Genomic DNA, 51,061 nt, shown 5'->3' with positions numbered 1-51,061 from the left:
TGACCAGGTCACCGCTTTTACCTTGAACTCCACACTGTACTGTTGAGTTCGTTTTCCTGTCTTGTAGGCAGGCATTCTGACACCTCAATCTATCGATTTTGGTGTCCACTAAAACGGGTCAACTTCAAATCCCTCTTAAATTGCTTGTTATACGTTTATATTTCTGATGATCTTATTGCATGCACTAGCAACATCAGAACGATAAAACTTAATCGTCTCAACTAACTCTTTATCGGCTTTTGCAAGAAACTCCTCTGAGCAATTCACCCGAACATGATTAAGTGGTAAATGATCCGTCTCCGATGCTATGAGACCAAATACGTGGTAATTAGTGTCCCAACATTGCCCATACATTTCGTTTCCAATACGCGATAATGCAATTATGTTTTCTAAATAATTTTCATCTGTTTCGAGTAGGTTCTTTGCAAGTTGAATCGCATCTTCAGACATTTGCTTACCTCCGATTTCCCAAAAACGTATAACAGTTTAATATGCGGAACCATTCCGCCTTTTGCTCAATAACATGGTCCGCTTTTCCCCAACGACCTATCGAGCAAAGTCGGACACATACTGCTTAAAATCAATATATTAGACTAAAAAACCGATCTCCTGAACAGTATGAGTGCGTGCAACCCACCCTTGCCTTGCGGAAAGGCGGCCATCGACTATAACTGTATATACATACAGTATCGTGGAATTTGCCATGTCCTCGCCTTTCCTGTCCTACATCACCGAGCAGATGCGCGCCAGACGCTATCGCGAAAACACCATCCGGACCTACTGTCTCTGGATAAAACGCTTTGTTCACTTCTGCGGCAGGCGCCACCCCAGAGAGGTCGGCGACCAAGAGGTGGAGCAATTTCTTAGCTATCTGGCCAATCAATGTGCATTGGCACCGCGGACCCAGAGTACGGCGCTTAACGCCCTGGTGTTCCTCTATCGCTGCATACTGTGTCGTCCACTCGGACTCTCGTTGGAGTTTCAGCAGTCACGCAGGCAGCCTAAATTGCCCGTTGTATTAACCATTGACGAGGTTACCACCCTGCTTCGACATGCCCCGGGCCGGTACCGGCTTCCCATGCAACTGATGTATGGCAGTGGTTTACGAAAGAGCGAGACCTACCGTTTGCGGGTCAAGGATATCGACTTCGGCTACGCGGGCATCCAGGTTTGGAACAGCAAAGGGGGAAAACATCGTCGGGTCACATTGGCCCCTGAGCTTTTCCCGGCCCTGAAGAATCAGATTGACCACGTTGGCCGATACCTGGCTGAAGATCGGCAAAACCCCAGCTACCAGGGGGTGAGCCTTCCCTTCGCCCTGGCCCAAAAGCTGCCCAATGCGCCATTCGAGCTCGGCTGGCAATTTCTCTTTCCGTCGGCACAGTTAAGCAGGGATCCGGTTGACGGTGCGTTAAGGCGGCACCATATCCACCCATCCGCGCTCAGGAAAGCGGTCAGAGCCACGGCCCAGCGCAGTGGCATCGACAAGCAGGTCACCTGCCACACCCTTCGACACTCCTTTGCCACTCACCCGCTTCAGCGGGGCACCGACATTCGCACCATTCAGTCCCAACTGGGCCACAGCGATCTAAGGACCACTCAGATCTACACCCATGTGCTGCAGATGGGGGCCGATGGCGTGCAAAGCCCACTCAGCCAGTTGGGCCTCGACAAGGGCGGAGTTGGCAATCACTAACCCATATACACATGAAATATATCAGATTAATTTCTATCTACTGAGTTTCTAGGGCATGGCTCCGCCACGGCGCCGTCTCATGGGAGGGCGCAGACACTCACGGGCAGTGTTGATTGTTAATGGACTACTCTACCTCAGTAACATGGGTTAAACAAAATTCCAGATCAAACACTTAGCCATAAGGGATTGCCCCAGCGGCGGCACTCCGCCGAAGCGGCGTTCGTTTGGAGCAGAGGGGCGAATGCGCTTGGGCTGACCCGATATCGCCCACTCGCAAGTCACCGCTGATCTGCCCCAGGGCGGCATCTGAAACCACCGCAAGGACGAGGGAGGCCGGAACCGGCGGCATTGGGGTGAGTAACTCGCTGGTATCTGTCGCTGAGGGTTCCCCCTCAGGCTGGGTTAGAGAAGCACCTCCACCATGGTACGGTCTCGTTTGGGCAGGGAACGCACTACCAGGGCATAGGAGTTGTCGATCATCCGCTGGATCTCGCCGGTGGGAATGGAGCCATCCAGAATCACCGTGTTCCAGTGCTTCTTGTTCATGTGGTAACCGGGCACGACCGCGTCGAAGATGTCCCGCAGGGCCAGGGCCTCGTCCGGGTCGCACTTGAGGTTCATCCAGTAGTGGCGCTTGTCCTGGCCCAGGGCCAGAGTGGCAAACATCCTGCCCTTGACCTTGAACACCGCCACTTCCGGCCCGAACGGGGTATCCAGAAGGCAGCAGGGTCGCGCCAGAAGGTAGGATTTGGCCTGTTGATGATCCATGGTCACCTCCGCTGTGGTTAGGACAGGCACTGCTGATGTTGGCGAATGGCGTTAACTACCTCATAGGGGTTATCTGTCCCCAGGCGGATTATCTTGCCACAGTGCAGCCGAAGTTCCACCGCGTAGTGACCCGACACCTGGTACACCCAGCCGCTGCGCCCCAGGTGAATGGGCCAGCGGCCGTCTTCACTGCGGCCGATGACCGACACCTGATCGATCTCGCTGAGAGAGAGTTGCCGGCGCCACACCCTGGGACCGAAGTACCAGCGCAGGAAACCGGGGTGCACCTCGATGGTCAGCGAAATGAGCAGCCCGCCCACCAGCAGCACCAGGGCACAAAGCAGCAGGGTCGCCGGGCTGTCACACCCCACCCACCACAAAGTCACCATCAAGGCGGTGAGCCCCGACACCATCAATCCACTGAACTGAGTCCGCCTGTAGAGTGCGCCCACACGCTGCTCTCCCTGAGTCTGACGCCAGTCTCCATGCTAGAGGCAGTGCCGAACCCCAATCTTGATCCTGAGCAGAAACCCGGGCGATTTTTCGAACTTTTCTCGTATTTAATGCGGCTAAAGCGGACCTAGGCCGGAGTCTGCCGGAGACCGAACGCCATGGCCCGAACCACCTGGTCCAGCTGCGCCGGGGCGATGATGTAGGGAGGCATGATGTAGACCAGCCGGCCGAAGGGGCGGATCCACACCCCCTGCTCCACGAACGCCCTCTGGATCTCGGCCACGTTCACCGGCTCATGGGTTTCCACCACCCCGATGGCCCCGAGCCAGCGCACCGATTTCACCACCGGCAGGGCCGCCAGCGGCGGCAGCCGCTCAGCCAGTTGGGCTTCGATGGCGGCAACCTGGCCCTGCCAATGGCCTTCGTTGATCAGGTCCAGGCTGGCGTTGGCGACGGCGCAGGCCAGGGGGTTGCCCATGAAGGTGGGCCCGTGCATGAAACAACCCGCCTCACCGGAGCAGACGGTATCGGCCACATGCTTGCTGGTCAGGGTCGCAGCCAGGGTCAGGTAGCCGCCGGTCAGCGCCTTGCCCAGGCAGAGGATGTCCGGGCTGATGTCGGCATGCTCACAGGCGAACAGCTTGCCGGTACGGCCGAAGCCGGTGGCGATCTCGTCGCAGATCAGCAGCACCCCATGCTCGTCGCACAGCGCCCGCACCTGGCGCAGGAACTCGGGGTGGTAGAAGCGCATCCCCCCGGCCCCCTGGACAATGGGCTCGAGGATCACCGCCGCCAACTGGTGGCGATTGGCGACGAACATAAGGCGAAAATCGTCGAAATCCGCCGGATCCCAGGGATCAGAGAAGCCCCCTTCCGGCGAATCGGCGAACAGGTGCTCCGGCAGGAACCCCTTGTAGAGGCTGTGCATGGAGTTTTCCGGGTCGGTCACCGACATGGCGGCAAAGGTGTCGCCATGGTAGCCGTGGCGCAGGGTCAGGAACTTGGCCCGCCGCTCCCCCTTGGCGGCCCAGTACTGCAGGGCCATCTTCAGTGCCACCTCCACCGACACCGAGCCCGAATCTGCCAGGAACACCTTCTGCAACGGCTCCGGGGTCATGGCCACCAGCTTGCGGCACAGCTCCACCGCCGGCTTATGGGTGATGCCGCCGAACATCACGTGGGACATCCGTTCCATCTGGGCGGCGGCGGCCTGGTTCAGCCTCGGGTGGTTGTATCCGTGAATGGCGGACCACCAGGAGGACATGCCGTCGATCAGCCGTCGACCATCCTCCAGGGTCAGGTGAACCCCGTCGGCCCGGGTGACCGGGTAGCAGGGCAAGGGGTCCAGGGTGGAGGTGTAGGGGTGCCAGACATGGTCTTGGTCGAACTGAATGTCGATGGTCATTTTTTGATCAGCAGTCAATGGTTGAACCTGTTGTTGGTTGACAGTCTATCGGCTTGAATTAGACTAGCCAAGCATTTACCTATAACCACACACTGATTGGGGAGCCGCCGTGGAGCTGCGACATAACTGGACCCGGGAAGAGGTCGACACCCTGTTTAACCTGCCTTTTATGGAGCTGATGTTCCAGGCGCAGCAGGTCCACCGCCAATATCACGATCCCAGCAAGGTGCAGGTGAGCACCCTGCTCTCCATCAAGACCGGCGCCTGCCCCGAGGACTGCAAATACTGCCCGCAGAGCGCCCACTACCGCACCGACATCGACAAGGAGCGACTGATGGAGGTGGAGCAGGTGCTGGACTCCGCCCGCAAGGCCAAGGCCGCCGGCTCCCAGCGCTTCTGTATGGGCGCCGCCTGGAAGAACCCCAAGGAGCGCGACATGCCCTACCTGGTGGAGATGATTCGCGGCGTCAAGGAGATGGGCATGGAGACCTGCATGACTCTGGGGATGCTGGATGCCCATCAGGCCAAAGAGCTGGCCAACGCCGGTCTGGACTACTACAACCACAATCTGGACACCTCCAGGGAGTACTACGGCAACATCATCACCACCCGCACCTACCAGGACCGGCTGGACACCCTGAGCCACGTCCGTGACGCCGGCATGAAGGTGTGCTCCGGCGGCATCATCGGCATGGGCGAAAGCGCCGACGACCGCTTTGGCCTGTTGGTGGAGCTGGCCAACCTGCCCACCCATCCGGAGAGCGTGCCGATCAACATGCTGGTGAAGGTCAAGGGCACCCCCATGGAGGAGGCCGAGGATGTGGAGGCCTTCGACTTCGTCCGCCTGATCGCCATCGCCCGCATCATGATGCCCCAATCCGCGGTGCGCCTCTCCGCCGGCCGGGAAAACATGAACGAGCAGATGCAGGCGCTGTGCTTCATGGCCGGGGCCAACTCGGTGTTCTACGGCTGCAAGCTGCTGACCACCCCCAACCCCTCCGAAGACAAGGACCTGCTGCTGTTCAACAAGCTGGGGATCAACTCGGAGCACAGGTCACAGCGTCCCGACGTGGCCGAGGCGGACGCCCTGATGGCCAGGGTCAGCCACAACATCGCCTCCCGCCCTGGCGATGAGGATCTGTTCTACGATGCCGGCCGCTGATCCGCTCGAGGCGCGCATCGCCCAGGCCCTGGCCGACCGACAGTCCCAGGGCCTGCTGCGCCACCGCCAGCCGATACACCGGCTGGAGGGGGCGAAAATCAGGGTGGATGGCAGGCTCTACCACCACTTCTGCGGCAACGACTACCTGGGCCTGGCGGAGAGCGAGGCGATCCACCAGGCGTGGCAGGAGGGCCTGCGCCGCTTTGGCGCCGGCAGCGGCGCCTCCCCCTTGGTCACCGGCCATCACCAGGTCCACCAGGATCTGGAACAGCAGCTGTGTGACTGGCTGGGGTTCGAGGCCGCACTGCTGTTCTCCAGTGGCTTCGCCGCCAATCAGGCGGTGATCCACGCCCTGATGCACAAGGGCGATCTGCTGCTGCAGGACAGGTTGAATCACGCCTCGCTGCAGGAGGCGGGCCACCTGTGTCCCGCCACCATGAAACGCTTTGCCCATAACGACTGCGCCGACCTGGACCGTCGCCTCGACGGCGCGGAGCCCGGCACCCCCAAGCTGGTGATCACCGAGGGGGTGTTCAGCATGGACGGGGATCTGGCCCCCCTGGCCGAGCTACGCCAGCTGTGTGATAGACAGGGCGCCTGGCTGATGGTGGACGACGCCCACGGCTGCGGTGTGCTGGGCCCCGAGGGCCGGGGCAGCAGCGCCGCCGCCGCCATTCAGCCCGACATCCTGGTGGTCACCTTTGGCAAGGCCTTTGGCTGCGCCGGGGCGGCGGTGCTCTGCAGCAATCAGCTGGCCCAATACCTGATCCAGTTCGCCCGTCACCTGGTCTATTCCACCGCTCTGCCCCCGGCCCAGGCCTGTGCCCTGGCGGAGTCGGTGCGGCAGATTCGGTCCCAGCAGTGGCGCCGAGATCGGCTGATGACCCTGTCCCGGCTGCTGACCTCCGGGCTGGACCCGGCCATCCCCCTGATGAACACCCCCACCCCCATCAAACCGCTGATGGTGGGCGACAGCCACAAGGCGCTGGCCCTGTCGGCGGCGCTCAGGGAGAAGGGGCTCTGGATCGGCGCCATCCGGCCGCCGACGGTACCCGCCGGCCAGGCGAGGCTGAGACTGACCCTGAGCGCCAGTCACAGCGATGAGCAGCTTGTCGCCCTGGCCGAGGCACTGAATGAGGTATGGCATGCTGCCCAGACCCGATAACGCTCAACCGATGCACAACAAGGAAGCGATTGGCCGCGCCTTCGGCCGGGCGGCTGACAGCTACGATCGCCACGCCCAGTTTCAACGACTGGTGGGTGAGCGCCTGCTCAGCCTGGCCGGTCCCATGCCGGTGGGACAGGTACTGGACCTGGGCTGTGGCAGCGGCCATTTCACCGAACGGCTACTGGCCCAGGGTCATCGGGTTCTCGCCCTGGACCTGGCGCCACCGATGCTGACCCGCACCCGCAGTCGCTGCCCCCAGGCACTGTGCCTGCAGGGGGACGCCGACGCCCTGCCGCTGGCGCCGGGTTCGTTCGATATGGCGTTCTCCAGCATGGCGCTGCAATGGAGTCAGGATCTGACCGCCGCCCTGCGCCAGCTGAGAGCCTGTCTGCGTCCCGGCGGGCGACTGCTGCTGAGCACCCTGGTCCAGGGGTCCCTCACCGAACTGGCCCGGGCCTGGCAGCAGGTGGACCATCGGCCCAGGGTCAACCCCTACCCCAGTGAGGAGGTGCTGCGGATCGCCGTGGCCGCCGCCGGGTTCAACCCCGGCCAGCTGACTTTCGAGACCGTCACCCTTCACTACGACTCCGCCCTGGCGGTGATGCGCGCCCTGAAGGGGGTCGGTGCCACCCACCTGCACCAGGGAGAGGGACACCGCCTGCTGGACCGCACCACCCTGGCCAGGCTGGAACGCGCCTACCAGGCACAGAGTCAACCCAGGACCCCGGCCGGACTGCCCCTGAGCTACCGGGTCTGCTACGGAGTGCTTACCCTTGACTGACACCTACTTTGTGACTGGCACCGACACCGACATCGGCAAGACCCTGGCGGCCAAGGCGCTGCTGCAGGCGGTCAATGCCCTGGGCATGCGTACCGCAGGCTACAAACCGGTGGCCGCCGGCTGCGAACAGACCTCGGAGGGGCTGAGAAATGGCGATGCCCTGACCTTGCAGCGTGCCGGCTCGGTTGCCCTGGATTATGCCAGCGTCAACCCCTATGCCCTGACCCGGCCCCTGTCCCCCCACCTGGCCGCCCCGATGGACAACGTTAACATTGATGCCGCGGTGTTGACCCAGGGATTGAGGCAGTTGCAGGCGAGCGCAGATGTGGTGGTGGTAGAAGGTGCCGGAGGCTGGCTGGTGCCGCTGTCGGACACCCAGAACCTGAATCAATGGGTGATTGAGCACAGGCTGCCAGTGATCCTGGTAGTGGGGATTCGTCTGGGGTGCCTGAACCATGCCCTTCTGAGCAAGCGAGTGATTGAAGCCGACGGCCTGAGGCTGGCCGGCTGGATCGCCAACCATGTGGACCCCAACGCCGCCTGCCAGCAGGAGAACCTGGCCTATCTGACCCGGCATCTGGGAACACCGCTGTTGGGCCGGATCCCCCATCTTCAGGAGACCGGCGGCGATGTCGGCCACTACCTGGACCTTTCAGCGCTGACCCTCCAGGGTCGACAGCCCCCGGGCTCTCTATGACAATCCAGGGACTGCTAGCCGGCGGCCAAACGACGGGGGTAAGGATGAAGCTCGCTCCGTAGCAGGTCCCGCCACAACCGGGTCTCCTGCTTAGGGTGGAAGAATCCCCAGTGGCCCATTCGCCCGCCACACTCCTTCCGGGAGAGGTGCACCAGAGTGACCGGCGCCGAGCGGTAGTCCAGGTGCAGTTTCTCGACGTTCACCGGCGAGATCAGCTCATCGTCCTCGAAACTGATGGCGGTAATGGGACAGCGAACCGACTGGAAGCCGGCCCTGAGGGGCTCACCCTCCACCCCAACCGCATAGTTGGGGTGCAGGCACCAGCGGCGCCACTGGCGCATCACCCCCGCGGGAAGATCCCCCACCATGTTCAACCTCCTGCCGGGGAAGTACCCCACCAGGTTGGTGGTCAGCGGTGCCGCCAGGTACCAGAGCATCCACACCTTGCGCTTTAGTCGCGGCGGCGACTCCCGCCAGTAGCCGCTGCCTGAGGCAACGGTAATGATGCGGTCCAGCAGGTGGACATTGGGGATCATCCCCGGCAGTTGACCTCCCAGGCTGTGGCCGAGCCAGATCAGCGGGTGTGACTGATCATGTCGATAGGCGGCGTTGATCACCGCGGCGCAATCATTGCGCCCCCAGTCGACAATATTGACGTGGCAGTGCTGCAAGGGAGCCTGGCGGGAAGCGCCCACCCCGTGATAATCGAAGGTGATGACCCGCAGCCCCTGACCGACCAGCCAGTGCACCAGCGGGCGGTAGAAGCCCTGGGTCGCTCCCATGGCGGGAGCCAGGATCAGGGTGGCCTGGGGGGCGCTGTCGGGGATAAACCAGTTGCTGGCAATCTCATAGCCAGCCGCCGTCGTCAAAGGCCGCAACTCCGTTTGCATGCCGTACTCCTTAGAACCTTATCGTGTTGATCTTCGAAGGGCCGGCATCCGGTCGCCTTAGAACCGGCCAACATACCCTTCCGGCTGACCACTTTACATCGCCAACCCTCAAAACTTAATCGTTCTAAATCATAATATTGATCGAGCACACAAGGTGTCTGCCCATTGGCGGCGGCATCGCGGCCTCCCACCCTTATCACATCATCAAAGGCGGACACACCAATCTTTTCTCTAGCCAGTATCAATTTTATTGATGCCAAGGGCCTGGCCACGCAGCACACTCCAGCGAGGCACCGGTGGTGCCTCCAGCCCCAACCAGGACAGGGGTTACAGCAATGTCACCGCCGACCACAACCAGCCATCATCACTGAAATCACTGATAATCCTTTTTTATATCAGGCGATCGGATCCGTATGATCACCGAATGACCCGCCAGGCAGGCCACCCCCATAGCCGCCACTCCCCCATCGGCAAAACGATACCGGCCCAACACCTCACCCACCCGCCCCGGCGAGAGCCGCGTCACGCCAGACGCCACCCCAACGAGATCCGGATCACCGGAAATTCAGGTGACAAACAAGGAGTTTTCACCCTCGGCACCCATCCATAAAATCAATATTTTTGATCATATAAAGATGAAACATCTATTTTTCTTTGGTTGAAAAGAGGCATATCGTGACAGCGAACCACAGCAACCCCAGCCCAATGTGACCCAAGGAGCGTCAAAGTGATTTTTGTGACACCGCACCAACTTATACCCCGGGGAGGTGAACCGTGCTGACCCCGGTTTCCTCCCTTCCCCAACCCGACCCGTTGATGGCCGCCGCCGAGCGCTACGGACAGGGAAAGTTGGCCAACAGCCGGGGAAAAACCTTTGCCCTGGCGGTAATGGCCGGCCTCTATATCGGTATCGCCTTCGCCTTCTACATCACCGTCGTCACCGGCGCCGTGGACCAGTCCTGGGGGCTGACCCGGCTCGCCGGCGGCCTGGTCTTCAGCCTGGGGCTGATCCTGGTGGTGCTTTGTGGTGCGGAACTGTTCACCAGCACCGTACTCACCGTCGTGCCCTGGGCCAACGGCAGGGTGTCGACCGCCCGTATGCTGCGCCACTGGGGCGTGGTGTTTGCCGGTAACCTCACCGGCGCCCTGACCCTGGTCGGACTGATGATGCTGGCCAACCAGGGGGATCTCTACGGCGGCCAATGGGGTCTGTCGGTGATGAACCTGGCCCAGCACAAACTGGAGCACAGCTTCCTGCAGGCAGTCGCCCTGGGGATCCTGTGTAACCTACTGGTCTGTCTGGGGGTATGGATGAGCTTCAGCACCAAGGATCCCCTGGGCAAGGCGCTGCTGCTGATGCTGCCGGTGGCCATGTTCGTCAGCACCGGCTTCGAACACAGCATCGCCAACCTGTTCCTGGTGCCACTGGGGATCGCCATCCGGCACAGTCAGGATGCGGTCGATTGGCTGCGCCTCGGTCTCGACCCCAGCCACTTTGCCCACCTCACTCTGGGCAACTTCCTTAAGAACAACCTGTTGCCCGTCACCCTGGGCAACATCATCGGCGGTGGTGCCCTGGTGGGGCTGGCCCACTGGTGGATCCATGGCCGCACCCCGGCCGACACCCATTTCACCCCCTCTCAAGGAGACAAAATTATGACCAACACCAAACAGACTGCCGGCGCCCTGTGCCACACCCTGCCCCTGACCCTGAGCCCCGACACGCCGGTAACCCAGGCGGCCCGGCAACTGCTGCAGCGCGGCAGCGGCGCCGCCCTGGTGGTGGAGAATGACAAGCCTCTGGGCTTCGTCGACGATCAGGACCTGCTGCGCGCCTTCTATCTCACCGAGTTTGAAGACACCGAACTGATGCCGATCAGCAAGGTGATGCAGCCCATTCGCTTCAGCTGTGATGTCAGTGAGCCCCTGACCCGACTGGCCTGCAGCCTGGCGGTGGATGAAAAGGCCCTCTACCCGGTCAGTGATGCCGGCTACCTCACCAGCTTCAACCTGGACAACCTGGAACAGCGGGCCATGGAGGCGGTACCCAGGGGCAGCCAGCTGGTGGTGGTCACCCGCGACGGGCGCCTGGCCGGCGTCATCGAGCGCCGCGGCATCCTGGCGGCCCTTACCGACGAACCCTGGCAGCAGGCACCCCAGGAAACGGCCGAAGTCGCCTGATCCCCGTTCGGTGGCCAAGGGAGTGGCCACCAATTTCCTAGCTCTTCACCCAGAAATCTGAACTATCTTTTTAGCCTGACCCACGCCAACGTGGGGCCGGGCAAGGACGCCCCTCTCAACCAGGACGGTTTTCCCGAACCGGAAACCACGACCGATGCCAGAGAGTTCGCTGAAAGTCATCCATGTAGTTCGACAGTTTCATCCCGGCATCGGCGGGCTGGAGAAGTTCGTGCAGGCGTTGGTGGAGGCGCAGAGAGAGGCCGGCATCGACGCCTCGGTGGTCACCCTGAACCGGCTGTTTCATCAGCCCGGCAGCCCGAGGCTGCCCAGGGAGGAACTGGTCGAGGGGATCCCCGTTCGACGTGTCCACTACCTCGGCAGCTACAAGTACCCCATCGCCCCCGGGGTGCTGACGGCCATCGCCCCGGCGGATCTGGTGCACGTCCACGGCATCGACTTCTTCTTCGATTTCCTGGCCCTGACCCGCGCCCTCCATCGCAAGCCCCTGGTCGCCAGCACCCACGGCGGCTTCTTCCATACCCAGTTCGCCGCCCGGCTCAAGCGTGCCTATTTCCGCTCCATCACCCGGTTCAGCAGCCGCGCCTACCACCATGTCCTGGCCATCAGCCAGGGGGATTTCAGCACCTTCTCCCGCATCTGCCAGCCCCCCAGGCTGAAACTGGTGGAAAACGGCGCAGACATCGGCAAATTTCGCGGAGGCGGCAGCCGCACCCCCACTCGAGGCCTGATCTTCATCGGCCGCTTTTCCGACAACAAGCGGCTGGACAAGCTGGTGGACGGCTTTGCCCACCTGGCCAGGCTGGATCCGGCCTACCGCCTGGATATCGCCGGTCGGGACTGGGACAACAACCTGGGCCGGCTGCGCCGGCAAATAGAGCGGCTCGGGCTGACGCAGCGGGTGCGACTGCATCTGGGGCTCTCCGACCAGCAGCTGACCCAACTGGCCGGCCAGAACTCCTTTGTGGTCAGCGCATCGGAGTACGAGGGGTTTGGCCAGACCCTGCTGGAGGGGATGGCCGCCGGGCTCTATCCCATCGCCTCCCCCATCCCCAGCTTCCGGCGGGTGGTCGAGGCGACCGGGATCGGCACCTGCCTCAGCTTCGATGACCCCCAGCGGTGGGCCCGCCAGGCCCACCAGAGGATCAACCAGGTGCTGGAGGAGTACGCCGGCAACCGTCGCCAGGCGATGCGCGCCTGCGGTGCCTTCTCGTTCGAACAGTGCTGTCGCGCCATGATTGAGATCTATCAACAAATGCTGGGTGGCAGGGAGCCGCCAGTGGATGCACAAGCGATGGAGCGGCCCAGATAACCTGCCCCAGGGGCACATCAGGAGGAAAGCGCCATGCCACAACAGGTCCTGGTCACCGGCGGTGCCGGTTACATCGGAGCCATACTGCTGCCGAAACTGCTCGAGCGGGGAGACAGCGTCACCGTCATCGACAAACTGCTGTGGGGCATCGGTCCCCTGCTCTCCATCATCGGCCACCCCAACCTGAGGGTGTTTCATGCCGATGCCAGGGACCCGGCCCGGCTGCAGCCGCTGGTGGACGAGGCGGAAGTCATCATCAACCTGGCGGCCATCGTCGGCTACCCCGCCTGCCAGCACCACCCTACCACGGCCCGGGAAACCAACGTCGGGATCATCGAGGCCATCGCCAACCGCATGCGGCCCTCCCAGCGGCTGATCCAGGCCTCCACCGGCTCCACTTATGGAGCGGTAGAGGGGATCTGCACCGAGGAGACCCCCATCAACCCCCTCACCCTCTACGGTGAAACCAAGGCGGAAGCGGAGCAGCACGCCCTCAGGGTGGGGGGCATTCCCCTGAGGTTTGCCACGGTGTTCGGCGTCTCTCCAAGGATGCGGCTTGATCTGCTGGTGAACGACATCGTCCACCAGGTGGTGCACAACCACACCTTCGTCATGTATGAGGGCCACGCCCGCCGCACCTTCATCCATGCGGTGGATGCCGCCGCCAGCATCCTGTTCGCCATGGACCACTATGACGCCATGAGCGGTCGCCCCTTCAACGTCGGGGATGAGGCGCTCAACTACACCAAGCTGGAGGTAGCGCAGCGGATCAAGAATCAGTACGACTTCTATCTGCACTGCGCCGAGTTTGGCGAGGACCTGGATAAGCGGGACTACGCCGTCAGCTATCAGCGGATCAAGTCCCTGGGCTTTGGTGCCAGCATCACCCTGGATCAGGGCATCGACGAACTGCTGAAGGTGTGTCCATTGATGAAACCCTTCTCCATCTACCGCAACTTTTAGGGCATGCCAACCTTAGGAGAGTGCCAATGAACCCCTCTATTCCCTGGTCCCGCCCCGATGTGGGAGACAGCGACCTCAAGGCGATCATGGAGGCCTTTACTGACGACTGGCTCACCATGGGGCCGAGAACCGACCGGTTTGAACAGGCGATGGCCCGGCGGATGTCACGGTGCCACGCGGTGGCGGTGAGCAGCGGCTCGGTCGCCCTGGACATCGCCCTGCGCACCCTGGGCGTCGGGCCCGGCGACGAAGTGATAGTCCCGGCCATCACCTACTTTGCCACGGCGGCCGCGGTCTCCCGGGTCGGGGCAGTACCGGTGTTTGTCGATGTGCAGCCACAGAACCTCAACCTGGATGCGGACGTCATCGTCGACGCCCTGTCACCCAGGACCCGGGGGATCGTCTACATCGACTATGGCGGCCTGCCCGCCGACTTCGACCGCCTTGATGCGCTAGCCCGGGCCCATGGCCTGTTCCTGCTCCACGATGCCGCCCACTCCCTGGGCGGGCTGTACCATGGCCACCCCCTGGGCAGCCAGACCCCCCTCTCCACCATGAGCTTCCACATGGCCAAGGTGATGACCTGCGTCGAGGGGGGGATGATCTTCACCGATGACGATCAACTGGCCCACACCCTCAGGCTGTATCGCAACCAGGGGGAATCGGACAAGTACATCCACAGCAAGCTGGGCTACAACGCCCGCATGACCGACATCTCCGCCGCCATCGGCCTTAACCAGCTGAATCACCTGGATCGCTACCTCGATGGCCGCAGGCGGGTGTGCCGGGCCTATGACCGTCACTTCGACCAGTTGGGTATCGACACCCTGAGCAACCCGCACCCGGATACCCGGGCAGCCCCCTTCCTCTACTCGGTGCTGCTCGATGAACGGGATCAGGTGGCCGCAGGCCTCAAGGAGCGCGGCATCGATACCCGCGTCTGCTACCCCATGCCCCTCTACCGCCAGCCGGTCTACCTGGAGGGCGAGGCACCCAGCCGCCACCAGCCCTGCCCGGTGTCGGAGCGGATAAGCAAGCGGATACTGAACCTGCCACTGTTCCCCAGCATGAGCGACGATCAGATCGACCAGGTGGTGCACTCCATCGATGCGCTGAACCAGGGGCCCCTTGTCAGCGGCCTGTGACCGGTTATGCTGTCCTATTCGGGAACGGGGGAGAGAGTGAATGGAGAGGGTCGATACCCTGGTGATCGGCGCCGGCGTCATCGGGCTGGCCTGCGCCCGCGCCCTGGCGACGCGAGGCCGGCAGGTACTGCTGCTGGAAAGGGAGGACACCATTGGCAGTGGCATCAGCAGCCGCAACAGCGAAGTGATCCACGCCGGCCTCTACTACCCGGCTCACTGGCTCAAAACCCGACTGTGCATCCACGGGCGGCGGCGGCTCTACCCCTTCCTGGCGCGTACCGGGGTGCCGTTTCGGCGCTGCGGCAAGCTGGTGGTGGCCAGCGGCACTGCCCAGCTGACCCGGCTGGCACGGTTGCGCTCCCAGGCCGAGGCCAACGGCGTCGAGGGGCTGTTGACGCTTTCCCCCGGGCAGGCCAGGGAGCTGGAGCCGGAACTGCACTGCGATGCGGCGCTGCTGAGCCCGGAATCGGGCATTGTCGACAGCCACCAACTGATGCTGGCGCTGCAGGGGGAGATGGAGAGCCTGGGCGCCAGCCTGGTGTTTCGCTGCGCGGTGGAATCGATTGAGCCGGAGCCCACCGGACTGCGAGTCAGCACCAGCCAGGGCGAACTGCGCTGCCGGCGCCTGGTACTGGCGGGCGGACTGAGCACCCCTCAGCTGCTCCGCCGGGTGCGGGGGCTGTCCCCGGCCAAGGTGCCCCGCCAGCACCTGGCCAAGGGCAACTACTACAAACTCGGCGGCCGCTCCCCCTTCTCCCGGCTGATCTACCCGCTGCCGGAAGCCGGCGGCCTGGGAGTGCACCTGACCCTGGATCTGTCTGGCAATGCCAGGTTTGGCCCCGATGTTCAGTGGTGCGATGCGCCGCAGTTTGAGGTCACTCAGGGCCTGGAGGAGAGGTTCAAGGAGGCGGTGGCCAGCTACTGGCCCGGGGTGGCCTGGCGTACCCTGACGCCGGACTATGCCGGGGTTCGCCCCAAGCTGTCCGGCCCCGGGGAACCCGGCGTCGATTTCGCCCTGCTGGGTCCGGCCGATCTGGGGATCGCCGGACTGGTGGCCCTGGCGGGCATCGAGTCCCCCGGGCTGACCGCCTCCCTGGCCCTGGCGGACCTGGTCGCCGAGCGGCTGAACCGCTGAGACCGGAGCAGCCCCCCTAAGCCAGGGTGCAGAGCAGGCGAAACTGGTAATAGCCGTCGAACCGCCCAAGATAGGCCACCTTGGCCCGCTCACCGTCAGTCTCGAAGATGCGCTCGTCGCCCACCCTGAAGTGGATGCGCCGCCCCGCCAGCCGGGTCTCGATACGCTCCTCCTGCTCCCCCAGCACCGAGAAGGTGATGCCGTCGCCACAGAGCGAGGCCCCCTTGTTCAGCGGCAGAACGAAATCCGGCAGGCTGTTGATGCGGGAGAGCCGCTCCCGTTCGGCCAACCACAGGAAGTTGCTCTCGATGGCATCGGAAAAGTAGCGGATCTGGCCGAGGTCGGCGCTCAGGGTCTGGGTAAGGGTGTCGATGCGCGCCACCACCGGCGCCAATTCGGGCTGACCCGAGGTCAGGGATTTCAGTCGGTAGAGCTCGTCCTGCAGGGCCTGGGTGTTGCTCTGAACATCGCTGGAGACCCGTTGAACATTGGCGTTGATCAACTCCAGGGGCCGTCCCCGGTAGTAGTCGGCCAAGTGGATGACCGCCCCCCCCAGCAAAGCCCCCAACAACGCCACCCCGAGGCGACGAATACTCTTGCGCGCACTGTCCATGAAAACGCTCCCTGTTTTACCATTTGCGGCAACTCCCTGGCCGCGGCCTTATGATTCTGACATAGGATAGCCCCGGGGCAACCGGCTCAGTCGCCAGCAGGGTGATGTACTACACAAATTTCGTCTTTGCCCCGGTGCCCACCGGCAGGCGCTAGGGCGCGATCAGCGCGGTGAGCACGTGATCTCGCCATCGGCCGTCGATCTTCAGATACTCCCTGGCATAACCCTCCCGGATAAAACCCAGCCCCTGAAGCAGCCGCTCGCTGCGACGGTTGTTCGGCTGATAGCTGGCCATGATCCGGTGCAACCCCAGTTCGGAGAAGGCGTGATTGAGCACCTCTTGCAGCACCTCCCGCATCAACCCTTTTCCCTGATGACAGCGGCACACCGAATACCCCAGCTGCGCCGTCTGCATGGGACCGAACACCAGCTGGGAGAGGTTGACCTCCGCCAGCACCTGCCGCTCCTGGGGATCCAGCGCCACCAGCCGCAGTGACCGCTGCTGCTCCCACTCCAGTTGCGCCACCCGGATCAGCTCCAGCTGGTGACTCAAGAAGAAGAACCCTTCGCTGCGCCTGGGTTCCCACGGCCGCAGGTGGGCGCGGTTCTGCCGGTAGTACTCCTGAATCAGAAACCCGTCTTCCGCGGTCAGCATGCGGATACGGGTTCGGGGGGTGACCAGAGGCTGAAACACCCTGTTGCTCCGTTGAAATGGCTATGGGACAACAGGGCGACGGAATCGATTGTCGACTTGAATCGCGAGACTCCGCTGCGTGGTCACCCCGGCGCTATCGATGCCAGAAGCGGTCGCCGGGGACCCAGCGCACCGCCGAGGCCGGCGTCAGCAGGTTCCGGCAGCCACGGAACAGCGGCAGGCTGCGCCAGTCGCGCACACCCCTGGGTGTGTCGGCGTCGAACCAGAGTCCGGCAAAATGGATGAAGGCGTGGGGAACCAGGCGTCTGACATAGAAGATCTGGGCGCTGGGGCAGCGCTGAGCCGCCAGGGACGCCCACTCGTAACAGTGGCCCCGGTTGATCTGCTCCAGGGCGATCTGGCGGTGCCGACACAGCCTGTCTGTCACCCACTCAAAGGCCATCCTGGCCTCCTATTCAGGTGCCGTCCCTGGCCGAGTCGGACCAGGGACGGCCTCAACAACAGAACCTACACTTTGATACAGAACCCCTTTGCGGTCAATCTTCACTCAGGATGGGCAAGGCCGGGACGCGGGATGCCCGGGCGAGGCCCCTCGAGGGCCACGGAAGGAAAATGGGCGCAAATCCCCGGTCTGCGCCCTGTGCCGTCGACGCTAGCTGGCGTCCTGGATCGCCATCATGATCCGCTTGTCACTGATGGGGTACTTGGTGCCCAGGGTCTGGGCGAAGCTGGAGATGCGGTACTCCTCGATCATCCAGCGCACCTCCGCCAGCTGCGGAGAGGGGGCCACCCCCTTGGGCAGTTTATTCAGCGCCGCCTGGTAGGCCTCCTGCACCTTCTGGATCTTCAGCAGGTGCAGCCGATCGCGATTGGGGTCCACCGGCAGCTTCTCCAGCCGGCGCTCGATCCCCTGAAGATAGCGGGCCAGATCATCCAGTCGCTGCCAGCCGGTGTCGCGGACAAACCCCTTGTAGACCAGGCCGTCCAGCTGGCTCTGGATGTCAGACATGGCAAAGGCGGTCTGCAGATCCATCTTGCCCCTGAGGCGCTTCTTAACCTGGTGGCTCAGGGTCATCACCCGCTCCACCTTGATGGCGATGGCCACCACGGTATCCCCCAGCTCGCCGCGAACCTGCTCCTTGAGGCGCTCGAAGGCGTCGCCATTCCGCACCGCCTCCGGATAGCGGTCGATCAGTTGGTCCAGGCCGCAGTGGATGCAGTCGTCAATCAGCAACTCCACCTTGCCGAAGGGGTTGAAGTACATCGCCAGCTTGGCCTTGTTCGGCAGGGACTTCTGCAGGTACTTCACCGGGTTGGGCACATTGATCAGCAGCAGTTTGCGCAGGCCGGCGCGGTTGGCGGCCTCGGCGCGGAACTCATCGTCGAACAGCTTGATGGCCACACTGTCGCCCCCGTCCACCAGGGCGGGATAGGCCTTCACCTTGTAGTTGCCCTGCTTGCGCTCGTAGCTCTGGGGCAGGCTGCCGAAATCCCACTGAGTCAGACCCTCGGCCTCGATCCCCTTGTCCGCCACCTGGGCGATGGCGCTCTGCACCTGACCCTTGAGCCGATGCTTGAGTTCGTGGAGATCACGCCCCTGGGCGATCACCTTGCCCTTGTGGTCCTCCACCTTGAAATTCACCGTCAGGTGGGTGGCCAGGGCGGAGAGATCAAACTCCTCCGGGCTGACCCGGGTGCCGGTCATCCTCAGCAGCTGTTTGCACAGGGCGTCGAGCAGCGGCATCTGCTGGGGATCCATCACCTGCAGTACCGCGTCGGCGTAGTTGGGCGCCGGCACGAAGTTGCGCCGCATCGCCTTGGGCAGACTCTTGATCAGCCCGACCAGTTTCTCATGGAGCAGCCCTGGCACCAGGTAATCGAAGCCCTGATCCTGCACCTGGTTCAGCAGCGCCAGGGGGATATGTACCGACACGCCGTCGTCCGGTTCACCGGGTTCGAACTTGTAGGTCACCGGCAACACCAGGCCGTCCTGGTACCAGTGATCCGGAAAGTCGAGCTCGCCCACATGGCCGGCGTCCCGCTTCATCAGCAGCGCCTTGGAGAAGTTCAGTAGCTCCCCATCTTTGGCGCTGGCCTTGCTCCACCAGCCACGGAACAGCTGGCGGGTGTAGATCCCCTCGGGAATGCGCTCCTCGTAAAAGGCCTGCAGGGTGGCATCGTCCGCCAGGATATCCCGGCGGCGGGACTTGTGCTCCAGGTCCTCCACCTCGGTGATCAGCGCCAGGTTCTCCTTGAGGAAAGCCTCGTTGGCGCCCAACTCGCCCCCCACCAACGCCTGCTGGATGAAGATGTTGCGAGACTCGACCGGATCGATGGGACCGTACTGCAGCTTGCGCTTGGGTACCACGATCACCCCAAACAGCGACACCTGCTCATAGGCCATGACCGACCCGGGTTTCTGCTCCCAGTGGGGCTCGGCATAGCTGCGTTTCACCAGATGCTCGGCCAGGGGCTCGACCCACAGGGGATCGATCTTAGCCACCATCCGGGCAAACAGCCGGCTGGTCTCCACCAGTTCGGCGGCCATCACCCACTTTGGCGGCTTCTTCGCCAGGGCGGAGCCGGGGAAGATATGAAACTGGCTGTTGCGCGCCCCCTTGAAGTGACCCTCGGGCTCCTTGGAGCCGATGTGAGACAGCAGGCCCGCCAGCAGCGCCCGGTGAATCTGCTCGTAGCCGGCCCGTTCGCCGATGGTGATGCTCATCTCCAGCTCCGCCAGGGAGTGACGCAGCTGACTGTAGAGATCCTGCCATTCGCGGATCCTCAGGTAGTTGAGGAAATCGCTGCGGCACATGCGGCGGAACTGGTTGGTGGACAACTCGTTGCGCTGCGCCTTGAGGTAGTCCCACAGGTTCAGCAGGGCGACGAAGTCCGACTCCTTGTCGGCGAAACGGCGGTGCTTCTCGTCCGCCTGCTGCTGCCTGTCCATGGGCCGCTCCCTCGGGTCCTGGATGGAGAGGGCGCTGGCGATCACCATCACCTCATGGACACAGCCATGGGGCTTGGCCGCCAGGATCATCCGCGCCAGGCGCGGGTCGATGGGCAGACGCGCCAGCTGGCGGCCCAGCTTGGTCATCCGCGGCTGCCCCTTGTGCACCTCGATGGCGGACAGCTCCTCCAGCAGGCGCATGCCATCGTTGATGTGGCGGTTGTCCGGCGGCTGAACAAAGGGGAAGGCGGCGATGTCGCCCAGCCCCAGGGCCAGCATCTGCAGGATCACCGATCCCAGGTTGGTGCGCAGGATCTCCGGATCGGTGAATTCCGGCCGGTTGCTGAACTCCTCCTCACCATAGAGGCGGATGCAGATCCCCTCCGACACCCGGCCACAGCGGCCCGCCCGCTGGTTGGCGCTGGCCTGGGAGATGGGCTCGATGGGCAGACGCTGCACCTTGGTACGGTAGCTGTAGCGGCTGATGCGGGCGGTACCGGGATCGATCACGTACTTGATGCCGGGCACGGTCAGCGAAGTCTCGGCCACGTTGGTGGCCAACACGATGCGCCGTCCGGTGTGGGAGGCGAAGATCTTCGCCTGCTCGGCGTGGGAGAGCCGGGCAAACAGTGGCAGGATCTCGGTGTCCCGAAGATTGCGGCGGCGCAGTGCATCGGCGGTATCGCGGATCTCGCGCTCGCCGTTCATGAAGATGAGGATATCCCCCAGCCCCTCGGCGCACAGCTCGTCCACCGCCAGGAAGATCCCCTCCAGCTGATCCAGATCCCGATCGTCGTCCCGAACCAGTGGACGATAGCGCATCTCCACCGGGTAGGTGCGCCCGGAGACTTCGATCACCGGCGCCTGATTGAAGTGGCGGGAGAACCGGTCCACGTCGATGGTGGCCGAGGTGATGATCACCTTGAGGTCGGGCCGCTGCGGCAGCAACTGCTTGAGGTAACCCAGGATAAAGTCGATGTTGAGGCTGCGCTCATGGGCCTCGTCGATGATCAGGGTGTCATACTGGTCCAGGCGCCGGTCATGCTGGATCTCCGCCAGCAGGATACCGTCGGTCATCAGCTTGACGTAGCTGTCACCGCTGGTCTGATCGGCAAAGCGCACCTTGAAGCCCACATGCTGACCCAGGGGGCTCTGCAGCTCGTCGGCGATGCGGCTGGCCACGGCCCGGGCCGCCAACCGGCGAGGCTGGGTATGGCCAATCAGACCACGGCTGCCCCGTCCCAGCTCCAGGCAGATCTTGGGCAGCTGGGTGGTTTTGCCGGAGCCGGTCTCACCGGCCACGATCACCACCTGGTTGTCCCGGATCGCCTCGGCGATCTCATTGCGGCGATCGCTCACCGGCAGATCCGGGTAATCGATCACCGGCACCGCGGCTTCTCGGGTGCGGACCCGCTGCTGGCTGGCCTGCAGCAGGCTCTGCAGCTGCTCCTGGATTGCCTGGCGTCTGGCGGCATCCTTCAGCTTCTTCATGCCACCGAGCCGGCGGCGTATGGTGGCGGCATCCTGCTGCATACACAGGGCAAGTTGCTGGGGCGAGAAGGGGTTACTCAAGGTTGACGATCCCGATGACTGATGAGAATCGACGGATCTTAGCAGTTTCAGGGCCGGCGCCCAATGGCCTGATAAACGCCCTGCCGCTCGACGGCTCAAAAAGCCGCCACTGCTTGAATTGACCCGCAAGCAGGGTTAGGGTGGCGGATTTCCACCCCATGGAGTCTGCCTATGCCCCTGGGCCTGACCCTGACCCTGGCCACCCTGCCGCTGCTGCTGCTGTGGCCACTGCTTCGCCATGGCGGCTGGCCCGCCCTGTGGTGGGCTGCCGCCAGCCTGGTGGCGTTCGCCCTCTACGGCATCGACAAGGGTCGTGCCCGTCGGGGCGCCTGGCGGATTCCCGAGATGGTGTTGCACCTGGCCAGCCTGGCCGGCGGCTGGTCCGGCGCCCTGCTGGGGCAGCAACTGTGGCGCCACAAGACCCGCAAGTGGCGGTTTCAGGTAGTCTTCTGGGGCATCGGCCTGGTGCAGGGAGTGCTGCTGGTGGAGCTGCTGTGGCTGTGGGGACAGCACCTGGCGCCGCTGCCACAGGGGTTGATGCCGCGGTGAGCGCCGACACCCAGTGCCACATCGCTGTCATTTTGTGGTGAAAACGTGATCGGGCAGTGGCTTTGGTTTCGGCCGGTGTTGAAATAGGCCACACCTTTGAATAGGGTACGGACAGTTCATTTTAGAGTGAGATCCGGGTATGACTCCCATCGAAGAGCTGTTGAAAGACCCCGAACAGCGCGCCGCGGCCACCAAGACCTCTCGCCGCGTCATGTTTACCTTTATCGCCATCTTCCTGGTGATGATCTACGGCTCCGGCGTGCCTTCCGGCATTCTCGGCGGCCTGCTGTTCCTGGCGGTGGGGCTGTTGCTGGTGCCCCTGACCGTGGCGGTCCCCTCCTTCATGCTGCAAAAGCGCCACCCCGGGCTGAAGTGGGCCATCCTGCTTCTGGATACCCTGGCCAACATCGCCATCACCCGCGCCCTCTACCTGGGGCTGTTCGGCTGAGTGATGATCGGGCGGCAGTTTGCGCTCCGCCCCTTGATTTCTCGCACAAACTATCTCAGCTTAAAGGGGTTAGGGAAAACCTTGGAGGGCTGAGATGAAGGCCTTAATACCACTCGCTACCGCCTGCATGCTGATCGGTTGCGCCGCACCGGATCAGCGGCCGGCAACCATCGCCAGCACCACCCCATCCCCACCCGTTGTTGACGGCCACAATGCCCGTAATGCCGTGGACTGGGCGGGCACCTATCGTGGCACCCTGCCCTGCCCGGACTGTGATGGCATCGTCACCGAACTGACCCTCTATGCCGACGGTCGCTACCATCTGAAGCAGCTCTACCTGGGTCGACGCAGCAATGGCCAGGATCTTAAGGGGCGCTTTCAGTGGCACAGCTCCGGCAACCGCATCACCCTGCCCCGGGATAACGCCGCCCCCGCCCACTATCGGATCACCGAGAATCGGCTGCAGAGGCTGGATAACCAGGGCCGGACCATTCAGGGGGCGCTGGCCGAACAATACTGGCTGGTGAAGCTTCAATGAAAAGCCCGGCTTGGGGCCGGGCTTTTCAGGGTCAGCGAACGATGGGATCCAGGGTGAGCTCCACCCGACGATTCTCGGCGCGCCCCGCCTTGTTGAGGTTGTCGGCAATGGGGCGAGTCTCGCCATACCCCACCGCAGCCACCCGCTGGTAGGGGATCTGCTGGTTCACCAGGTAGCCGGCAACGCTGGCAGCCCGGCGCTCGGACAGCTTCTGGTTGTAGGCCGCCTCACCACTGCTGTCGGTATGACCGGCAACGGTGATCAGGGTGCTCTCAAACTCCTTCAGCACCAGGGCCACCGAGTTCAGGGTGGGATAGAACTGGGCCTTGAGCTGATCCTGATTGGTGTCGAAGGTGATGTTGCCGGGCATATTGAGGATGATCTGGTCGCCCACCCGGGTCACACTGACCCCGGTCCCCTCCAGCTGCTGACGCAGTTTCATCTCCTGCTGGTCCATGTAGTAGCCCGCGGAGCCCCCGGCCAGGCCTCCGATGCCGGCGCCAATCAGCGCCCCCTTGGCACGGTCGCTCTTGCTGGAGACCGCCGCGCCGATAATGGCCCCGGTGATGGCCCCGATGCCGGCACCCACCGTGGCGTTGGCGGTTTTCTCCTCCCGGGTATAGGGATCCAAGGTGGTACAGCCGCTGACGGCCACCAGAACGCTGAGGCCCAGGGCCGCGCTGCGAATACGAAGAGTCATGTATCTTCCCCCAAAATGTCTTGGTTATCTGCAAGGCCGGGCAGCATATCCGCCGGCCGGTGAATTCCCAGTGATGTTTCGTCTGTTTTTAATAGCCCGCCGCCTGACCATCCTTGCGGCTTTCCGAGGCACCCACATAGGTCTGGTTGACCTCATCCCAGAGGATCGCCTGGTAGCCGCCATAGCTGCCCAGGTTCTCCTGAAGCACATGTCCCCTCTCGATGAGGTTACGGCGGGTGGCGGCGGAGAACCCGCTCTCCAGGGACACCACACCACCATCGCTCATGGTCTCACCCGTAGGCTGACTGGAACCTGTATGAAGTATCCTTGGGGCATCGCCCGCCTCCTGCAGGTTCATGCCGAAATCCAGCAGGTTGACCAGGATCTGGGCGTGGGCCTGGGGCTGAGTCGCCCCGCCCATCACCCCGAAGCTGAGCCAGGGTTTGCCCTCCTTGGTGACAAAGGCGGGGATGATGGTGTGGAACGGGCGCTTGCCCGGGGCGTAGCTGTTGGCCTGTCCCGGCACCAGGTTGAACAGCTGGCCACGGTCCTGCAGCACAAACCCCAGGCCGGAGGGGGTCATCCCCGAGCCCATCCCCCGGTAGTTGCTCTGGATCAGCGACACCATGTTGCCCTGGCCATCGGCGGTGGTCAGGTAGATGGTGTCGCCGTGGCCCAGGGCCGGATTGCCCGGGTCAACGCTGCGTGCGGCCCGCTCCGGGTCAATCTGGCTCCGCCGCCTGGCGGCGTAGTCCTCGGAGAGCAGCCCCGCCACCGGCACCTCGGCAAACGCCATGTCGGCGTAGAACCTGGCCCGGTCGGCAAAGGCCAGCTTCTTGGCTTCGACGAAGGTGTGCACATACTCGGCGCTGTCCAGGCCCATCGATTTGATGTCATAGCCTTCGAGGATCTTCAGAATCTGCTGGGCGGCGATCCCCTGACCGTTGGGAGGAAGCTCCCACAACTCATGGCCCCGGTAACTGACCTTCACCGGCTCCACCCACTCACTACGGTGCGAAGCCAGGTCCTCATAGCTGAGGAAGCCGCCGTTGGCCTTCATGTACTGATCGATGCGGCGGGCGATCTCCCCCCGGTAGAAGGCGTCCCGGCCCTGCTCCGCCAACAGGCGGTAGCTGTAGGCCAGGTCCGGATTGCGGAAGATCTCGCCCTTCCGCGGCATCTTGCCATCGGCCATGAAGGTCTCTTTAAACCCCGGGTAGGGGCTCAGCCTCGCGGCGCTGCGGTTCATGTAGTAGGCGATCAGCTCAGTGACCGGGAACCCCTCCTGGGCATAGTCGATGGCCGGGGCCAGCAGCACCTTCATCGGCAACTTGCCGAAGCGGCCGTGCAGCTCGAACCAGCCGTCCACGGCTCCGGGCACCGACACCGGCAAGGGGCCATAGGCCGGGATGCTGGTCATCCCCAGCTCCTTGAAGTGGTCCAGGGTCAGGCTCTTGGGGCTGCGGCCAGAGCCGTTGAGGCCATAGAGCTTCTGGGTCTTGGCGTCCCACACTATGGCAAACAGGTCTCCTCCGATGCCACAGCCGGTGGGCTCCACCAGACCCAGCATGGCGTTGGCGGCGATGGCCGCATCCACCGCGGAGCCCCCCTGCTTGAGGATCTCCAGGGCGACCTGGGTGGCCAGAGGCTGACTGGTGGCAGCCATGCCGTGTTGTGCCAGCACCTCGGAACGGGAGGCAAAGTGGTGGCCGGTCACCCGGTCAAAGGCGTGGACGGGGGCCAGGCAACTCAAGGCCAGCACCAGGGAGCAGAGTCTGTTGTTCATTGTTGTGGCTCTGTAACGGCAAAAGGGTCAGTCCAGACTACCAGCTACCGAGGTCGGGGCCATAGGCCGGGATGAAAAAACAATCGGGTAACTGTTACAAAGCGTTGTGCCTGACTCGAGGGAGAATGAAGCAGAAGTTGGTTGGGGCGCAATCGCGCCCCAACCAAGCAGGGTGACTAGACGGCATTGCGGAAACAACTCTTGAGATGAGTGCTGATGGCGTTCAGTACCCGGCTGCGATCGATCATCCCCACCACCCTGTCCTCATCGACAACGGGGTAGATCTTGGGTTTTTGTCCCAGCATCAGTTCCGCCAGGGCCAGAACCGAGTCCTCCGGTTTGACCGTAAGCACATCGGTGCGCATGCAGTCGGCAACGGTGGCGGTGATGTCACAGTGGTAGCTGCTGGCCAGCAACACCGACAGGCAATCCTGCTCGGACACGAACCCCACCAGGTGGTGTTCGGCGTCCACCACCGGGGCGCCGGGCTGCCTGGCCTTGAGCAGGGTGTCGACGGCCACTGACAGAGGTGTTTCCGGGGAGAGCCACACCGGGCGGCGCTCCATGTAGTCTTGTACTTTTACCGATTCCATCGTTTCCCCTTCAACTGTGGTGACACCCTGTAACCATAGTGCCAGAAAGCACTTTTTGCCTCGGGGAGAAAAAAGATTCGCCTAATCTGATTGGGCGATTAGGCCTGTGGTTCTTCGGATATGATGCGTGTCACCCTAGCCTCAGTCACGCCAGATCCTGACCGACAGTTTGCCGTCACGGTCGATGCTGGCCCGGTACATGCCTCCGGTGTTGTAGGGCATGGCGATCGCCCCTTTGGGATCCACCACGACGACCCCCCCGGTGCCGCCCGCCGGCAGCAGCACCCGATGGATCACCTCGGAAGCGGCCTGGTCGATGCTCACCCCCTGATACTTCACCCGGGCGCAGATGTCCGCCGCCACGTTGTAGCGGATAAAGTACTCGCCATGGCCGGTCGCCGACACCGCACAGCTCTGGTTGTCGGCGTAGGTGCCGGCGCCGATCACCGGGGAATCGCCGATGCGTCCCCAGCGCTTGGCGGTCATGCCTCCGGTGGAGGTGGCCGCCGCCAGATTGCCCGCGCCATCCAGGGCCACCGCCCCGACCGTGCCATACTTGTAACCCGAGTCGAGGCGATCCACGGCGGCCTTGTAGTTGCCCGTCTGCTGCTGATTCTCCATGATCTTCTTTTTGGCTTTCAGCAGACTCTGATAACGGTTGTCGGTATCGAAATAGTGATTGGGCACCAGCTCCAGCCCCTGTTCCAGGGCGAACTCCACCGCCCCCTGTCCCGAGAGCATCACGTGGGGCGAGTCGGTCATCACTCGCCGGGCCAACTCAATGGGGCTTTTTACCTGGCGTACCCCGGCCACCGCCCCCGCTGCCAGGGTGCGGCCATCCATGATGGAGGCATCCAGCTCGTGGGCCCCGTCATAGGTGTAGACCGCGCCCACTCCGGCATTGAACAGCGGACTGGCTTCCAGCAGCTGCACCGCGGCCTGAACCGCGTCCAGGCTGCTGTGCCCCTGTTGCAGCAGCCGGTAACCGCTCTGTACCGCTTCGGTCAGCTTGGCACGAACCTCGGCTTCGGTCTCCGGGCTCATCTTCTGGGGGTCAATGGTCCCGGCGCCGCCGTGAATGGCAATCGCCAGCGGGGCGGCCAGGGTGGAGGCGCTAAATAGGGCCAGCGCGACGGCCACTAGGGATAGTCTCATCGTAAGCTCTTCCGTGACAAAGGGATCAGGCCAGACACCATATCACTTTCCCGGGGCCGCGGTCCGAATGCATGCACCAACGGCATTGGGATGCCCCCACTCTTTTTCTTCTGGCCTGATGCCAGGGGAGGTGGGTATCATGGGCCTTGAGCAATTGGGCCTTAATTTTCTGATTCTTTTCCTTTTGTTACTGGCCACGGCTATCTTTTAACTACCGGTTTACCATGAGTGTGTCCCCATCCGGAATGTGCCCTGAATCCAAGCATCCGCACAGACGGAGACCCCAATGAAGCCCGGCGCCGCCCTGTTGTGGCTGCTGCTGTGCACCTGCATGCCGCTGCAGGCGGCAAACCTGTTTACCCTGCCGCTGCTGGGGGGAGATGGCGAGTCCACCTCCGATACCCAACAGGGCGAGGGAGAGCGCAAACGCAAATTCCGCCTGCTCAAGGAGCGCAAGCAGAGCGAAGAGCCGCTGGTCAAGCTGATCATCGCCGGTGCACCAGAGCCGTTGCAACGCAATATCGAGCTCTATCTGACCCCCCTGCCGCTCTCCGGCGCCGAACGAAACGCCTTTGTCTTTACCCTGGAGGAGCGAGCCCGCAACGCCCTGGCGGCGCTCGGCTACTACAACAGCCAACTGCAGATCGACGTCGACCGCAGCCAGACGATCTGGCCGATCCGCATCCAGGTGACCCCGGGGGAGCCGGTGCGCTACCGCTTTGTGATGCTGTGGCTGGAGGGCGATGCCAAGCAGGATCCGGCCATGGCCGCCCTGGTGGAGGAGGCCGAGATTCGACCCGGCCAGGTGCTTCACCATGGCCACTACCAGCGCCTGAAGAACCGCATCCTCTCCGAAGGGCTGATGCGGGGCTACTTCGACGGCAAGTTCGCCGTCTCCAAGGTGGAGGTCAACCGCGACACCAATGTGGCGGACCTGACCCTGATCTACGACAGCGGCACCCGTTACCGGCTGGGCAGGGTGACCTTTTCCCCCTTCGAGCTGGATCCGGAGCTGCTCGATGCCATGATCCCGTTCGAGAGCGGGGCGCCTTACGCCGCCTCGACCCTGGCCCGGTTCAACTCCAACCTGCTCTCCGCCGGCTATTTCGGAGATGTCCGGGTACTGCCCTACACCGACAGGGCGGTGGATTACCAGGTTCCCCTCGAGGTGCAGCTGTCGCCGGCAGCCCGGCATACGGTGGATCTGGGCCTGGGCTTCACCACCGACACCGGCGCCCGCGCCACGGCCACCTGGCGCACGCCGAAGATCAACGAGGCGGGACACAGCCAGGAGTTGACCCTGGAGCTGTCGAAAAACCCGCAGATGAACTTCCACTACCGCATCCCGCTGGACCACCCGCTCAACGACCTGCTGGTGATCAATGCCCTGGTGGAGCGGGATCAGTACGGCAACATTGACAGTGAGCAGTACGGCTTGCGGGTCGGCCGCCAGACCCGGCTGGGGGATGACTGGTTGCGCAACTACTACCTGAGATGGCTGCAGGAGAGATGGGGGACCGGCGGAGAGGATTTCCAGTCTAAGCTGATACTTCCCGGCCTCAGTTGGTCCAAGACCAAACGCTGGGGCTCGCCGCTGGATCCCAGGCGGGGGTTTCGCCAGATCTACAGCATCGAGGTCGCCTCCGACAGCGCCGGTTCCGACGTGACCCAGGCCCAGTTCAGGGGACAGTTCAAGTGGGTGGACACCCCCTGGGACAACCACCGGGTGGTGCTGCGCTTTGACGGCGGCCTGACCAAGGTGGACAATGCCGACCTGGAGAGGGTGCCGCCCTCCATGCGCTTCTTTGCCGGCGGTGACACCAGCATCCGTGGTTTCTCCTACCAGTCCCTGGGACCCACGGTCGAAGTGATCGACGACGAGGGCAATAGCCGAGATGCGGTGGTGGGTGGCCGCTACCTGGCCGTCGCCAGCTTCGAGTACCAGTACTACCTCAACGACTCCTGGCGCCTCGCCACCTTTATCGATGGCGGCAACGCCTTCAGCACCGACCAGTTCACTGCGGTCTACTCCGTTGGCGTTGGCCTTCACTGGATCTCGCCGGTGGGACCGATAAAACTGGATGTCGGCTACGGCATCAGCGAGGACAATCCCCCCTGGCGCATTCACATCACCATAGGAGCCGACCTATGACCTGGCGTCGTCTCCTCTCCCTGCTACTGGGGCTGCCCTTCGCCCTGCTGGTGGCGGTCGCCCTGCTGGTGGGCACCAGTGGCGGTACCGCCCTGGTGGTCTCCCTGGCAGACACCCTGATACCGGGGCTCTCCATCGACCGGGCCAGTGGCCGACTGAACCGGGATCTGCACCTGTCCGGAGTCCGCTTCCGGGGCGTGGATGGTCTCGACATCACCCTTGACCGGCTCACCCTGGACTGGCGCCCCAGCTGCCTGCTGCAGCAGACCCTGTGCACCGATCGGCTGATGGCCAACGGCGTGGCTGTGGAGGTGGACACCGCCCTGCTAGGAGGCAATCAGCCGGACGAGGCGACGCCGCCAACGGAAGAGGATCCCCGGTTCAGCCTGCCCCTGACCATCAACACCAAGTTGCTGGAGCTGAGCCGGGTGCGGGTACGGGTCAACGACATGCACTTTGCCATCGGCCAACTCTCCGGCTCCGCCCAGTTTGACCCGGTCATGCTTAGGGTCAACCGGCTCACGGCCAGCCAGATCGCGGTCTACATCCCCCTGGAGACCGAGACCATGGCGGATCAAAGTGGCGACAGCGGAGACGAGCCGGAGTGGGCCATGGCCTCCCTGCCCCGGGTCGCCCTGCCGTTTCCCATCGATGCCAGCCATGTCAGCCTCAGCCGGGGCCTGGTGACCGTTGGCAGCCTGGCGCAGCGGCTGGAGCAGGCGGAGTTCGACGCCCATTGGCACGGCACCCTGTTGCAGGTAGACCGCCTGGAGGGGCAGCATGAGTGGGCCGACATCAGCCTGTACGGCAGCCTGGATTTCCAGGGGCCCTGGCCGCTGGACGCCCGGGCCAAGGCAAGGGTTCGCAACCTGCCCTGGACACCCGGGCTCGATGGCCAGCGGCTGAATCTCACCGCCGAGGGCAGCCTGGGTCATCTGGCGTTCGATGTAACCGCCACCGGTCAGCAGCAGGCCCACGCTTCCGGCCAGGTGGCCCTGGCCTCGCCGGCGCTGGAGTATGAGCTGGCACTGAACGGGGAGAGGTTGAGTTGGCCCTTCGGCGACAAACCGGACTACCGGGTCCGCCAGTTGGCCCTGACCAGCCACGGCGACCTGGCACATCAGAGGCTGGTCATCGACGGCAGCAGCCAGCTGTGGGACTACCCCGACTTCAGGCTCCAGGGCGAGCTTGAGCACCAGACCGGTCTGCTGACGGTGCACCAGGCCAGCCTGGAGAGTGAACGTGGTGGCGGCGACCTCAGTGGCCAGCTGCAGTATGGCGAACTGCTCTCCTGGCAGGCACGGCTGAATACCAGGGCCCTGGAGCTGGCCACCCTGAGCCCGCAACTGCCACTGGTGATCAGTGGTCAGGCCGATACCCGGGGGGCCTGGTCGGGGGATCTCTGGTCGGTTCGGCTCAGCAACGCCAGCCTGGAGGGCAGTTTCGAAGCGGATCCCTTTACCCTCAAGGGGGACCTGGCCGCCAGCAGCGACGGCAGGGCCAGTGCCCGTGGGCTGGATCTGCTGTTTCGCGGCAGTCGGCTGACGGCCGACGGCGGCAGCGCCCCCCAGTGGCAGCTGCAGGGCAAGCTTGACGCCAAACAGCTGGAACGCTGGACCCCTGAACTGCAGGGTCAGGCGCAACTGGCGTTTCGCGTCAGCGGCCCCGCCCAGCAGCCGCGGATCGACCTGACGGTGACGGGGCAGCAACTGGCCTTCGACACCCACAGGGTCGGCAGCCTCAATGCCCAGGGCTGGTACCGGCCCCGCCAGAACCACGGCTTCGACCTGAACCTGTCCGCCTCCGACCTGACCCTGGCCGGCGAACGCTTCTCCCTGCTGACCCTGGATGGCGACGGCGATCTCGACGAGCAGAGCGCCATCCTGGGGCTGGAGGGCAACGACACCAACCCCTGGGGCGGGGAGCTGGCCATGGCCGGCAAGCTGGATCCCCGCTTTACCTGGTGGCAGGGCGTCCTCTCCGGCGCCAGGCTCAACACCCCTCTGGGGGTGTGGCAACAGCGGGAAACGGCACCGGTCACCTTCTCCTTCGCCAGTCAGGCGTTCGTCATCAGCGAACATTGCTGGCAGGGTCCGGCGGCCACCCTGTGCCTGCCGATCCCCGCCAACGTCGGCAGCGGCGGGGCGATCAAGATGACCCTGAACGCCGAACTGCCCCGGACCGCCCAACCGCTGCTGCCGCCACAACTCTCCCTGGATACCCGGCTGACCGCCGAGATGGACACCACCTGGCTGCCGGGTCACCTGCCGGAGCTGCGCGCCAGGGTCCACAGCGACCAGGGCCGGGTACTGCTCAAGGCCGACCCCCGCCGCTCCCAGGTGGCGTTGCCCTGGCAGCGGCTGGACCTGAATGCCCACCTCTCCGATGCCGGGCTGGACCTGCTGCTGGAGCTGGATGATGACGCCCCGCTGGTGAGGAGTCGGCTGCACCTGGCCCCCGCCGCCCCCTATGCCATGAGTGGCCAGCTCACCCTGGACAACTTCGATCTCGCTCCCCTGGCCAAGGCCTTGCCGCGGATCGCCACCCTGGAGGGGTTGGTGACCGCCGACCTGGATCTGGGCGGGGATCTGACCACGCCCCTGCTCCGAGGTGAGCTGGCGCTCACCCAGGGGCAGTTGGTGAGCCTGAGCAACCCCACCGAACTGAGCGAGTTGGCCGTCCGCCTGACGCTGGCCGGCCAGCGAGCACAGCTGGAGGCGGAGCTGATGGTGGGCGACGGACCGGCCCAGGCCAGCGGCTGGCTGGACTGGAGCCGGAAGCTGCTGCACGCGGACCTCGAGGTGCTTGGGGATCGGCTCGACATCCTCCAGCCCCCCCTACTGATCGCCGAAGCGTCGCCGAGCCTGAGGTTCCGCAAGGATGACCGGGTGATGGAGGTCTCCGGCAGCATCGACATCCCCAGGGCCAGCCTGACCCTCTCCCAACTTCCCGAGGGGGGCGTGGCCCTGTCCGACGACATCCAGTTCGTGGACAACCGTCCGGATACCGAGGCCGAACCGCCCCCTCCCTTTGCCGTCGATGTCCAGTTGAACGTCGGCGACGAGGTCAGCGTCGAGGGACTTGGGATCAGCGGCTTTCTCGGCGGCCAGCTGACCATGAGGCAGAAGGCCAACCAGACCCCTCAACTGTACGGCGACATCAGCCTGCACCAGGGGCGCTTCGCCGCCTTTGGCCAGAAACTCACCATTCGCCGGGGCAAGGTGCTGTTTAACGGTCCCCCCACCCTGCCCACCCTGGATGTGGAGGCGATACGGGAGATCAAGTCGGAGAACGTCATCGCCGGGGTGCGTCTTTCCGGGGTGGTCACCGAACCGACCATGACCCTGTTCTCCAACCCCTCGATGGATCAGCAGGAGATCCTCTCCTACATCACCCAGGGACGCGGGCTGGGTGGTACCGACAACGGCAACGCCCTGTGGGCATCGGCGGCGGTCAACCTGGGACTGGCCCAGACCGGCGGCATGCTTACCACCCTGGGTGAAGAGCTGGGCTTCAGCGATGTCCGGGTGGGCACCGAGGGCGACGGCGATGACACCCAGGTGGCCATCAGCGGTTACCTGGGGGAGAAGGTGTTCCTCAAATATGGGGTGAACATCTTCCAGCCGATCACCGAGGTCACCGTGCGCTACTACCTGCAGAGCCGGTTGTGGGTCGAGGGGATCAACAACACCCTCAACGACTCCCTGGACATCTACTACAGCTTCGACATTGAGTAGCTGCTGCGCCGCCGACGCGGCCAACTACTACTTTAGAGGTAATTAATAAACCCGTTACTATGAGGTAAGTCTCAGATTAACTGACTGAATACGTAGGACAATAGACAGGTGATTCTCACTGTTGTACCGGAGGCCCCTATGTGGTGGCGAACCCTGCTGATCATCCTTGCCTACCTGGTGTTGGCTGCCCACTTCCTGCGTTATGGCAATGCCCTGGTGGCAGCGCCCATCGCCCTGCTGCCGGCACTGCTGCTGCTGCGCCGTCACTGGTCGGTGATGGTGGTCCAGCTGGGGCTGGTGCTCTCCACCCTGCTGGTGTGGCTGCCGACGGCGCACCGGCTGATCTCCATGAGGCTGGCCTTCGACCAGCCCTGGATGCGGATGGCGCTGATCCTGGGGGCGGTAATGCTGTGTAACCTGCTGATCGCCTGGAGCGCCAACGACCTCAAGGCCAGGTTTCAGCGGTAGAGAAGGGAAAATACCCCCTAGGGGGTAACGAGCCGCTCGGGCCCGCGTGATAAAATTGAGACACTCGCCAGCAATGAGCAGAGTATCATCATTATTTTCCTGCAAGGTTTTGCGAACCGGCTCCTGAAGAGCCGGTTTTTTTATGCTCAGGCGGCCTTGTCGGTCGCCTTGGCAGCAGGCTTCTTTTCGGCGGATTTCACCGCGGGTTTCTTCTTGCCCTTGAGGATAGTGGCCACCTCCTCCTTGCGCTCCGCCAGATAGAGGGCCAGGGCCTCGGCCACAGAGTCCTGCTCCACCAGCCCACTCCCCTGGATCATCGCCTCAAGCTCATCGGCGATATCCAGCATCTTGTCGTAGGCATCGGCTTCCGCTTTACTGGCAAAGGTCATTTTCTCCACTCCATCCCGCTCAACCACATATTTAACGATGACTGCCATTTCGGCTCCCCCAGTCGATGAGTTTTGCGCCAGTCTACCTCAGCACTGTATATAAATACAGACCCTCCCACGCTTCCCTTGATTCCGGTCAATGTCCTGCCGCCGAGATGGCGAGGTAAACATCGGATACTCTGTCAGTTTTTCTTTGCTATGTTATGGTTCAGGAAAGATTCAGAGCAAAGACACTATCCTTAGTGGCACCGGGTAACCGCCCGACACTGGCCAACCATTCGAGGTGACAATGAAGATTCTGGTGATTGAAGACGATGCCCTGCTGCGCCACCACCTTAAGGTCCGCCTGACCGAGATGGGCAATCAGGTGATGGCCTCGGAGTCGGCCGGTGAGGGACGCTACCTGGCAGAAAACTATCCGGTAGACATCGCAGTGGTGGATCTGGGTCTGCCGGACCAGGATGGCATCGACCTGATTCAGCACCTCAGGAACGGCGGCTTCCGCCAGCCCATCCTGATTCTGACCGCCCGGGATCACTGGAAAGACAAAGTGGCCGGGCTCAATGCCGGCGCCGATGACTACCTGGTGAAGCCGTTCCAGGTTGAGGAGCTGATCGCCCGCCTCAACGCCCTGGTGCGTCGCAGTGCCGGTTTCGTCAAGCCGGTGATCCAGTGCGAGCACCTGACCCTGGACATGGCCGCCAAACAGGCGACCCTGGGCGACGCCGAGCTGGAACTGACCGCCTTCGAGTACCAGATTCTGGAATACCTGATGCGCCACCACCAGCAGGTGATCTCCAAGCAGCGGTTACTGGACATCCTCTACCAGGATAAGGAGGGCGACCCCAACACCATCGAGGTGATGATCTCGCGGGTTCGCAAGAAACTGAGCCAGGGCGGTCTGGAAAACCCCATCGTCACCATCCGTGGCCAGGGCTACAGGTTTAATCTGGTATGCGGCTGATCCCCCCCCTGTTCAGCAAACGGCCGCGGCTTCAGCGGCGGCTGATGCTGACCTCGCTGGCGATCATCACCCTGGCCTCCCTGGCCCTGGCCGAAGTGATCAACCAGCAGAAGATCCAGGATTTCTACGTCAACCAGACCAACGACATCATCGCCCGCCTGCCCAGCATCGCCACCGAACTGCGACTGGAGGGGATGCTGCCCAAGAGCAATGAGGCGCTGCAGTCGGAGCCCTCCGCTCAAGCCCGCCGCAGCAGCGATTACCTGCTGATCACCTGTGTCAACGGCATGCGTGACCACTACACCTCCTCCGTGGAAGCGCGTCGCCGGGGGTTGCAGGACAGCTGCGAACGGGTGCGCCAGGCGGCCCGCGATACCAATCCCCCCTACATGGTCACCCTGGCCGACAGCCAGCTGTACGCCGTGGTGCCCATGCCGGTGACCATCGACAACAAGGAGTATGATCTGCTGGTGCTGCGCAATGCCGAGCAGGTGCAGGCGCGTTTGGAGCGCAGCCGGCGGGCCACCTACTTCCGTGTCGGGCTGTTTATTCCCCTCTCCGGCCTGCTGCTGGTGAGCGCCGGCTACTGGGGCCTGCGGCCGCTGCGCCGCCTCTCCGACGAGGTCAAGGGGATCCTCAAGGGGGAGCGGGAGCAGCTGAGTCAGGGCTACCCCACCGAGCTGGAGGAGGTGACCAAGGCCCTGAACGAGCTGATCTCCCAGGAGAAGCACCAGCGCCAAACCTATCAGCACGCCATGAAGGATCTGGCGCACAGTCTCAAGACCCGGCTGGCGGCCACCAATGCCATCATGGAGGACGCCAACCTCAACGAGGGCCAACGCCAGCAGGAGATGCTCTCTCAGTTGGGCCAGATGGACCAGATCATCCAGTACCAGCTGCGCCGGGCCGTCTCCGGCCGCCAGGGCCTAACCCGGGAGCAGGTGGCGATCGCCCCCACCCTGGAGCAGCTCACCGCCATGCTGGACAAGGTGTACCGGGAGAAGCGGGTGACGGTCTCCCTGGAGCTGCAGGAGGCAGCCCGCTTCCCCGGCAACCAGGATGACCTGATGGAGATGATGGGCAACCTGCTGGAGAACGCCTACCGCTTCGCCATCAGCCAGGTCCGGGTCAGCGCCCGGATCGACGGGACCACCCTGATCCTCACCGTGGAGGATGACGGACCTGGGATCGAGCCCAAGATGCGTCAGGCGGTACTTGAGCGCGGTGTCCGCGCCGATCGCCGCAACCCGGGTCAGGGCATCGGCCTGGCGGTGGTCCACGACATCGTCCTCGGCTATGGTGGCACCATGACCATAGGCGACTCCCCGCTGCAGGGGGCGGCGATCGTCATGAGATTCGAAGCCCCGCAGAAGGTGTAGGGGCCGTATCGCACCATTTCGCCACTTTCCCCCTCCTCGGTGAAACAGACCGGCCCCTGGGCCGGTCTGTTTATGGGCAAGAAGAGAACAGTCATGAGGAGAGAAAGATGAAAACGTTATTCCTGGCCAGTGCCGCCGCCCTGTCCCTGTCCGTGTCTGCCGCCACCCTGAACCTGGGTGACAACGTCCGAGTCGTCTCCATCAACGGCAAGAGCGTCCCCGCCTACGCCAGCAAGATCGAACTCGATCCGGGGATCAACAACGTCACCGTCCGTTATGACAGCCTGTTTGAGCAGGATGCCGAGAGTCACTGGTTCATCCGCTCCGAACTGCACCAGCTGACCTTCAAGGCGATGGGCGACGAGGAGTATTTCCTGGACGCACCGGCCGCCGAGTCCGATCAGCAGGGACAGATGTTGGCTAATGATCCGACTTTCACCCTGATGGATGAGTCTGATAATCGGATAGATCATGGCCTAAGATCCCATACCGAACTGCTGAACCAGACCGGTGTTGCCGGCAATCAGTTCTAGACAGTTGAAATTGAAAGCGAATAAAATGCCGGTAGCAAAAATGGCTACCGGCATCTATGAGCAAGACCCTCCAAAAAGTCGCGGTTGATCAACTTCAGGTTGGAAACTACATTCGTCTTCCCATCTCCTGGCGTGACCACCCCTTCATGTTTAACAGCTTTAAGCTTCGCAGCCAGGATCAGATTCAGCTGCTGAAAAAACTGCGCCTGACCCACGTCGTCGTGGACATCAAGCGCAGCGATACCGCCATCCTCAGCGCCCCCGCCCTGCCCGATCTGGCCGATTCTGTGACCGATCTGGAAACGATGAAACAGCAGATGCTGGAGCAGAAGGAGCGAGGGATCAGCGAGCTCAAGGCGTTTCGCAAGGAGTTCAAACAACACGAGCGGGAGTACGCCGACTCCCTGGCCCAGCTGAGGGCCATCAACAAACGCCTGCCCATGAAGCCCATGGAGGGGCTGATGCTCAGCGCCAAGCTGATCAAACAGATGGCGGCCAGTTTGAGCGCCGGCAGCCAGGTGACCCTGCACCTGATGAACGACGACATCCGTCCAGACGACCCCGCCTACCACAGCCTCAACGTGACGGTGCTGGCGATGATGTTAGCCAAGCGGGTGGGGATGAGTGAAGAGGAGATCGCCGTGGTCGGCCAGGGTGGTCTGCTGCACGACTGCGGCAAGCTGCTGCTCCCCAACACCCTGTTGACCAAGAAGCAGCCCTCCAAGGCGGACATCAGGGAGATGCAGCGTCACCCGATTCTCGGCCAGGAACTGCTGCGCAACCAGAGTCACCTGCCCCGCGCCATCACCGCCATGATCAGCCAACACCATGAATTCCTCGACGGCAGCGGCTATCCCAAGGGACTCAGAGGCAGTCACATCGAGCCTCTGGCCCAGCTGATCGCCGTGGTGAACACCTATGATGAGCTGTGTCACCCCAGGGACAAGAGCCGCACCCGGCCCCCGGGTACCGTGCTGGGGATGCTGTACAAGATCTTCGAAGACAAGCTGAACAACCACTATGTGCAGCAGTTCATCAAGATGATGGGGGTCTACCCTCCAGGCAGTGTGGTACAGCTCTCCAGCGGTCAGTTTGGCCTGGTCACCTCGGTGGACTCGGAGAAACTGCTCTACCCCAAAGTGCTGGTCTACGACCCGGCGGTGCCCCGCCAGGAAGCAGCCGCCATCGCCATCGACGACCAGGGGCTGACCATCGAACGCAGCATCCTGGCCTCGGCCCTGACTCCGGAAGCGTTCCAGTACCTGAGCCCCAAGGAACGCATCTCCTACTTCTACGACAGCCGCAATTGACGGTTCCGGGCCGCCCCCTGTCCCATTCTGGGGGTGGACCAAGACCAGCGAAATGCTCCCCGCCGGAGAAAACTGCGCCCCCCAGGGGCGCAGTTTGCGTCTCTCTGCCCGGCTAAGCCGCTCATCTTGCTTCCCTTCTCCCATTTGACCAAAGCGTGATCCAGGTCAATATTTACTCTGTCAGCCGGGTTCAGTTCCTGCCGACCCGGCCCCAGCCTCGCCAGGGAGTGGCGATGGATCAGACAGAGGATGTTTGCCTTTTGACCGGAGGGAAACATGACTGAGTTGCCCACGTTCGACCAGATGATGCACCTGGCCAAAACCGATCCAAAGCAGTTGGAGAGGATTCGTGAGCACGCCATCGATGCCACCATCAACCAGGCGAAAGCGTGCAACCGTGGCGCCCTCAGGGCGTTGCAACACCGCATCGACCTGACACGCAGTCGCGCCAGCAACCCCTATCAGAGCATGGTCGAGATCTCGCGCATGATGCATGATAAGCTCGACCTGTTGAATATCGCGCTCAACCGTCCCGACGAGCTGAGTCGGGGACGGGTGTTGACCCTGACAGGCCCGCACCGGCGACGTGCGGTCAATACCTGATCGAGTCAACGAAATCCACGGAGGGATCTCATGAGAACACTGACTACCGCGCTGCTCCTGCTGCTGTCCGGCTGCAGCGCCAACAGTGATGTGGATTACGACCCCGGTTTTGACTTTACCTCGGTCAACCAGGTACAACTGCTGCCGACCCTGCACCAGAACGAGCCCCTGGCCGCCGAGCGGGCAGAGACGGCCCTCAAAGAGGCGCTAAGCCCCTTGGGCTGGCAGCTTGCCCCCGTCTCCCCCATCAAGGCTCAGATTAGCCTGTGGCAGGAAACAGAGGCCAACGACTCCGGTCTGTCCATCGGCATCGGCGGTGGCCGCAGCAGCGGCAGCACCGCCATCGGCGGCAGCATCTCCATCCCAGTCCCCCCCAGCGAGAGTGACTATCGCAAGATCCGCCTCGACCTGTTCGACGGCAAACGCCAGGTGTGGCGGGCCACCGATGGCTTCAAGATCAGGAAGAATGGCGACGCCCGCTGGCGAGCAGAGCAGACCCGGCAACTGCTGGACAAGCTGCTGTCCCAGATCCCGGGCGCTACTCCAGCTCAGTAAGCTGAACCGACCGGAACCAGGCGCTGCCCGTGGTCTGGCCGGCGTACATTCCCAGCCTCAGTGCGATGGTGATCCAGGTTCGCTCACCAGTGTCGAACGTTACCTGACGATAACGCCACCCCTGGGACCCGAGCATCGGCTCGGTGTGGGTAAAGGAGCCCAGCTCCGGAAGAGACTCCAGTACCGACAGGTTGGCCCCCACGTCGAGCAAATCTATGGTCGGTGTGGTTTTCTGCACCCGGATCCAACCGGACAGCCGGTAGCGGGTGTTGGGGTTGACCACCACCCGCTGTTGCCAGCGGGCATCATTGGGACTCTGCGGATCGATGTGGATGGAGACCGTCTTCCGGGCCTGTGACCAACCGTACTCCACGCCTCCCTGGTTGAAGGAACTCGTCGACCAGCCGCTCGGCATGCCTGTCTCAAACTTTGGGTTTTCAACAAGGTTCACCTGAGCACCGACATCGGGTGCAGCCAAGACTCCCGCCATCGCAGCGAGCGCAATCCATCTGCAGATCATGATGCTTACTCCCATTGAATGAGGCAGTCGACAGAAAAGCGACAAACGGGATTCAGTGTAGAACAGAGACTAGGAATGCACACAGAGTGTGTGACAATTAACAAGTTCTGGAAGTCAAACGCGAGGGGAAAAATGGTGGGTCGTGAAGGATTCGAACCTTCGACCAATTGGTTAAAAGCCAACTGCTCTACCAGCTGAGCTAACGACCCACTGGGGCCCGCCTGAGGCGGAAAAAAATGGTGGGTCGTGAAGGATTCGAACCTTCGACCAATTGGTTAAAAGCCAATTTGTCTAAGTCCGTAAGCCCTTGATTTTATTGAACCCACCTAGTTGAAGTTTCCGATACCCTACCCTGTTTTGGGTTGGTTTCGGGTGACTTCGAGGGCGCATTTTGCAGAGATTGAGGTAGGGTGTCAACTTAGATTTGCTAATGTGGGGTCTGAGTGGGGGATTTTTCCACGAAATGAACCCTTTCTGACCCACCGGAAATTGCAGAGTTTTTGCAGAGAAAATTGCAGAGTCCTTGCAGAATCCATTAGTTTCAATAGCATAAGTTGGCCGGGTGAAATTGCAGAGAGAATTGCAGAGGGGCTGCACAACACATGGAACCATTCAGACTGATCGTTGCGGGCGGCAGGGAGTTCAATGACTACCCCTTGCTCTGTGAGCGCCTGGATCACCTTCTAAGCAGGATTGCCAGGGAACGGGGGGTAATCATCGTCTCTGGTGCGGCGAGGGGCGCTGATAGGCTGGGGAGCGTTACGCTAAGGAACGGGGTTATCACCTGGAGCGCTATCCGGCTGAGTGGGATCTGCACGGTAGGATAAAAGCAGATATGATCAGACGAGCAGGACCGAGGGGATCTCGATAATGGGGTAAGTATTAACCCCACAAAGCCTCCCTGCTTTTCATCCGGTCGCGTAGATTTCCTGAAGTGTTAAAGTCTTCCGAGCCATGAATCCCCTGCTATAGTTTGCAGGGAAGGAGGTGACATAATGGAATATGTAATTGCAATAATTGTCCTGTTCATTGCTTTCTACTTTGGAAAGTTGTTCGCTTACCGCTCTAGGTCAATAGGCTGTGCCATAGAGGCGCTGCAAAGCACCTTTGATACCTATTCTGAAGATGCTGCCCCGTCTCCGCGTTTTATAAAAGGTAGGTTATCTATGGCGTATGATGATCTAAGCCGTAGAGCGGAGACTGCTGACATTAAGGATTACGCCAAGAGAATGTTGGCAGTCAACGACCCTACACCAGAGCATATTGCGATGTTGCTTCTGCTCAAATTAAGCAATGACTTCAAAATGGAAAACTCAAAGACGCAAGACCCAATATTTGATGTTTTGTCAAGTTGGTGTGAAAACGCGCACGGCCATCTTGTTGAAGGCGAAAAAATGAAGGGGCTTAGTTAGTAGGCGCTTCCGATTTGTTGCCTGTTCAGCCAAACCTTTGCTATGCTGAACTCAGCAAAACATATTTCCTCCGATTTATGTAACGCTGAGAAGCCCCGCCTTGTGCGGGGTTTTCTTTTTGCTACTACAATAACTTCCGGTAACTTACACGGAGGTTATTATGAGAATCGCATTCGCGGTAATAGCGGCGGTCGTCCTGGCCGGGTGCGCCAACGGTACGCTGTCAAAGCGCTACACTCAAAGCAACAACCAGTATGCCAATTACACCCCGGCTCAACTGCAAGCACTATACGACCAGCACAAAAATTATTGCTGGGCGGTAGCGCGGAACCAAGCCCCAATGCCTAGCATCGCAAACGGCATGACCACCAGCACAACCAACGGCTATGTAGGGAACACCCCATTTAGCGGCAACACCACCACTTCTAACCAAATGGCGAAGAACGTCGAAATAGGCTGGAAGTCAGCCCAGGCAGCGGGTGATCAGAAAGCGATCAAAGAACACTGCATGGGCCAACTCGGCTGGGTGTTCAGCCACTATGAACGCCGCTAATCCAGATAGTTGTGTTCGTCAAACAACCACAGGCGCTTACTGGGGAGCCCGATCCCTTCCCTAACCCGCTTGTCATAATCGGCTCGGGATCCGAGAGACTGAGCAAGGTTAAGCTTGGTGATCGGATCCTCCGGGTGCTTCCTGTTCCATTCCTTGATCTTGGCTTTGGCCTCTGCGACCAGGGCCGGATCTTCTTCCCGCACTCCGAGGGAATGCAGGTTGATTAAGTTGCTCCGGCGATTGGTCAGCTTGATATCAGAATATAGTCAAATAATTCCAATCAGAAGTCCTTATCAGATAATTCAGTTGGAAAAATGGGGCAACACTAATCTTGATGGAATCACCACCTACCGCAAACCGCCCGTACTTCCAAAGTAAAAATTAGAAATTAATCATAGATGACATTAAATAAATGGGGGGGGAGGTACTCGTTTGCAGGCTATACCCCTTCAAGCGAGCTGGTCGATTTTCACATGAAAAGCGGAGAAGCCAACTGGTAACATACAACAAATAAATATCACTAGAGTCTACCGGCAATAGCCAAGTCGAAGTTCAGCTCCAATTATCCAAAACTTGGACACTGCGCTCTGATACTTCGTCAGGTTCGAATGCCGGGATTGCACTTTCTGGCAGAGATATCCGCAAAAATGCATTCATTATCTCAAGCTGATCATCCGTATATTTCCCATGAACCTTAACCTCAGCACGCCGAACCCAGGTTTCTAGTCTTCTCATATATCCTGCCCCAATTTTTCTTCGATCGCCTTGAGACGCTGTTCAAGCTCAACAGCTTCACGTATCCGTTGTACACCAGTCATACCATCAAGCAAAATCCGGCCCACATCAGCTGGAAGTTGCCCATCGGATACGGCACAAATGACAGATTCAGCAGCATTAATCGGGTCCTCCTGGCTGTAGTTGAATGGGGTTGGGCCTAGCGTAGCCTTTGGTGGAGGAGCGATGTAACGGCTAAACAGAGCCATTGCTGCGGTGTCTCCTTCAGCAACTTTTGACATCAACATTTGGTGTACCAGGTTGATATCAGCATCGTTGAACAATCGGGCAAGTTGTCTCCCCCGATCCTTAAAGCCACGTTTAGCTTTGGCTGCGGTATTACCCGTTATAAAACGTCCCTTTCAATCTCTAGTCATGTTAGCCCCCACCCTACCCACACGACCCTTAGTATACTGCCGTATAGCATAGCTAAATAATATATGTTCACCGGGTACAGCAGCTATTGGTTCATCTATCAATCTTCCAATAACGTTTCACAGTTGAACGTGACAGCGCTAGCTCAGCCATAACTTGAGATTGTGAAAGGCCCCTACCCTTTGCCTTCTGAACAGATAACCGCGTGTTTGTCGCTATCGGGCGCCCTAGGCGTTTACCGCTCAATTTGGCCCGTGTTAAACCGTCCTGTGTGCGCTCTATCAACCGAGCTTTTTCAAACTCGGCAAACGCCGACATCAAGGTCAGTATTAGCTTACCCTCAGGGCCGGATAGGTTGGATATCGGCAGATCCAATGATCTAACCGCGACCCCTTTGGACTGAAGGTGCTTGATGGTGCTCAATACATCAGATACGTCTCTGCCGAGGCGATCCACCTTGAGTACTACCAATTCATCGCCATCCTCAAGGCGTTCTAAGAGTCGCAGGAACTCGGGCCTTTGCAAGGCATTAGTGCCACCAGAAATCGTTTCAGAGACGATTCTGGAGCGTTTCAGGCCAGGGATCTGTTTCAGCAGCTGTTGGCTCTGGTTCTCTGCTGTCTGTTCGGCGGTGGATACTCGGCAATAAGCGAAGATGCGTCCCATGGTGTTCTCCCTGTTGGGTTCAACAATCCTGGGTTAAGCATTGGTCAGGGTCCAACAAAAGTAAAGGCTATATTGATAGACCCTACTGGGCATGGTGTATCGAGGGTCCATAAAACCTTCGTTTGTTGGACTGTCCAAAAAAAAGGAGAAAATTCTGACTCAAAGTAAATTTAAGCTACATAGGGGGAGGTGATTGAATTAGAGGCAATTTTTGTTGTACTGTGGTGCTGTGGTGCTGTGGTGCTGTGGTGCTGTGGTGCTGTGGTGCTGTGGTGCTGTGGTGCTGTGGTGCTGTGGTGCTGTGGTGCTGTGGTGCTGTGGTGCTGTGGTGCTGTGGTGCTGTGGTGCTGCGTTTAACCAAAGGGGCAGGTACTGATTGGAAAATAATCTACCAAATTCCTATCGGCGTACGATTTTTGCCCAGCAAATCGAGGTCATCACTGAATAGCCAGTGGTACCATAATTTTCGTGCATTTCATTAAGAGAAAATAGTGGCAGCCATATCTAATAACGATGCTAGAAAAAACGCGATGGTTAGGCTGTTGTGTGGACAGGAAGTAACTCCTAGCGAAGAAACTGGCGACTTTGATAATGATTTAGATAAAATAATTGCCCATTTATCTAGTTCTATAGAAAATATCTGTGACGAATTAGCTATGGTTTTAAATTCGGAGGATAGAAAATTAAGCTTCTATGGTCCTTATTTGGGTAGGGCAATGTTAGAATTAGGAATGACTTGCTTAGTAGCACGAATTGATCCTTTCCGTGTTTTGGTAATGAAAGGTAAGCAGGTACAAACCAATTATGACTTGGGTAAACCTCACTCTTCTTCAATGAAATGGCAAGGTGATGTTGTTGATGAAGATGTTAATGATCTTTGGTCTGACAAATCATTAAAAAACCCCACCAGAGCCTTATTAGGAAGGTATCAGACGGAGTTAACACTAATCAGCGCGGCTGAAAAAATGATAGATGATCTTGAAGAGAGCATTGTCGGCGAAAAATATGACCTTTTAACTGGTCGTGATGCTGTAGGTCATATTGGAGAAATAAAATCAAAAACTAACAGATGTTTTTCATCATTTTCGAAAGGTATACATCAAGAGCTTTTAGTTCCTATTGATTCGTTGTTAGACAGAGATACGGTTGTGGGATTACTAAATGATGCATTTTATGTTTTGTCTACGTTAGGCTTGATTATGTCACATGTGCCATACGCATATAACAATTGTAATGTGGACGATTGCCAACAAATGTATTCCGTTGTTGAAGATATAGAGGTGCAAGAACATGCAGCATGATGTGACAGAAAGTAATGCACTAGTACTTGCGGCGGAAGATTTTGATGATGTTGAATTTCAGAATTATCATTATTTTACCAGTCAGGACAAAAGATGTATATCAAAACTCCGTGCGCATGGTCCAGTGTTATTGAAAGGAGCAAGGGGTAGCGGAAAGAGTGCTCTGATGATCGAGGCCGTATCGGGATTGTTTCCGGCAAATAGGTCCGGGAGTGCTATCGGGATATATGTCAGCCTTAGAAATTTGGATTTACTTCGTGCCAGCGGTTCTGAATATATAGAGCTTTTTTGCTCATTGGTGGTTAATAGAATAAATAGCACTCTGGGAGACGAGGCAGTTATTTCTGGAATCAAGTCCGTTTCTGAACTTCAGAGTGAGTTAACATCGCTATCCAGTCGATATGGCAAAAGATTAGTTTTATTGTTTGATGATGCGGCTCACATCGGCCGCGAGATGAGTCTCTCTGAGTTCTTTGATATTTTCCGTACATTATCTAATAGTTCGATTTCATGTAAAGCATCAATTTATCCTGGTGTTACTAGGTTTGGTACTCGCTTTGATGTCTATAACGATGCTACCGTGATAGAGGTAAACAGATCCGAATCTGCTGATGACTTTTCCGCTGTTTTTGAAGAGGTGATAAACAGAAGGTTTTCTGAATCACTTCCCGGTGAGAAATTTAGCTCTGCGCTTCCAAGGCATTCAGTATCTAAGTTTCTTGGCATTTCAGTCCTTGGTAATATGAGGGCCTTCATATATGCGTGCAATCAACTTGTATCGCAAGTTGGCCAGGATAAAGTGATAACAGTAACGCATTTGTCAGAAGCGTTAAAAGCGTTGTCTCAAAACTATTTTTGGCCCCTGCTGGAAGAGGTTGCACCAAAGTTGGGAATGTATCGCCCCATGGTGGGGCCTGCAGAAGAAGTGGCTGAACTGTTATTTGAGCGCTCAGGTGCAAAGGGAGAGCGTTCAGTTATCATTCTTAGAGAAATTGCGCAGCGGTTATCAAAGCCTTTGGAAATACTCGAGTATTCAGGATTTTTGTCCAGAAAGGAAGTGTCTCGCTCCATGAAATCTAGAGGAAGAGGTACGCGATACATATTGAATTTATGTAACGTCTCTGAGTTCTTGGATAAAGGCAAGGTGATGCAGTCAAATATTGATAAATGGATGGAAGGAGATGACGAATCAATTGAGTTTCATCGAGGAAGTGAACTTTTCGATTTGAATCTTCCCGAGGTGGATAATAATGATGAAATCGATATTCTCAAAATGGATATTGATTCTCTTAAACAATCAAATGCATATCCTTATGGGCTGACGGATTCCAAAATTGAGATATTAAAGGAAAATAATATTTGTACAATTGAGGACTTGGTTATGGCCAAAGATGAGTTTTTGATATCTCTACCTACCGTTGGCGAAGTGTTTCTTAAAAGGTTTAGAAGTACAGCAAATCAGGCAATATGGATGTGATGCTTGAGCTGGATTCATTTGTTAGGGGCCTAGTCGGCCCCACAATTCTGCTGAACTATTTGGGGAATGTTTGAAAAGGTTTACTGCTACGACGTGAAAATGGGTGGCAAAGTCAAATCGAGTAAAATGCGATGAACAGCCTCCAAAAACAGCTGTTAGTTGTTGAGAGAATAAGATGAAATTTATTTACGAGTCAATGGTGGTTGTTGGGAGTTCCCTATTGGCGTATGGATTCAATGTTCCGTGGACTTCATACGATGAGGCTGAAACAAAGAGAATTGATGCCATTGTGCAAGTGGAAAAATCTGCATTTGCCTATGGGGAGTACGCCCGAGTAGTAAATTCACGAATAGATTTATATAATTCGTGTGTAAAGCAAGGAGAACAGTGCAATATAAATAAAATAGCGCAAGAAATCTTGAGTGATGAGCCTAATTCTAGAGAATTAGCTATCCATTCTCATGACTTGCTAATGGAAAGTCAGAGGATTGCACACCTAGCTGTACATTACGAAAAAATGAAAGAAATCTGGATGGTTGTGGGCATATTCTCCTGCCTAATGGGTGCCGGGCTGCTTTTCTTTGGGTTCAGCAATATTCGCAGGGATAAACAGCTAGGAAAGCAAAGAAACAGTTCATGAGGCTCTTGGTCTGGAACACAATTTTTTAGATTGCTGTTTATGGTGTTAATTGTCACTCCCTTAAACGGCAAGTAGGTGGCGGAAGTATCCTTTAGACTGGCATGGTGGCGATTGCTTGTTATCATAATTGATAGGAAGATGCTCTGAAGCCTGTTGTTCGAATGGTTGCTGACCGCTCGAGCGTTGAGCCGATGTTTTAGTTCCCCCCTTATCTAATACTTAGTGGCATTTACGGTAACTATCCTTACTTAATGATATCTTTGGTCTATGGATAGTTACAGGACAGTGCAGAAAGGGACCTGAACGGATTCAGGGAGCTGCATGTCGATTCGCGAGGGAATGCGTATGCTCCTGTTTGGTGGTTTCTTTGCAACGCTCTGTCACTTAGCTTTGATTTACGAAGTGGTGTCTGACAGTCACCTTAACACGGTTATAGGCACAGACAGCTTGTTGGTGTTGATTGTTGCCCAGTGTCTGTCTTTAGCTGTGATCATTTGGCACGTGCTGCGGTCGCCAGGGTAAGTCGGCTGATGACGAGGGTAGGGAAGCGGAAACAACGTGTTGATTTCTATCTTTTCGTGTAGGCATGCCTTTCTCTAATATAATTTCCAACTCTCTTAGAATGGGGCGAAATAAGTTCGCCCCTATATGATTTATTTAAGAAGGTGGAACATTCCAACTCTATCATTGAATGAAAATACAGCAACTGCTTGGATGTCATCCAGCCATGCCATGATCACATCACGTTCACCGCTATACTCGTCGCAGTTAAAAACCGTGATTTCTCCTTCGTAGAATATTGAGTATCTAACCTGTTGCTTAACAGATCCTTGAACTTGGCACCCATATATGTCGGAACCGGATATTTCTCCGTCTTCGTCGATAACGTACGAGCTAATGCCATCTGCGGCATCGACCCAAGTGCCAGCTAGATCGGCTAAGTCTTTATCTGGTAGGGGTACATATTCAGCATGAAGGGTTCCTTCTCCTATGCCTGTGACACTAAAAGTAGCATCTATTGTCTCGGAAGTTATAGTGCCAGAATCTATTTTGCCGTTATATATAGACCCTTGATAATAGTGTTTTCCGGTGCCAGATATGTCAGTGCCTATTGGGCCGCCGAGGCTATAATTATAAATTGCCACTTCACCATATTGACTAAATACAGCCATCCTTTCTGGAGTTAAGATGCCAAAGCTTAAGATGGAGTTGCCAGCCATAGTTGTTTCAATATCATAGGCACCGAAAGCTTGCTCCATAGGATCTCCAGGACCTATTTTATTGTTATCGTCTCCGCCTCCGCCACCACATGCTGTTAAAGAAAGTACGGTAATTAGTGCGAAAATATGTGATTTCATCGATTATCTCCCTTTTTGCCTGATGATTAGGCAGGCTCTGATTGTTTATCTTCCGTGACCATCAAGCTTTATTGCATACGATGGCGTAACCAATGCGCGGTAGGTAAAGAACCTTTTGACGCTGAACAACAAACTGCCGTAGCACCCAAATTTGGTGCTTAGCTATCCTACGGCTTTGCGCTTAGTGCACCTTAACTTGTTGTTGGCTAATCAGTCTGTGTGAAAGATCAACCAATTGTTAAATGAGCTTTGCATTCAGGTTGCGGCGTGGTGCCTGTTTCATCTGCTTGATGAGGTTACGTTGGAATAGTGGTACAGTGAGTGGGACATTTGGACTTAAACGGCCAGGTTCAGCTGAGTGCGGAATTTGGCCCCCGGTCCTCTCGCAATGCTAATTCGTTTACCTGGTCAGGCCCGGAAGGGAGCAGCCAAGGCGGGTGACGCATGTGCCGGGATGTGGCTGGGGGCGTCACTCAAGAAGGTGTCAATTCTGCTCAGTGATACAGAGCTTCATCCAATCAGCACTCGATTCTCTCCATAGGTCAACTACAGCAAGACCTTTTCTTCGTTATCTACAGCCTTGCCCGCAACCGCGTTAGGGCACTCTAAGATTTCCAAAGTAACCTTACCTGTGGTTGCTTGAGCATTCCCTTTTTAACGAGCCAATCTCTTTATCACCTAACAGGCTATATTCAGCCTGCCGCCCAACGGTGTTGTCTGGACCGAAACGGTATCAAATACGTTGAAGGTCAAGACGGGCACTTTGCTACAACGTGGGGTGCGGTAGAGGCAGCTTTAAGGGTACTCCCCGGCTCCTCTGTTCTTTAAAAACCTAGTAACCATGCGGCTTACAGACGCGAATTGCAGAGGCTTTGCAGAAATTTTGCCGAGCCTTTTGCAGACGAATTGCAGACGAATTGCAGAGATTTTGCAGAGCTTCCCCGGCTTCCGGGGGATTGCAGAAGGATTGCAGAAGGATTGCAGAGTAGCCCTGTAGGCCCCATCAACATGGAGATCAACAATGGGTAGAAAATCCGAAAGTTGGAAACGTCCTGACTGGCTCCCAACCGGGATATCCAAGAATGGAAACCTGTACTACTGGCGGCCAGGTGGCGGCTTACCTTCCGTGAAGCTCTGTTCTGTGAAGTCCAGCCGAACTGCTGTTGAACGGGCCTTTGCTCACGCTAAGGCACAAGCCTCCGGCCAGAGAACTTTTGATGACCTGTTCGCCAAACATGCGGATATCTTCAAAGGCTCTAAAGCGACCTTGGCAGATATGGCGAATTACTACCGCTGCTATATCGAACCCCAGTGGCAGTTCCGGGATCCTGACTCCATTACCCACATCGACCTGAACAACTGGTTTGATGAGCTTCAGAAGGAACGAAGCCACAGCGTAGCCAAGAATGTGCGCTGCTATCTGGGAATGGTTTACAAGATGGGCATGAGCCGTGGGTGGTGCAAAACCAACCCGGTGAAACTGACCGAGACTATCAAGCTCTCCAAGGAGGAGAAGATAGCCAAGGCAGAAGCCAAGCGGAAACGCCCTCAGTTAAGCTGGGAGGAGTTCGACAAGGTGTATGACCTAGCTACCCCTCAGATTAAGATCATCATGCTTCTGGGCGCTCTGTGTGGCTTACGCCGTACTGATTGTGCAGAGGTGAAGCTGGAGGATCTGGAGGATGATGGGATCTACGTTCTGCAATCGAAGAACCTTGTCCAGCAGGTGAAGGGTTGGAATGCCCGCTTGCGTGAGGTTCTGGAACTCCACAAGCAGCAGCCGCTTAGGGGAAAGCCGGAAACCGTGGAGAAGAACAGGGCTAAGATCACCACCCTGCTCTATGGGCAGTATGGGCAACCGTACAGCGCAGCCGGGATCAGCAACCTTTGGAACAAGTTCAGAGAGAAGCTGAGGGATGAATACGATATTGATCTCTGGTGGGCACCGCATGAGCATAAGCGGTTCTTTAGCACTGAGTTGTATCAGGAAACCGGCGACCTTAACGAAGTCGCCAAGGCCACCGGAAACAACGATGTTGCTACGCTCAAGCGGAGTTACATCCAGGGGATCCCTGTCGTAACCACCATTGACGGTAGCGCTGGGCAAAGTGTTGAGGCTGGAATCTCTTGGCAGGGGTTCAGCTACAACACCGAAATCAGCTACGCCGTTGCATAAGGAAATCTAACGTAAGATAGGAGGGGTTGCCACTGCGCAGCCCCTTTTTTTTGGGACCAATTTGCAGACTGCAATTCTCTGCATGCAGAAAATTGCAGAGGGGGGTTTGAAAACCAGCAGTCAAATCGGGCTGTAGCCCTTGGTATGACTGGGTTTGAAGATGGTGGGTCGTGAAGGATTCGAACCTTCGACCAATTGGTTAAAAGCCAACTGCTCTACCAGCTGAGCTAACGACCCACGGGGTTCCGCCTGAGGCGGAGAGAAGTGGTGGGTCGTGAAGGATTCGAACCTTCGACCAATTGGTTAAAAGCCAACTGCTCTACCAGCTGAGCTAACGACCCACTGAGATTTCACCTTGGAAGGAGAAGTGGTGGGTCGTGAAGGAT

The 51,061-nt window shown here is 59.4% G+C and carries 48 protein-coding genes, 4 tRNA genes and 1 other RNA gene; 31 read left to right on the top strand and 22 right to left on the bottom strand.

Going from position 1 to position 51,061, the window contains the following annotated elements; translation table 11 throughout:
* Positions 1-147 precede the first annotated feature (147 nt).
* Entirely contained in the window at positions 148-450 is a 303-nt protein-coding gene (locus FCL40_RS17345; protein ID WP_136854551.1) for a hypothetical protein, read from the bottom strand.
* 253 nt (positions 451-703) lie between these two features.
* Between FCL40_RS17345 and FCL40_RS17340 the strand changes: the two genes are divergently transcribed.
* Positions 704-1,696, top strand: a complete 993-nt coding sequence (locus FCL40_RS17340; protein ID WP_136854550.1) for an integron integrase — start codon at positions 704-706, stop codon at positions 1,694-1,696.
* A gap of 402 nt (positions 1,697-2,098) precedes the next feature.
* Here FCL40_RS17340 and FCL40_RS17335 read toward each other — a convergent pair whose 3' ends face one another.
* From FCL40_RS17335 to bioA, 3 genes are all read right to left on the bottom strand, one after another.
* Positions 2,099-2,464, bottom strand: a complete 366-nt coding sequence (locus FCL40_RS17335; RefSeq protein ID WP_136854549.1) for an MmcQ/YjbR family DNA-binding protein — start codon at positions 2,462-2,464, stop codon at positions 2,099-2,101.
* 17 nt (positions 2,465-2,481) lie between these two features.
* Positions 2,482-2,916: a hypothetical protein gene (locus FCL40_RS17330; protein ID WP_136854548.1), complete on the bottom strand. Its 435-nt coding sequence runs from the start codon at positions 2,914-2,916 to the stop codon at positions 2,482-2,484.
* Between the two features lie 128 nt (positions 2,917-3,044).
* Positions 3,045-4,322 (bottom strand): adenosylmethionine--8-amino-7-oxononanoate transaminase, encoded by a 1,278-nt coding sequence (gene bioA, locus FCL40_RS17325; RefSeq protein ID WP_136854547.1) that lies wholly within the window; start codon positions 4,320-4,322, stop codon positions 3,045-3,047.
* Positions 4,323-4,491: 169 nt separating this feature from the next.
* Between bioA and bioB the strand changes: the two genes are divergently transcribed.
* The 4 genes from bioB to bioD are packed head-to-tail and all read left to right on the top strand — an operon-like array spanning position 4,492 to position 8,130.
* On the top strand, positions 4,492-5,484 hold the full coding sequence (gene bioB / locus FCL40_RS17320; protein ID WP_229360369.1) for a biotin synthase BioB: 993 nt from the start codon (positions 4,492-4,494) through the stop codon (positions 5,482-5,484).
* Positions 5,471-6,649, top strand: a complete 1,179-nt coding sequence (gene bioF / locus FCL40_RS17315; RefSeq protein ID WP_136854545.1) for an 8-amino-7-oxononanoate synthase — start codon at positions 5,471-5,473, stop codon at positions 6,647-6,649. Before bioB ends, bioF begins: the two co-directional genes overlap by 14 nt.
* Positions 6,630-7,433, top strand: coding sequence for a malonyl-ACP O-methyltransferase BioC (bioC, locus tag FCL40_RS17310; RefSeq protein ID WP_169307169.1), 804 nt, complete (start codon positions 6,630-6,632; stop codon positions 7,431-7,433). The genes bioF and bioC overlap by 20 nt, the downstream gene beginning before the upstream one ends.
* Positions 7,426-8,130: a dethiobiotin synthase gene (bioD, locus tag FCL40_RS17305; RefSeq protein ID WP_136854543.1), complete on the top strand. Its 705-nt coding sequence runs from the start codon at positions 7,426-7,428 to the stop codon at positions 8,128-8,130. Before bioC ends, bioD begins: the two co-directional genes overlap by 8 nt.
* 14 nt (positions 8,131-8,144) lie before the next feature.
* Here bioD and FCL40_RS17300 read toward each other — a convergent pair whose 3' ends face one another.
* Positions 8,145-9,020, bottom strand: coding sequence for an alpha/beta hydrolase family protein (locus FCL40_RS17300; protein WP_136854542.1), 876 nt, complete (start codon positions 9,018-9,020; stop codon positions 8,145-8,147).
* A gap of 774 nt (positions 9,021-9,794) precedes the next feature.
* Between FCL40_RS17300 and focA the strand changes: the two genes are divergently transcribed.
* The 5 genes from focA to FCL40_RS17275 all read left to right on the top strand — a co-directional run bounded on the left by focA (position 9,795) and on the right by FCL40_RS17275 (position 15,774).
* On the top strand, positions 9,795-11,201 hold the full coding sequence (focA, locus tag FCL40_RS17295; RefSeq protein WP_136854541.1) for a formate transporter FocA: 1,407 nt from the start codon (positions 9,795-9,797) through the stop codon (positions 11,199-11,201).
* Between the two features lie 154 nt (positions 11,202-11,355).
* The gene (locus tag FCL40_RS17290; RefSeq protein ID WP_136854540.1) at positions 11,356-12,531 is read left to right on the top strand and encodes a glycosyltransferase family 4 protein; all 1,176 of its coding nucleotides are present in this window, start codon (positions 11,356-11,358) and stop codon (positions 12,529-12,531) included.
* Positions 12,532-12,564: 33 nt separating this feature from the next.
* Complete coding sequence (locus FCL40_RS17285; protein WP_136854539.1) at positions 12,565-13,494, top strand: NAD-dependent epimerase/dehydratase family protein; 930 nt, start codon at positions 12,565-12,567, stop codon at positions 13,492-13,494.
* 26 nt (positions 13,495-13,520) lie between these two features.
* Complete coding sequence (locus FCL40_RS17280; protein ID WP_136854538.1) at positions 13,521-14,639, top strand: DegT/DnrJ/EryC1/StrS family aminotransferase; 1,119 nt, start codon at positions 13,521-13,523, stop codon at positions 14,637-14,639.
* Between the two features lie 40 nt (positions 14,640-14,679).
* Positions 14,680-15,774, top strand: a complete 1,095-nt coding sequence (locus FCL40_RS17275) for an NAD(P)/FAD-dependent oxidoreductase (protein ID WP_136854537.1) — start codon at positions 14,680-14,682, stop codon at positions 15,772-15,774.
* A 16-nt stretch (positions 15,775-15,790) separates the two neighbouring features.
* Here FCL40_RS17275 and FCL40_RS17270 read toward each other — a convergent pair whose 3' ends face one another.
* From FCL40_RS17270 to hrpA, 4 genes are all read right to left on the bottom strand, one after another.
* The gene (locus FCL40_RS17270) at positions 15,791-16,387 is read right to left on the bottom strand and encodes a hypothetical protein (protein ID WP_136854536.1); all 597 of its coding nucleotides are present in this window, start codon (positions 16,385-16,387) and stop codon (positions 15,791-15,793) included.
* Positions 16,388-16,538: 151 nt separating this feature from the next.
* A complete protein-coding gene (locus tag FCL40_RS17265) occupies positions 16,539-17,081 on the bottom strand; it encodes a GNAT family N-acetyltransferase (RefSeq protein ID WP_205729156.1) in 543 nt (180 codons plus the stop codon).
* Between the two features lie 94 nt (positions 17,082-17,175).
* Complete coding sequence (locus tag FCL40_RS17260; protein ID WP_136854535.1) at positions 17,176-17,484, bottom strand: hypothetical protein; 309 nt, start codon at positions 17,482-17,484, stop codon at positions 17,176-17,178.
* Positions 17,485-17,694: 210 nt separating this feature from the next.
* Positions 17,695-21,564 carry an ATP-dependent RNA helicase HrpA gene (gene hrpA, locus FCL40_RS17255; protein ID WP_267873518.1) on the bottom strand — a complete coding sequence of 1,290 codons (3,870 nt, stop codon included), beginning with the start codon at positions 21,562-21,564 and terminating at the stop codon, positions 17,695-17,697.
* Positions 21,565-21,735: 171 nt separating this feature from the next.
* Here hrpA and FCL40_RS17250 point away from each other — a divergent pair, with 171 nt between their 5' ends.
* The 3 genes from FCL40_RS17250 to FCL40_RS17240 all read left to right on the top strand — a co-directional run bounded on the left by FCL40_RS17250 (position 21,736) and on the right by FCL40_RS17240 (position 23,099).
* Positions 21,736-22,113: a DUF1294 domain-containing protein gene (locus tag FCL40_RS17250; RefSeq protein WP_136854534.1), complete on the top strand. Its 378-nt coding sequence runs from the start codon at positions 21,736-21,738 to the stop codon at positions 22,111-22,113.
* Positions 22,114-22,252: 139 nt separating this feature from the next.
* Complete coding sequence (locus FCL40_RS17245) at positions 22,253-22,561, top strand: hypothetical protein (protein ID WP_136854533.1); 309 nt, start codon at positions 22,253-22,255, stop codon at positions 22,559-22,561.
* 94 nt (positions 22,562-22,655) lie between these two features.
* Positions 22,656-23,099, top strand: a complete 444-nt coding sequence (locus tag FCL40_RS17240; RefSeq protein WP_136854532.1) for a copper resistance protein NlpE — start codon at positions 22,656-22,658, stop codon at positions 23,097-23,099.
* 31 nt (positions 23,100-23,130) lie between these two features.
* Here FCL40_RS17240 and FCL40_RS17235 read toward each other — a convergent pair whose 3' ends face one another.
* From FCL40_RS17235 to FCL40_RS17220, 4 genes are all read right to left on the bottom strand, one after another.
* Positions 23,131-23,799 (bottom strand): OmpA family protein, encoded by a 669-nt coding sequence (locus FCL40_RS17235; RefSeq protein WP_136854531.1) that lies wholly within the window; start codon positions 23,797-23,799, stop codon positions 23,131-23,133.
* An 88-nt stretch (positions 23,800-23,887) separates the two neighbouring features.
* A complete protein-coding gene (gene ggt / locus FCL40_RS17230) occupies positions 23,888-25,585 on the bottom strand; it encodes a gamma-glutamyltransferase (protein ID WP_136854530.1) in 1,698 nt (565 codons plus the stop codon).
* A 176-nt stretch (positions 25,586-25,761) separates the two neighbouring features.
* Entirely contained in the window at positions 25,762-26,178 is a 417-nt protein-coding gene (locus FCL40_RS17225) for a CBS domain-containing protein (protein ID WP_136854529.1), read from the bottom strand.
* Between the two features lie 141 nt (positions 26,179-26,319).
* Positions 26,320-27,333, bottom strand: coding sequence for an isoaspartyl peptidase/L-asparaginase family protein (locus tag FCL40_RS17220; protein ID WP_136854528.1), 1,014 nt, complete (start codon positions 27,331-27,333; stop codon positions 26,320-26,322).
* 286 nt (positions 27,334-27,619) lie between these two features.
* On the opposite strand from FCL40_RS17220, the gene FCL40_RS17215 reads away from it, so the two are divergent.
* From FCL40_RS17215 to FCL40_RS17205, 3 genes are all read left to right on the top strand, one after another.
* Complete coding sequence (locus tag FCL40_RS17215) at positions 27,620-29,485, top strand: autotransporter assembly complex protein TamA (protein WP_136854527.1); 1,866 nt, start codon at positions 27,620-27,622, stop codon at positions 29,483-29,485.
* On the top strand, positions 29,482-33,222 hold the full coding sequence (tamB, locus tag FCL40_RS17210) for an autotransporter assembly complex protein TamB (RefSeq protein ID WP_136854526.1): 3,741 nt from the start codon (positions 29,482-29,484) through the stop codon (positions 33,220-33,222). The genes FCL40_RS17215 and tamB overlap by 4 nt, the downstream gene beginning before the upstream one ends.
* Positions 33,223-33,360: 138 nt before the next feature.
* On the top strand, positions 33,361-33,690 hold the full coding sequence (locus FCL40_RS17205; protein ID WP_136854525.1) for a hypothetical protein: 330 nt from the start codon (positions 33,361-33,363) through the stop codon (positions 33,688-33,690).
* A 146-nt stretch (positions 33,691-33,836) separates the two neighbouring features.
* Here the strand turns inward: FCL40_RS17205 and FCL40_RS17200 are convergent, their stop codons facing one another.
* On the bottom strand, positions 33,837-34,127 hold the full coding sequence (locus FCL40_RS17200) for a YebG family protein (RefSeq protein WP_136854524.1): 291 nt from the start codon (positions 34,125-34,127) through the stop codon (positions 33,837-33,839).
* A gap of 241 nt (positions 34,128-34,368) precedes the next feature.
* On the opposite strand from FCL40_RS17200, the gene FCL40_RS17195 reads away from it, so the two are divergent.
* The 6 genes from FCL40_RS17195 to FCL40_RS17170 all read left to right on the top strand — a co-directional run bounded on the left by FCL40_RS17195 (position 34,369) and on the right by FCL40_RS17170 (position 39,423).
* The gene (locus FCL40_RS17195) at positions 34,369-35,043 is read left to right on the top strand and encodes a response regulator (RefSeq protein ID WP_136854523.1); all 675 of its coding nucleotides are present in this window, start codon (positions 34,369-34,371) and stop codon (positions 35,041-35,043) included.
* The gene (locus tag FCL40_RS17190) at positions 35,034-36,422 is read left to right on the top strand and encodes an ATP-binding protein (RefSeq protein WP_136854522.1); all 1,389 of its coding nucleotides are present in this window, start codon (positions 35,034-35,036) and stop codon (positions 36,420-36,422) included. Before FCL40_RS17195 ends, FCL40_RS17190 begins: the two co-directional genes overlap by 10 nt.
* A gap of 107 nt (positions 36,423-36,529) precedes the next feature.
* Positions 36,530-36,955 carry a DUF2057 family protein gene (locus FCL40_RS17185; RefSeq protein WP_136854521.1) on the top strand — a complete coding sequence of 142 codons (426 nt, stop codon included), beginning with the start codon at positions 36,530-36,532 and terminating at the stop codon, positions 36,953-36,955.
* Positions 36,956-37,011: 56 nt separating this feature from the next.
* Entirely contained in the window at positions 37,012-38,265 is a 1,254-nt protein-coding gene (locus tag FCL40_RS17180) for an HD-GYP domain-containing protein (protein WP_136854520.1), read from the top strand.
* Between the two features lie 276 nt (positions 38,266-38,541).
* Positions 38,542-38,868 (top strand): DUF3135 domain-containing protein, encoded by a 327-nt coding sequence (locus tag FCL40_RS17175; RefSeq protein WP_136854519.1) that lies wholly within the window; start codon positions 38,542-38,544, stop codon positions 38,866-38,868.
* Between the two features lie 30 nt (positions 38,869-38,898).
* Positions 38,899-39,423 carry a DUF4136 domain-containing protein gene (locus FCL40_RS17170; RefSeq protein WP_136854518.1) on the top strand — a complete coding sequence of 175 codons (525 nt, stop codon included), beginning with the start codon at positions 38,899-38,901 and terminating at the stop codon, positions 39,421-39,423.
* Here FCL40_RS17170 and FCL40_RS17165 read toward each other — a convergent pair.
* The 3 genes from FCL40_RS17165 to FCL40_RS17155 all read right to left on the bottom strand — a co-directional run bounded on the left by FCL40_RS17165 (position 39,407) and on the right by FCL40_RS17155 (position 40,250).
* Entirely contained in the window at positions 39,407-39,838 is a 432-nt protein-coding gene (locus FCL40_RS17165) for a hypothetical protein (protein WP_136854517.1), read from the bottom strand. The genes FCL40_RS17170 and FCL40_RS17165 overlap by 17 nt on opposite strands.
* 238 nt (positions 39,839-40,076) lie before the next feature.
* A tRNA-Lys gene (locus FCL40_RS17160) sits at positions 40,077-40,152 on the bottom strand.
* Positions 40,153-40,180: 28 nt separating this feature from the next.
* A tRNA-Ser gene (locus FCL40_RS17155) sits at positions 40,181-40,250 on the bottom strand.
* A 295-nt stretch (positions 40,251-40,545) separates the two neighbouring features.
* On the opposite strand from FCL40_RS17155, the gene FCL40_RS18940 reads away from it, so the two are divergent.
* The 3 genes from FCL40_RS18940 (at position 40,546) to FCL40_RS17140 (ending at position 41,908) form a co-directional block, all read left to right on the top strand.
* The gene (locus FCL40_RS18940; RefSeq protein WP_136854516.1) at positions 40,546-40,770 is read left to right on the top strand and encodes an SLOG family protein; all 225 of its coding nucleotides are present in this window, start codon (positions 40,546-40,548) and stop codon (positions 40,768-40,770) included.
* Positions 40,771-40,938: 168 nt separating this feature from the next.
* On the top strand, positions 40,939-41,355 hold the full coding sequence (locus tag FCL40_RS17145; RefSeq protein ID WP_136854515.1) for a hypothetical protein: 417 nt from the start codon (positions 40,939-40,941) through the stop codon (positions 41,353-41,355).
* Positions 41,356-41,515: 160 nt separating this feature from the next.
* Positions 41,516-41,908, top strand: coding sequence for a hypothetical protein (locus FCL40_RS17140; protein ID WP_136854514.1), 393 nt, complete (start codon positions 41,516-41,518; stop codon positions 41,906-41,908).
* A gap of 731 nt (positions 41,909-42,639) precedes the next feature.
* On the opposite strand, the gene FCL40_RS17135 is transcribed toward FCL40_RS17140, so the two are convergent.
* On the bottom strand, positions 42,640-42,966 hold the full coding sequence (locus FCL40_RS17135) for a hypothetical protein (protein ID WP_136854513.1): 327 nt from the start codon (positions 42,964-42,966) through the stop codon (positions 42,640-42,642).
* 184 nt (positions 42,967-43,150) lie between these two features.
* Entirely contained in the window at positions 43,151-43,723 is a 573-nt protein-coding gene (locus tag FCL40_RS17130) for a recombinase family protein (protein ID WP_136854512.1), read from the bottom strand.
* 491 nt (positions 43,724-44,214) lie between these two features.
* On the opposite strand from FCL40_RS17130, the gene FCL40_RS17120 reads away from it, so the two are divergent.
* The 3 genes from FCL40_RS17120 (at position 44,215) to FCL40_RS17110 (ending at position 47,141) form a co-directional block, all read left to right on the top strand.
* A complete protein-coding gene (locus FCL40_RS17120; RefSeq protein WP_136854510.1) occupies positions 44,215-45,024 on the top strand; it encodes a hypothetical protein in 810 nt (269 codons plus the stop codon).
* Entirely contained in the window at positions 45,014-46,501 is a 1,488-nt protein-coding gene (locus tag FCL40_RS17115) for a P-loop NTPase family protein (protein ID WP_136854509.1), read from the top strand. Before FCL40_RS17120 ends, FCL40_RS17115 begins: the two co-directional genes overlap by 11 nt.
* A gap of 175 nt (positions 46,502-46,676) precedes the next feature.
* Entirely contained in the window at positions 46,677-47,141 is a 465-nt protein-coding gene (locus FCL40_RS17110; protein ID WP_136854508.1) for a hypothetical protein, read from the top strand.
* 653 nt (positions 47,142-47,794) lie between these two features.
* On the opposite strand, the gene FCL40_RS17105 is transcribed toward FCL40_RS17110, so the two are convergent.
* Complete coding sequence (locus tag FCL40_RS17105; RefSeq protein ID WP_136854507.1) at positions 47,795-48,499, bottom strand: hypothetical protein; 705 nt, start codon at positions 48,497-48,499, stop codon at positions 47,795-47,797.
* A gap of 372 nt (positions 48,500-48,871) precedes the next feature.
* Here FCL40_RS17105 and ffs point away from each other — a divergent pair.
* The 3 genes from ffs (at position 48,872) to FCL40_RS17090 (ending at position 50,675) form a co-directional block, all read left to right on the top strand.
* Positions 48,872-48,968, top strand: an RNA gene (gene ffs / locus FCL40_RS17100) — signal recognition particle sRNA small type.
* A 170-nt stretch (positions 48,969-49,138) separates the two neighbouring features.
* Positions 49,139-49,327 carry a DUF4224 domain-containing protein gene (locus FCL40_RS18935; protein WP_136854506.1) on the top strand — a complete coding sequence of 63 codons (189 nt, stop codon included), beginning with the start codon at positions 49,139-49,141 and terminating at the stop codon, positions 49,325-49,327.
* Between the two features lie 193 nt (positions 49,328-49,520).
* Positions 49,521-50,675 (top strand): tyrosine-type recombinase/integrase, encoded by a 1,155-nt coding sequence (locus FCL40_RS17090; protein WP_136854505.1) that lies wholly within the window; start codon positions 49,521-49,523, stop codon positions 50,673-50,675.
* Between the two features lie 161 nt (positions 50,676-50,836).
* Here FCL40_RS17090 and FCL40_RS17085 read toward each other — a convergent pair.
* Together FCL40_RS17085 and FCL40_RS17080 are read right to left on the bottom strand one after the other, a co-directional pair.
* Positions 50,837-50,912: transfer RNA gene (locus tag FCL40_RS17085), tRNA-Lys, on the bottom strand.
* A 28-nt stretch (positions 50,913-50,940) separates the two neighbouring features.
* Positions 50,941-51,016, bottom strand: a tRNA-Lys gene (locus FCL40_RS17080).
* Positions 51,017-51,061 lie beyond the last annotated feature (45 nt).

It is taken from the genome of Ferrimonas sediminicola, assembly GCF_005116715.1.
Lineage (GTDB): Bacteria > Pseudomonadota > Gammaproteobacteria > Enterobacterales > Shewanellaceae > Ferrimonas > Ferrimonas sediminicola.
Note: the sequence above shows the minus strand (reverse complement) of the source record. Positions and strands in the feature narration are given on the sequence as shown.

Coding starts and splice junctions, on each gene's coding strand:
- FCL40_RS17175 (WP_136854519.1), top strand. CDS start 38,542: ATGACTGAGTTGCCCACGTTCGACCAGATGATGCACCTGGCCAAAACC.
- bioF (WP_136854545.1), top strand. CDS start 5,471: ATGCCGGCCGCTGATCCGCTCGAGGCGCGCATCGCCCAGGCCCTGGCC.
- bioC (WP_169307169.1), top strand. CDS start 6,630: ATGCTGCCCAGACCCGATAACGCTCAACCGATGCACAACAAGGAAGCG.
- FCL40_RS17275 (WP_136854537.1), top strand. CDS start 14,680: ATGGAGAGGGTCGATACCCTGGTGATCGGCGCCGGCGTCATCGGGCTG.
- ggt (WP_136854530.1), bottom strand. CDS start 25,585: ATGAACAACAGACTCTGCTCCCTGGTGCTGGCCTTGAGTTGCCTGGCC.
- FCL40_RS17215 (WP_136854527.1), top strand. CDS start 27,620: ATGAAGCCCGGCGCCGCCCTGTTGTGGCTGCTGCTGTGCACCTGCATG.
- FCL40_RS17335 (WP_136854549.1), bottom strand. CDS start 2,464: ATGGATCATCAACAGGCCAAATCCTACCTTCTGGCGCGACCCTGCTGC.
- FCL40_RS17300 (WP_136854542.1), bottom strand. CDS start 9,020: ATGCAAACGGAGTTGCGGCCTTTGACGACGGCGGCTGGCTATGAGATT.
- FCL40_RS17290 (WP_136854540.1), top strand. CDS start 11,356: ATGCCAGAGAGTTCGCTGAAAGTCATCCATGTAGTTCGACAGTTTCAT.
- FCL40_RS17180 (WP_136854520.1), top strand. CDS start 37,012: ATGAGCAAGACCCTCCAAAAAGTCGCGGTTGATCAACTTCAGGTTGGA.
- FCL40_RS17205 (WP_136854525.1), top strand. CDS start 33,361: ATGTGGTGGCGAACCCTGCTGATCATCCTTGCCTACCTGGTGTTGGCT.
- FCL40_RS17170 (WP_136854518.1), top strand. CDS start 38,899: ATGAGAACACTGACTACCGCGCTGCTCCTGCTGCTGTCCGGCTGCAGC.
- FCL40_RS17165 (WP_136854517.1), bottom strand. CDS start 39,838: ATGCCGAGCGGCTGGTCGACGAGTTCCTTCAACCAGGGAGGCGTGGAG.
- FCL40_RS17130 (WP_136854512.1), bottom strand. CDS start 43,723: ATGGGACGCATCTTCGCTTATTGCCGAGTATCCACCGCCGAACAGACA.
- FCL40_RS17200 (WP_136854524.1), bottom strand. CDS start 34,127: ATGGCAGTCATCGTTAAATATGTGGTTGAGCGGGATGGAGTGGAGAAA.
- bioA (WP_136854547.1), bottom strand. CDS start 4,322: ATGACCATCGACATTCAGTTCGACCAAGACCATGTCTGGCACCCCTAC.
- FCL40_RS17110 (WP_136854508.1), top strand. CDS start 46,677: ATGAAATTTATTTACGAGTCAATGGTGGTTGTTGGGAGTTCCCTATTG.
- FCL40_RS17115 (WP_136854509.1), top strand. CDS start 45,014: ATGCAGCATGATGTGACAGAAAGTAATGCACTAGTACTTGCGGCGGAA.
- FCL40_RS17190 (WP_136854522.1), top strand. CDS start 35,034: ATGCGGCTGATCCCCCCCCTGTTCAGCAAACGGCCGCGGCTTCAGCGG.
- FCL40_RS17250 (WP_136854534.1), top strand. CDS start 21,736: ATGCCCCTGGGCCTGACCCTGACCCTGGCCACCCTGCCGCTGCTGCTG.
- FCL40_RS17280 (WP_136854538.1), top strand. CDS start 13,521: ATGAACCCCTCTATTCCCTGGTCCCGCCCCGATGTGGGAGACAGCGAC.
- tamB (WP_136854526.1), top strand. CDS start 29,482: ATGACCTGGCGTCGTCTCCTCTCCCTGCTACTGGGGCTGCCCTTCGCC.
- FCL40_RS17270 (WP_136854536.1), bottom strand. CDS start 16,387: ATGGACAGTGCGCGCAAGAGTATTCGTCGCCTCGGGGTGGCGTTGTTG.
- FCL40_RS17185 (WP_136854521.1), top strand. CDS start 36,530: ATGAAAACGTTATTCCTGGCCAGTGCCGCCGCCCTGTCCCTGTCCGTG.
- FCL40_RS17090 (WP_136854505.1), top strand. CDS start 49,521: ATGGGTAGAAAATCCGAAAGTTGGAAACGTCCTGACTGGCTCCCAACC.
- FCL40_RS17245 (WP_136854533.1), top strand. CDS start 22,253: ATGACTCCCATCGAAGAGCTGTTGAAAGACCCCGAACAGCGCGCCGCG.
- FCL40_RS17240 (WP_136854532.1), top strand. CDS start 22,656: ATGAAGGCCTTAATACCACTCGCTACCGCCTGCATGCTGATCGGTTGC.
- FCL40_RS17235 (WP_136854531.1), bottom strand. CDS start 23,799: ATGACTCTTCGTATTCGCAGCGCGGCCCTGGGCCTCAGCGTTCTGGTG.
- FCL40_RS17145 (WP_136854515.1), top strand. CDS start 40,939: ATGGAATATGTAATTGCAATAATTGTCCTGTTCATTGCTTTCTACTTT.
- FCL40_RS17140 (WP_136854514.1), top strand. CDS start 41,516: ATGAGAATCGCATTCGCGGTAATAGCGGCGGTCGTCCTGGCCGGGTGC.
- FCL40_RS17105 (WP_136854507.1), bottom strand. CDS start 48,499: ATGAAATCACATATTTTCGCACTAATTACCGTACTTTCTTTAACAGCA.
- FCL40_RS17345 (WP_136854551.1), bottom strand. CDS start 450: ATGTCTGAAGATGCGATTCAACTTGCAAAGAACCTACTCGAAACAGAT.
- FCL40_RS17285 (WP_136854539.1), top strand. CDS start 12,565: ATGCCACAACAGGTCCTGGTCACCGGCGGTGCCGGTTACATCGGAGCC.
- FCL40_RS17195 (WP_136854523.1), top strand. CDS start 34,369: ATGAAGATTCTGGTGATTGAAGACGATGCCCTGCTGCGCCACCACCTT.
- FCL40_RS17225 (WP_136854529.1), bottom strand. CDS start 26,178: ATGGAATCGGTAAAAGTACAAGACTACATGGAGCGCCGCCCGGTGTGG.
- FCL40_RS17260 (WP_136854535.1), bottom strand. CDS start 17,484: ATGGCCTTTGAGTGGGTGACAGACAGGCTGTGTCGGCACCGCCAGATC.
- FCL40_RS18940 (WP_136854516.1), top strand. CDS start 40,546: ATGGAACCATTCAGACTGATCGTTGCGGGCGGCAGGGAGTTCAATGAC.
- FCL40_RS17220 (WP_136854528.1), bottom strand. CDS start 27,333: ATGAGACTATCCCTAGTGGCCGTCGCGCTGGCCCTATTTAGCGCCTCC.
- FCL40_RS17340 (WP_136854550.1), top strand. CDS start 704: ATGTCCTCGCCTTTCCTGTCCTACATCACCGAGCAGATGCGCGCCAGA.
- bioB (WP_229360369.1), top strand. CDS start 4,492: ATGGAGCTGATGTTCCAGGCGCAGCAGGTCCACCGCCAATATCACGAT.